We start from the raw sequence: 57,286 nt of genomic DNA, 5'->3' as shown, positions 1-57,286 counted from the left end.
CTGCCATGACCGAGACGATCGAAAGCCCGCCGCGCAGAAAGCCCACCAGCGAGTCGGCGAAGCTCACCAGCCGCTCGCTGACCCGGCCCTGGGCCATCAGGTCGCCGGCCAGGATGAACATTGGAATCGCTACCAGCGCAAAGGAGTTGATGCCCTGGAACATCTGCTGGGTGACCACCATCAGCGGCACGCCGCCCTGATACAGCGCGTAGAGCGAGCTTGCGCCGATGGCGAAGGCGATCGGCACGCCCAACAGCATGAGCAAGAAGAACAACCCGAAGAGAAGAAGCGTCATGGTGTCTGTTCCCCCATCGGCTTGCGCGGCTCGCCTTCCAGCACGATCTCGAAAAGATCCACCAGCGCGTACCAGGCCATGATCGCCGCGCTGATCGGCATCACCGCGTAGACGTAGGACATCGGCACGCGCAGCGACGCGGATTTCTGGAAGCTCTGCACCTGCATGTAGCGGTAGCCGATCACGATCAGCGTGATCAGAAAGGCAATCACCGCCAGCACGGCGAGCGCCCGGGCAAGGCGCCGGACGCGTGCCGGCAGGGCATCGACGGCGAAGGTGACGGCGATGTGGTGGCCACGCTGAAACGCCAGCGTGCCGGCCAGAAAGGTGATCCAGATCAGCAGGAAACGAGCGAGCTCCTCGGTCCAGCCCGCGGCGGTGAAGAACACTCTGGAAACGATCTGCAGCGTGATCACCGCGATCAGCGCGGCCATACCGAGAAACACCACGGGTTTGAGCACGGCGTCCAGGCCTCGCTCGACGCCGCGCAGCAGGGAGACGACAGGGGCGAGTGACGAGTTCATCGACATGACGGCCTACTCGAGCGCCTGCTGGATACGCGGCAGGTAGTCGCCGAACTGATCGCCGTAGCGCTCATACACCGGCGCGACGGCAGAGCGGAAGGCGTCGAGGTCCGGCGAATCGACGATCTGCATGCCGGCATCGGCCAGTGCTTGGAGCTGCTCGGCTTCGGTGGCGGCGTTCTGCTCGCGGGCGTAGGCGGACGCCTCGACGGCGGCCTCCTGCACCAGTGCCTGGACCTCGTCGGGCAGCGCGTTCCACTTGGGCAGGCTCATCACGAACAGCGCCGGCGCGTAGATGTGGCGCGTCATGGTGAGGTAGTCCTGCGTCTCGGCCAGATTGAAGGCGTAGATGGCGTTGATCGGGTTCTCCTGGCCGTCGATGGTGCCTTGCTGGAGCGCCGTCAGCGTTTCCGTCCAGGCCATGGGCACGGCGTTGGCGCCCAGGGTGCGGAAGGTATCCACGTAGACCTCGTTCTCGATCACGCGCAGGCGCAGCCCGTCGAGATCCGACGGCTCGCTGATCGGGTTGCGGCTGTTGGTGATGTTGCGAAAGCCGCGCTCGGCGAAGGCCAGACCCTTGAGGTTGACCCCTTCGAGCTTGTCGAGTATCTCCTGGCCGATCTCGCCGTCGAGCACCTGGTACGCGGACTCGGCGTCGGGGAACAGGAACGGCAGTTCGAACACCGAGAACTCGTCGACGAAGTTGGCCACCGGCCCGTTGGTGATCACGCCCATGTCGACGGTGCCGATCTGCATGCCCTCGAGCAGGGTGCGCTCGTCACCCAGGCTCGCGTTGGGGAAGATCTCGACGCTCACCGCGCCGTCGCTGCGCTCGGCGAGGATCTCCTGAAAGCGCGTGGCGGCGATGTGGTAGGTATCGTCGCTGTTGACCACGTGGGCCAGGCGCAGCGAAGTCTGGGGCGTGTCGGCACTGGCGGCGGTGCCCAGGCCGAGAAGGCCGGCGGTGGCGAAGGCGAGCGCAAGATGTCGGGCGCGAGAACGGGGCTCGAGCAGCGAAAGGCGAGAATTCACGTGATCTCCTTGGGTGTGCAGGCGTTGTCAGAGTGGTGCTGTTTTATAAGAGTGGCTGCATTATATAGATATCGGCGCGTGAGCTTCACTCTATCGGTTTTATCTACCGATGCCTCGTGGGCCAGGACGTCCTTAGCCGAAAGAATGATGGCGCTTGAGCGCGACCGGCGTAGGCGGTAGCCTGCATGGCCGCCAGGCACCGCGTTCGGGGTGGCGCCGATCGTCGCATCACTTTATATTCGAAACGACTAAATTAAAAATTGGGCGGGCCACCGCGCAGGGCCCGCTCGACAGGTAAAGAGACAGGTAGCGATCATGAACACGTTGATGGACGAGCTTGAAAACATCGTCGGCAAGAACGGCGTTTTGCTGGGTGAGGACGTCGCTCAAAGAAGCGTCGACTGGTTTACCAAGGCCCCCTGCGAGGCCATGGCGATCATTCGTCCGCAAAGCACCGAGCAGCTCAGCCAGGTGATGGCCGCCTGCCACGCCGCCAAGCAGCCGGTGGTGACCCACGGGGGCCTGACCGGCGTGGTACACGGCGCGGTCGCCAGCCCCAACGAACTCGTGGTCTCGCTGGAGCTGATGAACCGCATCGAGGAGGTCGACGCGACGGGCTCGACCATGCAGGTGCAGGCAGGCGTGACCCTGCAGCGGGTCCAGGAAGCCGCCGAGGAGATCGATCTGCAGTTCCCGCTCGATCTCGGCGCGCGCGGCTCCTGCACCATCGGCGGCAACATCGCCACCAACGCCGGCGGCATCCGCGTGATTCGCTACGGCATGATGCGCCAGCAGGTGCTGGGGCTCGAGGCGGTCTTGAGCGACGGCACCGTGGTCAGCTCGATGAACACCATGCTCAAGAACAACGCCGGCTTCGATCTCAAGCAGCTCTTCATCGGCAGCGAAGGCACGCTCGGTATCGTCACCCGCGCGGTGCTGCGTCTGGCGCCCAAGATGCCCAGCGAGCAGACCGCGCTGGTCGCGGTTCCCTCCTTCGATGCCCTGACGAGGCTCTTGCAGCTCGCCTCCAAGGAGCTCGCCAATAGCTTGAGCGCCTTCGAGGCGCTGTGGAACAACCACTACGCGCTGATGACCAGTGCCGCCACCAAGCACGCCGAGATACTCGCCGGCGACTCGCCCTTCTACGCCATCATCGAGACCCTGGGCGCCAACGAGGCGCAGGACGCCGAGGCCTTCGCCGCGATGCTCGAGAAGGCGCTGGAAGAGGAGCTGATCACCGACGCGGTACTGGCGAACTCCAGTACCCAGCGCCAGGGCATCTGGGACATTCGCGAGGATATCGAGACGCTGGTCTACGCGCTGAACCCGATGTTCTCCTTCGACATCAGCCTGCCGATCGTCCACATGGACGAATACGTCACCACCCTCGAGGAGAAGCTCAAGGCGAAGTGGCCAGAGACCGGTCAGATGGTGGTGTTCGGCCACCTGGGCGACGGTAACCTGCACATCATGATCACCGTGCGCGACCCGAGCCCGCACAGCCGTCACGAGGTCGAGGAGCAGGTGTACGGTACGCTTTCGACCTACCGCGGCTCGATCTCCGCCGAGCACGGCGTGGGCCTTGAAAAGCGCGACTACCTGAGCCTGTCGCGCAGCCCGGAAGAGATCGCGCTGATGAAGCGCATGAAGCTGGCGCTGGACCCCAAGGGGCTCTTGAACCCGGGCAAGGTGTTAAGCTGAGCGATCTTCGAAACGTAGAAACGACGAGGCCACCGAGAGGTGGTCTCGTCGTTTTTGACCCATCAATAAGAAACTCGTATATCCAGACCAAACGGTTGCATGGCAGATGTTGAAACAATTACCAGTAATCGGGTTTGTCGGCAGGTTTCTTTCGAGTATGGACTCGGTTGGGGAACTGGTTTGACATCAACTCATTGTTTGAAATATAGCGACGAACCCAGTCGGCGTTGTTTCTAAGGGACCCCGGTGGCGTTCGCTCAATGCCCTGGCGGTGGGGCAAGATGATGCCAATACGTAATTGGGGAAAGTCATCCCGAATAGCCTCCAGTGCTGGCGCCATATCTGTATCACCGGATACAAGCACCAGTTGTTCAATCGGGGGTTCCGAGGTGGTTCTCCAATACTGCTTTGCCGCCAGACGATACATGGCAATGCCGATACGCACATCGGTTTCTTTTTCTTCCAGATGCCATATGTCGACTTGATCCTGGCGTGAGGCAGGAGTCCCCCGAGAGACAAAGCGAGGCGCCTTTCGATGGTCTAGCCGGTGACGACCCCAGTGCACGATGACATCGCGTGCTTTCAGCGCACGGATGTATACATCCTGAGCCTGCTTTGAAAGTAGCCCTCTTGTGGCCAGGGTCGGCTGAACGGGAGAGGTGAAGTAATGTACCTCAACTAGGTGGCTAGCAGGATCGTTTTCGTGCGTGATCGCTTCAAGTAGTCCCGGCAAGTCAAGCCACTTGTAGGGTGTGCCGGCCAACAAGCCGTAAAAGAGGTTGTACCCATCGATGAAAAAGGCGGTTCGCACAAGCTGAATCCTTTGAAACGAAAAAACCGGCGCATCGGCCGGTTTTTTCACCCTGACTGCCAGCGAATTGAATCGCTGCGTACAGGGTTGAGTCGTAGAGCCATTCTTGCCTATACGAGACACGGCGTCAATGGGCAACGCAACCTTACTGGCCGATCGCCTCGCGAATGCGCGGCAGGTAGTCGCCGAAGCGCTCGCCGTACTGCTCGTAGATCGGCTCGACGGCGGCCTGGAAGGCCTCGAGGTCCGGTGATGCGTTGATCTGCATGCCTGACTCCTCGAGGGAGGCGAGCTGCTCGGCTTCCATGTCGGCGTTGAGCGCTCGCTCGTACTCCGCGGCTTCCTGGGCGGCCTCTTCCAGTACCGTTTGAGCGGCTTCCGGCAGCTGGCTCCAGGCGGGCAGGCCCATCACGAAGAGCGCCGGCGCGTAGGTATGGCGCGACAGCGTCATGTAGTTCTGCGTCTCCTCCAGGTTGAAGGAGTAGACCACGTTCACCGGGTTCTCCTGACCGTCGATGGTGCCCTGCTGCATGGCGGTGAGCGCCTCGGTCCAGGCCATCGGCACCGCGTTGGCGCCCAGCGCCCGGAAGGTATCGGTGTAGACCGGGTTCTCCATCACGCGAATGCGAAGCCCGTCCATGTCCTCGGGCGTGTTCACCGCGCGTTCGCTGTTGGTCAGGTTGCGAAAGCCGCGCTCGGCATAGGCCAGGCCCTTCAGGTTCACATCGCCCAGTTTGTCCAGAAGCTCCTGGCCGATCTCGCCGTCCAGCACGCGGTAGGCGGCCTCGGGGGAGGGGAAGAGAAACGGCAGCTCGAACACCGCCATCTCCTCGACGAAGTTGGCCACCGGGCCGTTGGTGATCACGCCCATGTCCACGGTGCCGATCTGCATGCCCTCGAGCAGCGTACGCTCGTCACCCAGGCTCGCGTTGGGGTAGATCTCAATCGCGACCTTGCCGCCCGTGCGCTCCTCTACCAGCTCCTCGAACTTGGTGGCGGCCATGTGGAAACCGTCCTGCTCGTTGACCACGTGGGCCAGGCGCAGCGTGATCGGGTCCATGTCGTCGAAATCGTTGGCGTTGGCGGTGCTCGCCGCCAGTGAAACCGCCAGGGTCAGTGTGCTCAGCGTGAAGATTTTCATTTTTTATGAGGTTCCGAAAACAGAAATGCGACAGTGCCCGTCGAGCATGCCCCAGCCCGGGGAAGCCGGTCAATCGCTCACGTCACGGCGCGTGCACGGCTGGACAGCGCTCGCCCACACAGGTACGATACGCCCCCTACGCGCCCATAGCTCAGCTGGATAGAGTACTGCCCTCCGAAGGCAGGGGTCGCAGGTTCGAATCCTGCTGGGCGCGCCAGAATATATGGAAAGGGCCTGCGAGAAATCGCAGGCCCTTTCTTGTAATTTCAATAGATTGATTTATTAACCAGCCAGTCTAATTTAATTATTATTAATATTTGGGTTCCTGGCAACATCTTTGCCAATTAGCAGCTTGCTCGTGACAGACGTAAATGCATACATCTTATGTTAGAGTCTGTCAATCAATAGGTATGCCAAATGGTGTCAGGCCCATACTGTGAAATAAGCATAAAGTATGCTATCTCAAAGTAAGATATAGGTAGCGAAAAATGCCTGCCCAGTGCAATATTCGAGCTTATTAGCAGTCAATGGACGGAATTGGCAAATGCTTTGGTCATCAACAGTGGCTATTGATACAACGATCTACCCCTTACAGGTGGCTCAAAAGGCTTCCTATGCTTTAGCAAATACGCTATCGATTCTTATTCAAACGAACGATACAGGTTTAAATCTTTTAGTGACTCCAGCGGATCCCGCCGCTGCACCTTCAGAAGCCGCAGCGCGCACCTTGGTGATCAGAACGCTCAATGATTTTGCCTTGCGTGAGCAGGTGCACAAAGAAACATCCGGCATTCGTGAATTACTGGCTCGTACCGCGCTTAAGGAATCACTTGCTTGAGCGCCGCACGTCAGTTGATTACCAAGGAATCAGGCTATCAACTTTTACCTTTCCGCTTCATGCGCTTAGATAGTAATCAGCATGACAACATTTTGATTACCGCCGAGACAGGTGAATACTTTTTTTTAACTGAAGCTCAGTTAAATCAGCTTGTCTATAAGCAGATTGATCGTCATGGAGATTTGTACCGTAACTTACTTGCGCGTCACTTTATCTATGAGCCTGGCGTACATGATCCGTTACCAGAAATGGCTGCGCAATATCGTAGCCGCAAGGGCTTTTTATTTGGTGGCCCCGCACTACATATTTTTGTTGTCACGCTACGTTGTAATCATACCTGCCAGTATTGCCAAGTCTCACGCGCCCCCCTAGGTGACGCTCGCCACGATATGTCCGCCGAGCATGCTGCCTTGGCTGTGGAACGTTTATTTGAATCGCCGTCACCGGTATTGACGGTAGAGTTTCAGGGCGGTGAGCCACTTCTGGCTTTTGATCGCATTCGGCAGGTGATTGAGGCTGTTCGACAACGCAATGAAACCGAGCAGCGCAATATCCAGTTTGTCATCAGTAGTACTCTGCACCCGTTGAACGAGGAAATGCTCGACTTCGCTGAGGAGCATGATGTGCATTTTTCGACATCCTTGGATGGCCCGGCTTTTTTGCATAATACTAACCGACCAACACCCACTAGAGACTCTTACGAGCGTACTCTTGAAGGTATCCGCAGAGTGAGGGAAAGGCTTGGCGATGATAAAGTCTCAGCACTTACTACGCTGACTGCGAAAAGCCTACAACATCCTGAAGCGATTATTGATGAGTATGTGGCTCAAGGCTTTAACAGCATATCGCTACGCCCATTGAGTCCCTATGGTTTCGCTAAAAAGTCAGCGTTGCGGTTAGACTATTCGGTAAACGACTACATCGAGTTCTATAAAAAAGCACTCACCTACCTTATCGACGTAAATGCTCAGGGAGCTTATCTTTCAGAAGGTTATGCTTCGCTACTACTGACGAATATGCTGACCCCCTTTTCAACAGGTTATGTAGACCTTCGCTCTCCCGCTGGTGCTGGAGTAGGCGTACTGGTGTACAATTACGATGGTAGCGTCTATCCCTCGGACGAAGCGCGGATGCTGCTGGAAATGGGAGAAGATGGACTTCGTCTAGGTGATGTCAGTCAGCCGCTTAACGAGCTACTCGCTTCTTCAGTCATGGATTTAATTCTTTCAGCGGGTGTTGCAGAGGCACTGCCGGGATGCGCGGATTGTGCATTGGTTCCTTACTGTGGCGCCGACCCCATAGAGCATTACGCTCGACAGGGTGATCCCGTAGGCCATCGCGCATTGAGTGCATTTTGCCAACGAAATATGAATCTGCTAACCCATCTTTTCGGTTTGCTGCGTGGGAGCAATGAACAGTCTCAGCGTGTTCTACTATCTTGGATATCGCGCCGCTCTTTAGCTGATCTCCCGTCTGCCGGATATCGAGGGTGAGGTATGCTAAGACTTGATACTCAGTTTGAGGTTCATAATCTACGTAACACTAAATTATTTAAGGTAGTCACGCTTTCCGAGTTCATAGAGAAAGGAATGGCTACCTGCGCGGGAGTGGCACATTTTGATGACTTGATGCTTTGGGTAGATAACGTTTCAGACGCCATTCATCAACTGCTGTCTTTACCGGTGGGAGGCTTACTTTTTGCCACAAGCTTATCACCAATGAATGCATTCTCGGGTACTCAGCTTTTCAGTCCCAAGGACCCTCGTGTAGTTCAGCCAGGAGACGTCATTGTCGTATCGACTGGGTCGCCAGTCGTGCGAGTACTGTATCGCCGAGGATCCAACAGTAACCTCTTGTTCATGACTGACCGTTGTAACAGTCTTTGCTTGATGTGCTCGCAACCGCCGAAGAACATTGATGATGCTTGGCATGTAGAAGAGAACCTTCGTGTAATGGATCTAATTGACCCGGGCGAAGAGCAGTTGGGTATTAGTGGTGGGGAGCCAACGCTTTATCGTGAAGGGCTACTGGAAATTCTACGAAAAGCCAAAAAACAATTGCCAGAAAAATCTCTGCATCTTCTCAGTAATGGCAGGCTATTAAATGATTCAACATGGATTGAGGATTTAAGAAGGGTTGATCATCCGCAACTGACCTGGGGCGTACCATTGTATGCCGATAATGCCTATGACCATGATCATGTCGTGCAAGCGCCTGGCGCCTTCAGCGAGACGATACAAGGTATTTACAACCTTGCCAGAGCGAATCAGCGAATCGAGATTCGTGTGGTGTTGAGCCGCCTGACGACCCGCCGATTGCCTGAACTTGCTCATTTCATCTTTAGAAATATGCCTTTTGTCGAGCATGTCGCGCTTATGGGAATAGAAAATATGGGGTTGGCAAAGAAGCACTACGAAGAACTTTGGATTGATCCTATGGATTACCAAGAGGAGCTGGGCCAGGCGGCACACTTTCTGAACGCAAGAGGTATGAATGTGTCTGTATATAATCTGCCGCTTTGTGTTTTAAAGCCGTCGCTTTTGTCCTTTTACCGTCAAAGCATTTCTGATTGGAAGAATCTGTTTATCGACACATGTCAAAGCTGTGCGGGCGTGGAGCGCTGTGCTGGCTTCTTCAAGTCTCATACGGTTCGTTGGCAGAGTCGTGGGATACGTTCAATAACGACAGAAGAGCTTGCTGAATACACAAGGAGAGCCTCGTGAAATTGTTGACTCGTTGGAAGCTATTGCTGGGCCAGACCATGGCGCTTATTCCTATGACCGGGGCGCCATTTGCCTATGCTGGGATAGAGGCGCTAGAGGGATTTGACTGGGCGGAAGAGGCGGGAGATGAGCCTCCCGTATTCAGAAATACGCTCAACGCTGAGGATGCGGTGAATATGTATGCAGCGCATCGTTCGCACCGCTCCCATAGCTCGCACCGATCACACAGTTCTCACCGTTCCCATTACAGTGGATCGAGTGGTTATAGCGCACCTAGATCTACTTATACACCTCCAGCTACCCGGTCTATACCAAATACAACTAATAACAGTATTGACTCAAATCGAAGCACTAGTGAAGGTTCTAATCTAAATGATGGTTCCTCACCTTCTTTAAGCTCTTCTAATGTAGCGCCTCGAAGGGCGCCTAATAGTGATGATCTTGCTCAGCTCATTATGCGTGTGCAAACGGCATTAATGATCCAGGGATATTACAAGGGAGTGTTGGATGGGATAATGGGCAATCAAACTCAAGGGGCACTGAGATTGTTTCAATCTGATTCGGGAATAGAGGTTAATGGTCGGATGGATACACCAACACTGAATGCGCTGGGTATCGTAGTTCCCTGAGACTTGAGCTTGTGTACGCACCTCTTCACTCCACCCGACTGATCGGCGCCCGATCCGGGGCCACGTACCAGACGAGCCCCAGCCGCGAGTTGCGCTCGAGCTCGGCGATTACCTGAGCGCCGAGCAGCAAAATGATCGCGCCGATCTCGAGGCTGAGCAGCACGATGATGAGGGCGGCGAGCGAGCCGTAGATGGCGTTGACGAAAGAAAGGTGCGTGAAGTAGTAGACCAGCAGCAGACGCACGGCTTCCCACAAGAGCGCGGCGACGAAGCCGCCGACGATGGCCCGGTGCAGGGCGATCCGGACCACCGGCAGCACCTTGTAGATGGCGCTGAACAGCAGGAACACGCCGAGAAAGCTCGCCAGGTTGAGCACCGAGCCGGAGAGACCCGCCAGCGGCAGTTCCTGGGCAAAAAGCGCCAGCGCCAGGGCGTTGAGCGAGCTTGCCAGGGTGACCACGAGGGTGAGGGCGGTGAGCCCGGCGCCCAGCACCAGCATGAAGGCGTAGGGCAGCAGCATCGAGATCCACAGCCGCCGCCTTGGCGTCTCGGAGGTATGGAAGATCAGCGCCAGCGCATCCTCGAGCATGCGAAAGGCGAAGGAGCTCAGCAGCAGCAGGATGGGCAGGCTAAGTATGCCGATCACGTCGCGGGAGTCGAGGAGTCCGCGCACTGCGTCCATCACTACCTCGGCATGCGCCGGGGCGAGATGGCGCGCTTGGACCGCCAGCACCTCGAGCAGATGCTGCTCGTCGACCACGCGGGTCAGCATCACCGCCAGCAGGGCGAACAGTGGCACCACGGAAAGCAGGATGTTGTAGCCCACCCCGCCGGCCAGCAGGATGCCGCGGTTGTGCAGAAAGTGATTGATCACTCGCCAGGCAAAGGCGGCCAGCCGTGGCAGCAGTAGCAAAAGGGCGCTGAACAGGGTGCGATTGCGAGCCATGGGTGCCACGTTCCTTGTGCGCCTGGGTGAGGGTGTCGAGCCGCGCCGCGCTTCTCGAGCATCGATCATCACAGCTTACCTTGTTTCACCACCGAAGGCGCCGGTTCGGCGCAACGCGCATGGTCTGGCCGAGTCGTATCAGCCAGGGAATGGGTCCTCGAGCAGCCTGGTGAAGTGCGCCGGCGACATCGGACGCGCCAGATAAAACCCCTGCGCCTGATCGCAGGTCAGCTCGATCAGCCGGTCGAGCTGTTCGGCGGTCTCGATCCCTTCCGCCGTGACCGTCAGGGAGAGCGCGTGGCCCATGCTGATGATGGCATCCACGATGGCCTGGCTGCTTTGCGACTGTTCCATCTCCATGATGAAGCTGCGATCGATCTTGAGCCCGTCGAAAGGATAGCGGCGCAGGTAACCGAGCGACGAGTAGCCGGTGCCAAAATCGTCCATCGACAGGCGCACGCCCAAGGCCTTGAGCCGGTGCATCATTCTCAGCGCCGACACCGCATCCTCGAGCATGACGTTCTCGGTAATCTCGAGTTCCAGCCGGTGCGCCGCCAGGCCAGTCTCCTTCAGCGCGTTCTGGACACGCTCGACCAGGTCGGCGCGCTGGAACTCCACGGCGGACAGGTTCACCGAGACGATCAGCGCGTCGTCCCAGGCGAGGGCGTGGCGGCACGCCGCGCGCAGTACCCAGTCGCTGAGCTCGAAAATGAGGCCGGTATCCTCGGCCAGCACGATGAAGCTGGCCGGGCTCAGCAGGTCGCGGCTCGGATGCGCCCAGCGCACCAGCGCTTCGGCGCCCAGCACTTTCCTGGACCGTGCATCGAAGCGGGGCTGGAAGAAGACGCGGAACTCATCCTGGTGTAGCGCCTGGCGCAGGTCCATCTCGAGCTGGCGCCGGGTCATGATGCGCTCGTTCATGGTCGGTTCGTAGAGGTTGAACCGATTGCGTTCGCCGGCCTTGGCTTCATGAAGCGCGATATCCGCGTAGCGCAGCAGCTCCCCGGCGACTCGACCATGCTCGGGAGCGATGGCGACGCCGATGCTGGCACCGACGTTGACGTCGATGTCACCGACGCGAATCGGGCGATTGATCTGCTCGATCAGGCGTTGGCAGAAGCGCTCGGCGCTCTTTACGGTACGACAGCCGGTGGTCACGATGACGAATTCGTCGCCGCCCGGCCGGGCGATGAAATCGCTCTCTCGGGTACAGCGGCTGATGGCGTTGGCCACCTCCTTGAGGACGGTGTCGCCGGCCAGGTGCCCGAAGGTATCATTGATCGGCTTGAAACGGTCGAGATCGAGGGCGAGCAGAAAGAGCGGCTGCTCGGCGCTGACGTACTCGTCCAGGCGATGGCCGAGGTAATGGTGGAGATGGTGGCGGTTCGCAAGCCCGGTCAGGGCGTCGTGGTGGCTGATGTGCTCGATGTGTGCGCGAGCCTCGATCTCCGGGGTGATGTCGCAAACGGTGCCCTGGTAGCCTTGCAGGCGGCCGCCCTCGCGCACCTCGCAGGCAAAGAGCTGGCAGTGGCGAAGATGTCCGTGGTGGTCGCGCATGCGGCAGTCGACCGGCTTGCGTCCCGGAACGTCGTCATCGCTGGCCGTGGCCGTGAGTCTGGCGGCGTCGTGATCGAGCAGCTCGCTCAAGGGGCGGCCGATCCAGTCGCTGCGCGAAAGGCCGGTGAGGATGGTGAATCGTTCGGAGAGAAAGGTCAGCGTTTGTCGCGCATCGGTTTCCCAGATCCAGTCCGAGGTGGCCTCCGAGATGTTCTTGAACCGCTGCTCGCTGATGCGCAGCGCCTGCTGCGCCCGCTCGGTGGTCTCGCCGGCGCGCTGGACGCGGCGACGCAGGATCAGGACCAGTACGGCGACCAGCGCCCCCAGCACTGCCAGCATCGGCAGGAACTTGATCAAAATCGCGCGCCCCAGCGCTTCGCTTTGCCACTGCAAGGTGATGCCGTCGCCAATGCTCTTGCTGAGCGTAAGCGCCGGCGAGGCGACGTCGAGCGCGACCCCGGGTCGGGCGGTCAATCCCGGCAGGTTGAAGTCCGTGGCGATACGGGCAAGCTCGGCCGGGGTCAACACGTCGACGAACAGCAGGTAAGAGAGCTGGTCGAACTGCTGGTCCGTGCTCTGCTCGCGGATGACGGCGGCGTAGGTGATGGCGGCGGCGCCGTCGACGGAAAAGTAGCCGGAAGCGATGTCATCCTTCACCGAGGCCTCGCGGGCGCGGGCGAGCAGGGTGGGAATATAGCCCTGCAGCCAGTCGCTCGCCCTCACGTCGTCCAGGGCGCCGTCGATCAGGGTATAGCGGGTCGCGCCCGTGGGGCCCAGGACGAAGACGCCCTCCAGACCATAGGTCGCGTACAGGGAGGGGCCGAGGTTGTCGCGCTCGAAGGCCCAGATGTGATCGATAACGCCGAGCGTGGCGCGATAGGCTTCGAGCCAGAACGCGTAGTCCGTCAGCGCCGTGCCGGTCTTGTCCTCCCGGCTCTCCAGCGCCTGGGCCGCGTAAGCCTCGCTTTGGCGTACCTGGTGCGCGTCCATCGTCAGGCTCAAGTGAACCAGCGTGCCTCCCGCCACCAGAAACAAGGCGCAAATGACCGCAATGAAAATGCGCGACGCTCCGCGTGCCGTCATGGCGTACTGACGGACGTCACCGGATGTTGTCGAGGTGGGGTCGGCCATAGAGCAGTGACTCACCTGGCAAGGGGAAGGGCTCGTCGCGCCATATCGACCGGTGAGGCGCGTTCTTGAATTCAGGATAGGCCTTGAAGCCAGGATAGGCGAAGCTTGCCGCCGGCATCGCACAGTCACAGCGTCGCGCCCAAGGTGAACGCAACATGAACGCCGCCATCACGCTGGTGAAAGGTGGCGCCGGATAGAGTGATCCTCGATGGAGGAAGTCGCCCGGTACAGCGGCGCTCCACCTGCGGAGTCACTCATTGAAAAGGATGATCACCATGAAAAAGACATCAATCGCACTCGCTATCACCGCCGCCGCCGCACTGGGTCTCAGCCAAGGCGCCATGGCCGACCGCAACGACTACCAGGAAGCGCTCGACCAGACGGCGTTCGCCAACCTGATCGAGCAATCCGCGAGCGCAGGCGTGGCTTCGTTCCGTGAGCTTCAGGTCGATGAGGAGCGCGGCACGCTGGAGTTCGAGGTCGAGGGGTGGGACGCCGAAGGCCAGCAGATCGAAATGACGCTAAACGGTGAAAGTGGCGAAGTGCTTCGCCAGTCGGCTCACGCCACTCAGGTCGCACCTTGGGGACTCGACGCCGAGCAGCTCGCGAGTCTTCTGGATCGCGCAAGCCAGGACGGCTTCGACCGCTTCGAGGATATCGACCTCGACGAGGATGGTTCGGTCGAGATCAGTGGTTTCGACGCCGACCAGCGCGAAATGGAGCGCAGCTACGGCATCGACGAGTTCAACGGCGGCCAGTAATTCCGCCAGGTTCCCTCATTCAGCGCCCTGCGATCAGCTCGCGGGGCGCTGTCGTTTTCTGATCGGCCAACACGATGGTCGGGGAGTGAATTCATTGCTCCAGAGTGAGTGATTGCATACGAAAGCTGCCCAGATGTTGAACAAAACTTTAAAATCTAACCGATTTGACGTCAGGTGGAAGCCTTTAACTGCCATTGAAAACAATAGGTAATTCCGACAATCATAATAAATGATAATAATTATAATTTAATGCCTGACTTGCCACTTCAGGCACAGGTAGTTCTCACGAGACCCCGGATGAAAAACCTTTCCGTCAAGACGCTCATTTCAACAGCGCTGATACTGCTGCTGGGCATGATCATCATCACTGGCACGCTGGCCATTCGCAGCGAGCTCGAATCCATCGACAAGCTGTCGGAAATCAACCAGATCAGTGCCGTTCAGGCCAACGACGCCAATCGCTTGAAGGCCCACCTCATGGAAGTGCGCCTGCGTCTGGCCCGCATGGTACTGCACAATATGGGCGGTAACGCCGACCGTGCCGCCAACGCCCTCGACCAGGCACGCGATAACCTCGTCGAGAGTGACACGCTCGTCGAGTACCTGAGGCTTGCCGATGATGCGCCCGCCGGCGAGCACCGTGATCTGCTGCACGCCATCACTACGGCCTTTGACAGTGTCATGACGCCGCCGCTGCGCCAGGCCATGGCCGCCGGCGACTACGCCGAGCTCGATCGGCTGCGCGACGGCATTAACGAAAGCTTTCCGGCCTTCAGCGACGCGGTGGATCGCTTCAGCGTGCATGCACTCCAGTACGGCGAAACGCTCATCGAAGACGAGCGCCAGGACAGCAAGGTCTCCATGCTGGTCGTCGGTACGCTGCTGGCGGTGGGCGTGGCGCTGTTCATTGCCATGCAATTGCTCGTCAACCGCCTGATCGTCGCGCCGCTCCAGCATGCCGCCGGCGTGTGCGAAGGCATCGCCCAGGGCGATCTTACCCATCGGCTCGAGCCTGGTGGGCGCAACGAGGTCGGCCGCTTCTATAACGCCCTGGCGGACATGCAGTCGCGTCTGGAGGGTATCATCGGCACCTTGAGCCAGAGCGGCGAGGCCGTGGCCAGCAGCTCCAAGCAGATCGCCGGCGGCAGCCAGGATCTGGCCTCGCGCACCGAGCAGCAGGCGGCGGCGCTGCAGCAGACGGCTGCCAGCATGGACGAGATCTCGTCGCTGGTGCGCCAGAACGCCGAAACCGCCTCGGAAGCGGAACGCCTGACCCAGGACGCCGCCGGCAAGGTGGCGCGAGGACAGCAGACCTCGGAGCGCACCACGCAGCTCATGCGCGAGCTCGAGGCGACCTCCCACCGAGTTCACGATATCGTTCAGGTCATCGACTCCATCGCTTTCCAGACCAACATCCTGGCACTCAACGCCTCCGTCGAGGCGGCGCGGGCCGGCGAACATGGCCGTGGCTTCGCCGTGGTGGCAAGCGAGGTTCGTTCGCTGGCCACCAAGACCTCCTCGTCGTCCAAGGAGATCCGCGCCATGATCGAGGACATTGCCCAGCGCATCGCCCAGGGCGCCGAGCAGTCCGCCCACAGCCGGCACGACATGGAGGAGATCAACGGTGCGATCATGAAGGTCAACGACATGATGCAGTCGCTGGCCATGGCGGCGAAGGAGCAGGACGCCGGCATCAGCCAGGTGAGCACCGCAGTGGCCCAGATGGACAGCGCCACCCAGGAGAACGTGTCGCTGGTGGAGGAAACCAGCACCGCCTCCGCCGCCCTCGAGGACGAGGCGAGCCGTCTGGCGGAGCTGGTCGGCACTTTCAAACTCAACCAGACCATCGAGCGTACCCTGCCGCGCCAGAAAGCGGCACCGCTGCATAAGCCCGCCAGCCGTGCCATCGGTGAACCCGAATGGGAGGCGTTTTAACACGAAACGCTCAGCGGGCCAGCACTAACCGCTGCTCGTATGCATGCAATGTCATCAAGAGAGGCGGCTGGCGGTGGAAGTAATTGACGTTCAAGCGTCTTGAGTTACCGGCACCAGCCGCACCTCGCGAATATCCAGCGTTTCCCAGACGCGGCCGGTGGTGTAGGGGTCCTGCACGAGCCAGGCGTCGAGCGCGGCGCGGGTGTCGAAGGCCACGTGGACGGTGGAGCCGATCATGCGACCGGCGTCATTCAGGATCGCGCCGCCGCTGAGAAAGCGGCCTTCCTCGATCATGCGCTGGACCCCTTCCAGGTGGGCCTCGCGGTTGGCCAGTCGACGCGACAGGGCGTCGTCGTCGGTGAAGTCATAAGCGGTCACGACATACTGCATGCAAGGCTCCTGGTTGAGTAAGGCAGCGACCGGTGTCGCTCGGGAACTGGGATCGTCGCACGATAAACCGTACCCTGTGCAGTACAAATAAACATCGTCAACGTTGCAAGAGCGTTGTATTTCATTGATGGCAATACGATCTCTCATTGGTCATCATTGGCTAATTCCAGTTTGCCACCTGATAGAAGGCGCAGGTCATGATGTACACGCCCAGCGTGTTGTCACTCGACGAGTTTCCGATGGGGTGTGTGGTCACAAACGCCCGGCGACGCGTTCTCTACAGCAATCGCTACATCGCGCGCCAGTACGGGCATGCGCCCGAGGCGTTGGCGGGGTGCGATCTGTTTCATCTGTTCAGCAAGGCGTCGCGCATCGTCTTCGAGTCGTTCGTCGTGCCGGCGCTTGCCCGCGACGGGCAGTGCGAGGAGGTCCGCCTGACGCTGCTCTCGGCAAAGCAACGCCCCGTGCCGGTCGTGGTGAGCGCAGTGTATGATGATGTCTGCGAGCGTTGTTTCTGGAGCATCGCCAACGCCCAGCGCTCCGAGCAGCTGTACGTCGAGCTGAAGAAGACCCAGCAACTGCTGGAGCACAAGGTGGCGCTTTTGCGTTCGCTGTCGCACTCCGATCCTCTTACCGGGTTGCCCAACCGCGCCGCCCTGAGTCGAGACCTGGATCGCCGGATCGTCGATCACACCCCCGGCGGTCGCGGGTTCGCGCTGGCGTTCATCGATCTGGACGGCTTCAAGGAGGTCAACGACCGTCACGGTCACGCGATCGGCGACCGGGTGCTGCAGCAGGTGGCCGAGCGGCTGACGTCGACGCTGCGCCAGAACGACCTGGTCGCGCGCTTCGGAGGGGATGAGTTCGTGGTGGTGGTGGAGGGCTGCGCCTCCCAGGCGATCGAACGGACGCTGCTGGCGCGGTTGGGGAGCCGGCTTTCGGAGCCCTTCGTGATCGACGACATTCAGCTGACGCTCTCGGCCAGCATCGGTGTGACGCTTTACCCCCAGGCCCGGGCGCTTGAGCCGGATCAACTCGTGCGCCAGGCGGACAACGCCATGTACCAGGCCAAGCTTTCCGGCAAGAATCAGGTGCGCTTTTTCGATAGCGACGACGAGGACGTGCAGAAGGAGCGCCACTCGGCGCTGGTCGCGGTCAACGAGGCGCTGGTCGCCGGGGCGTTCGAGCTTTACTACCAGCCCAAGGTCAACATGCGTACCGGCGAGGTGCTCGGTGCCGAGGCGTTGATCCGCTGGAACCACCCCGAACGCGGGCTGCTCGGCCCCCACGCCTTTCTGCCGGCACTGGGCAAGACGCTGTGCGGCGTGCGCCTGGGGCGCTGGGTTCTCGCCACCGCGCTCGACCAGCTCGCCACGTGGCACCATCAGGGCCTGACGCTTGGCGTCAGCGTGAACATCGACGGCTACCACCTGCTGCACCCGCGATTCCTTCAGGACCTGGGAACGCTGCTCGACGAGTTTCCCGATCTGCCGCGTGGCAGCCTCGAGCTGGAGGTGCTCGAAACCAGCGCGATCGAAGACATAGCTCAGGCCGCCATGATCATCAACGCCTGCCGCACGCTGGGGCTCCGGGTGTCGCTGGATGATTTCGGCACCGGCTACTCGTCGCTTAGCCAGCTGCGCGACTTGCCGGTAGACACGCTCAAGATCGACCGCAGCTTCGTGCAGAACATGCTGACGAGCCGCGGAGACCTGGCCATTCTCAAAGGCGTGATCGGCTTCGCGATGGCATTCGAGTGCGAGGTGATCGCCGAAGGCGTGGAATCCCTGCAGCATGGCCGGGAGCTTCTGGCACTGGGCTGCGAGCAGGGCCAGGGCTACTACATCGCAAGACCCATGCCCGCCGACGCGCTGCCCGACTGGGTGCAGGCCTGGCACCAGGGCGAATTCAAGGCGAAGTATCACCCCGATGACACAGGCAAGGAGTAACGCGGTTTGTTGACCCCCTCGGAAATCAGAAAACGCAACAATGTCACGGTGCTGGGCGAGGGCGCCGAAACGCTGGTGCTGGCCCATGGCTTCGGCTGCGACCAGAGGGTGTGGCAGTACATCGTGCCGGCACTCGCCGAGCGCTACACGCTGGTGCTGTTCGACTACGTGGGCTCCGGGCGCTCGCAGCTCTCGGCCTTCGACGCCACGCGCTACGCGACCCTTGAAGGCTACGCCCGGGACGTGATGGAGGTCTGCCAGGCGCTCGATCTTCGCGATGTGCATGTCGTCGGCCATTCGGTCAGCGCCACCATCGGCCAACTGGCGGCGCTCGAGATTCCCGAGCGCATCGCGAGCCAGGTGATGATCTGTCCGTCACCCTGCTTTCTGAACGTGGCACCGGACTATCACGGCGGCTTCGAGCGCGCCGATCTCGAGGAGCTTCTCGAGCTGATGGATCGCAACTACATCGGCTGGGCCAACTACCTGGCGCCGCTGGTAATGGGGCCGGAAAGTGCCGACTACCTGATCGGCAAGCTGTCGGAGAGCTTCTGCTCCACCGACCCGATCGTCGCCAAGGTGTTCGCCCGGGCCACCTTCTTCGCCGACTACCGTCACGTGCTGCCCCAGGCCGCCCATCCGACGCTCTTGCTGCAAAGTCAGGTCGATACGCTGGCGAACCCGAACGTCGGCCGCTACATGCACGCGCGCATGGCGCGCGCCACGCTCAAGGAGCTGCCATGCGTCGGCCACTGCATCCACATGACCCACCCGGAGAGCGTCGTGAGCGAGATCCACGCCTGGCTCGCCGACGGCACCTCACGTCAAGCTCCGAACGCAGACGTCCGCTCGGGCAGTGTGTGAAAGTGGTCGGCGTCAATCACCGTCGGGGCAATGCTCGTTCGTCTGCTCGGGCAGGGGGCATGCTATGATCGCGCCGTCAGCGGGGCCTACTCTTTCGAGCTGTCAGTCCCGTCTTTTCTAGCCTTCGGGTCGATTCCCCATGCGTATGTCTCCCATGCCGCCGCTCAACTCTCTGATCGCGTTCGAGGCGGCGGTTCGGCACATGAGCTTTACCCGGGCCGCAGTGGAACTGCACCTTTCCCAAAGTGCCGTCAGTCGTCAAGTCGTTCACCTCGAGCAGTTTCTGGGGCGCAAGCTGTTCGTGCGCCAGCAGCGTCAACTGGCCCTGACGCGCGCCGGCGAGACCTATGCACTGCGGGTTCGTTCGTTGCTCGATGATTGCGCACAGGCGACAGCCGAGGTGATGAAGAGCACTGGCGAGAACGAGCTGACGATTGCCTGCACGGCGGGCGTCGCCCTGTTCTGGATGGCGCCACGCTTGAGCCGGTTCCGGCGCGAGCACCCCTCCATCAATCTGCGTCTGATCGTGCGAGATGGCGTCTCACTGCTGTCTCCTTTCGAGTTTGATCTGGCGCTCTATTATCTCAAGGTACCGACACTGGCGGGCTTCGACACGTCACTGCTGCTAAGCGAGCAGGTCGGGCCAGTATGCGCGCCCGGTTATCTCGACGCCTGTCGAGCGCGTCATGGTCTGGCGGTCGGGGACTTGCTGGCGCCACACCAGCTGCTCGACGAGAGCTTGCTGGCGCTGGAGGATGCGCAAAGCTTGTGGATCTCCTGGCGCGACTGGTTTCGCTATCACCATCTGGTCATGCCCACTCACGCGAGCCCGGTGGTGTTCAACAACTACCCTGCACTGGTGGAAATGGCGATTCAAGAGCAGGGGGTCGTGCTTGGCTGGCGCCATGTCATCGACAGTCAGATCGACAGCGGGCGCCTGGTCTGGGCGTCGTCCAGCTGGGCCGGCCACGGGGGCGGTTACTACCTGATCACCCCCGAGGAGCGTCGCGAAACGGCTGCCACGCGGCGTTTCAAGGCATGGCTGCGCCAGCACGAGGCCATCGCCGAGTAGCGTTTTTTACAATGCGCCATGCGCATGTTGGCATGCGTTTTTATCGTTTTTCACCTGTGCGCAGCGCTGGTTAGGCTTGGATGAACATGCGATATATCCACAAGACATAAGAGCCTATCCCATGACCGACTCCGCTTCCTCTGCTTTGCTGTTGACCAATGCTACGCTGGTGGATGGTACATCGCCTGACCCGCAGTGTGGTGTCCACGTGCTGATCGAGAATGACCGGATCACGCAGGTGTCATCGGCGCCCATTTCCGCACCCCACGCTCGCGAGTTCGATCTGACCGGCCGCACGCTGATGCCAGGGTTGATCGACTGCCATGTACACGTCATCGCGACGACCGCCGATCTAGGCGCCAACGCGTTGTTGCCGGATGCGCTCGTCGCCGCCCGGGCAACGCCAATCATGAAGGGCATGTTGATGCGCGGCTTCACCACCGTGCGCGATGTCGGCGGTGCCGACCGGGGTATTCAGCAGGCCGTTGCCGAAGGACACTTCGTTGGCCCGCGCCTGGTCATCTGCGGCAAGGCGCTTTCCCAGACCGGCGGACATAACGACTACCGCGGTTTCTACGACGAGCGCGATGATCAGTACCAGACCCGCCGCCTGGGATCGATGGGGCGCATCTGCGACGGCGTGGAGTCCGTGCGCCGTGCCGTGCGCCAAGAGATCAAGGCCGGCGCGCAGTTCATCAAGGTGATGGCCAATGGCGGCGTCTCCTCCCCGAGCGACCCGATCGAGTTCTTGAGCTTTTCCGTCGACGAACTCAAGACCATCGTCGAGGAGGCCTCCAACGCTCAGACCTATGTCAGTGCCCACCTCTATACCGACGAGGCGATTCGCCGGGCGGTCGAGGCAGGCGTACGCTCACTGGAGCACTGCAACCTGATCGAGCCGGACACCGCTCGGCTTGCCGCCGAGCGCGGCGCGATCGCCTGCCCGACGCTGGTCACCTACGAACGGCTCAAGATCGAGGGGGCCGACTACGGGCTGAAGCCCGAGTCCGTCGCCAAGATTGACGATGTGCGCCTGGCCGGGCTCGAGAGCCTGATCACCATGCGCGAGGCCGGCCTCGAGATGGCCTACGGCACGGACCTTCTGGGCGAAATGCATCCGCACCAGTCCGAGGAGTTCGTGATTCGCTCTCAGGTCCTGCCGGCGCATGAGGTGATTCGCAGTGCCACGGTCACCGCCGCCAAGCTTCTGCGCATGGAGGGCGAGGTTGGCTGCGTGGCGCCGGGCGCCTTTGCCGACCTGATCGTTGTTGACGGCAACCCCCTGGAAGACATGCGCCTGCTGACCGGCCAGGGCGAACACCTGTCGCTGATCCTGCAGGGCGGGCGCGAGGTCAAGAACCGACTGGATGCGTAAGAACACGGCGCCGGATCACTCTTGATCCGGCGCCTGCTGGAAAATACTCCCAAACGATAACTAAAACCGGAGGCCTGCATTCATGCACGCATTCTTCGTGGTTGCCTATATTCTGCTCATGGTCGTGATCGGCCTCTACTTTTCTCGGCGTAAGGTGCACGACGATACCGACTTCATCGTCGCCGGACGCTCGCTCTCCACGATCGTGTTGACCGCAACCTTATTGGCCACCTTCGTTGGCTCAGGGTCGATCGTGGGTGGCGCCAGCTTCGTCTTTCAGCATGGCCCGGGAGCGGCGATCTTTTTCTTCGCCGGTACGCCGATTGCCGCGCTGGTGGTCTACTTCTTTTTGGCGCGCAAGATGCGTCTTTCGCGGGCCACCACCATTCCTGGCTTGATCGAGGAGCGCTTTGGCCCCGCCGCGCGCTCTATTGCCTCGCTGATCATCCTGTTTGCCTATGTGGGCATCGTCTCCTACCAGTTCACCGGCGCCGGACACGCGCTGAACCTCGCCTTCGACTTGCCGGTATGGCAGGGCGTACTGATTGCGGCGGCCGTGATGATTGGCCTGGCCACGATGGGGGGCTTGGTATCGGTGGCCTATACCGACTATCTCAGTGCCGTGATCATCTTTGGCAGCATGCTGATCGCGCTACCCTTGGTGCTAAGCCGCCTGGGTGGTCTCGATGGAATGATGGAGGCGTTGCCGACAACGCATCAAACGCTGCTGGGCGGCTTATCGCCTTGGCAGGCGCTTGGGTATTTCCTGCCGCTGTTCTTGTTGATTCTGGGCGACCAGAACCTGTTCCAGCGGTTTGCCGCCGCGCGCGATCCGGCCACGGCCAAGAAGGCGGCACTGGGCTTGGTCATCGCGTCGATCGTCTGCTCGTCGCTGATTACCCTGCTGGTATGCGCCACACGTGTGCTCTATCCCGATATCACGCCCTCCACGGCGATGATGACGCTGGCGCAGCAGGGACTGCCGGTCACCGTCGGTGGGCTAATGCTTGCGTCGCTCGTGGCGCTTTTGCTGACCACGGGCAACTCCTACCTGCTGTCGGCCTCGGCAAGCCTGACCCAGGACATCCTGGTGGGCTGGCTCAAGTTCGATATCTCGCCGCATCGGGCACTGCTCGTCAACCGCCTGAGCGTGGTCGGGCTCGGAGTGCTGGCATGGGTCTTGGGCGCCTTCTTCCCCAGCGTACTGGCGATGCAGATGTACTCCTATGGTATGTATGGCGCCGCTATTACGCCGATTTTCCTGGCTGCCCTGCTGTGGTCACGGGCGACTCCGCGGGCAGCATTGGCGGCCATGATCGTCGGGGGCTTGGTCACGCTGATATGGGAAATCCTGCTGGGTAAGCCCATGGGCTGGAATAGCGTGCTCGTCGCCATGCCGTTGGCCACGCTGACGCTGGTCGGGTTGAGTCTGATGCAGCGCCGTCCCTTGCCTGGCAACGTGTCACGCTAAGCCTTGGATAGGCCCCCGATAAGCCGTGCAGGCGCCCCATAGGGGCGCCTGCAGTACGGGCATCTAGCCTCGTTGATTTACTGCGGACGCAGAATCGTCGTCTTGCGCGGGGAAAAGATGCCGGTGAGCTCTTCATCGGCATCGGTGATCAGCGTCCAGCGCGCGGGCAGAGGAGTCCAGTGCTGCTGGCTGGCGCGGCCGATTTTGGTGGCATCGGCCATGACGTAGACTTCGGCACCCCGGGCGATCATCGCCTCCTTCAGCCAAGCCTGATCTGGGCTGGCCTCGCACAGACCCTGCTCGGTGACGCCGTCGGCGCTGACGAAGACGCGGTCGACGGTGAGTCGCGACAGCGTTTCATAGGCCAGTGGGCCGTAGACCGTCATGCTCGGCGTGCGCAAGTCGCCGCCGAGTACCGTGGTGCGTCCTTCGGGAAGCTGAGTGAGCAGCGGCAGCGCGGCCATGTTGTTGGTAATGACGTGTAGTCCCTTGCGCTCGTTCAAACGTGCGGCAAGGGCGGCGGTAGTGGTGCCGCCATCCAATAAAAGGGTATCGCCATCTTTGATGCAGTCGAGCGCGCACTCGGCCAGGCGAATTTTGATATCGCCTTGGCGGGCGCGGCGCTGTTCGAGGTTGAGCTCGGGTTCGCGCTGGCCGATCGAGGTGGTGGCGCCGCCGTAGGTGCGCACGAGAACACCCTCGCGTGACAGTGCGCCAAGATCACGCCTGACGGTCGCCTCAGAGATACCGAAGTGATGGCACAGCGCTTCGATACTGCACACTCCGGAACGGACGGCTTCAAGCATGGCCTTGCGGCGTTTGACGACTTTCATGGCGAACTCGGCTGATGGCGTTGGCGGTGAGTATGGCAGCCGCAAAGGCTATATGCATCACTAAAGTCCCAAATTGTGATCGAAGTGATCATGTTTGTGTTAGACATTAGTATAGTCCCTTTCGATATTTTTTCTATTATTGTCCATTTATATCAGTTATTTATAATAATCATGCTTTGTCAGTATGACACTGCTCGATCAAGGCCGTATTGCCAAAAAGGATTGAACAGATCATTTTGTCACTCAAGATTTAGGCTTTTGATTGGTTTGGTCGTTGCCTGGTGGCTGACTGCCAGACACGCGCAAACATGTACCGATCAGCTAGATAACCGAGTTAGACAACAGGGTAGAGCAACATGTTACTCAAACGAACCGATTGTGGGTTGGCCCTTTTACTTCTGGCGTTTTGCGCCTTCGCTGCCTGGCGCACGACCATGGTGCCTTCCTCGGGCGCCGGTAGCCAGGCAGGGCCGGCTTTCTTGCCGTGGATCACCGTGGTGGGCATTGCTCTGCTCTCCGTGGCGCTGTTCATTCGCGGCTTGCGTACGGAAGTCACAGTAAGCGAGGTGAGCGCCGCCAACGAGGAGCGTGCTCCCCAACGCTCGGGCGTGCGCTACGCCACCGTGGTGCTGGTGCTCTTCGTGGTATTGATGATTGCCTACGCCATTGCGTTCGAGCGTGTTGGTTACCTGCCCAGTACGATTGCCACCTTCGTCATCGGTATGCTGCTGCTGCGCGAGCGCCGTGTGCTGCAGGTTCTAGTCGTTCCCGCTGTGGTCGTGGCCTGCGTCTACTACGGGTTCACGTATCTGCTCGACGTCTATCTACCGTAACCGGGGTGGGGCCGTTTGCCACCCTTCATTAAGGGCGACTGCCCGTCCATATAGACAATAACCATTAAAAACCTATTGGAGAACGCTGATGCAAAAATTGCTCCCGACTCTCGCCACCCTTGGTTGCGGTGTTCTGTTCACTGCTGCGACCGCTGCTGCTGCCGACTACCCGGTACGTCCGGTACAGATCGTCGTGCCCTACTCAGCCGGTGGGGGCACCGATCTATCGGCTCGCATCATGGCCGATACGCTGAAGAAGTACCTGGGCAAATCGCTCGTGGTACGTAATCAGCCCGGCGGCGGCGGCTCGATCGGTACCAGCGCGGCGGTGCATGCGCGTGCCGATGGTTACACCCTGGGCATGGGTGCCCAGGGCCCGCTGGCCATGCTGCCTCACTACGGCGGTGTCGACTATAGCCTCGACGACGTCGAATTCATTGCGCTGATGGGGCGTAACCTGATGGTCGTTGCAGGCTGCCAGGGCGCACCCTTCGACGATGCCGAAGGTTTCGTCGAGTACACCCGTGAGCATCCGGGCGAAGTCCGTGTCGGTAACTCCGGTGCCGGTGGTGCCAACCACATCGCCATCGAAGGTTTCGGCAACGCCGCTGACCTCGACTTCAACAGCATGCCTTTCGGCGGTGCATCGGCAGCGGTAACCGCCTGCGTTGGTGGTCACATCGACGCCGTCGTTGCTTCTCCGGCCGAAGTGCTGCCGCAGATCCAGTCCGGCAGCATCAATGCGCTGCTGGTGATGGAAGACGAGCGTATCGACGTGCTGCCCGATACGCCGGTGCCGGAAGAGCTCGGTATCGACTTCACTTGGTCCTCCTGGAAGGGCGTGATTGCGCCTGTCGGCCTGCCGGACGACGTCAAGGAGACGCTCTCTGAAGCGCTGCGCCAAACCTTCGAAGACGAAGAGTTCCTGGCCCGCATGGAAGAAATGGGTGAGTTCGTCGACTACCGCTCGGCCGATGACTTCCGCGAGCTGGCCGAGCGCGACTCTGCCACCGCTGAAGAGATCATTCGTCAGCTGGGTATGTACGGCGTAAACCAGTAAGACCGAAGCAGGCTTGCCCCCCGCCTTGTCGGGGGGCAAGTAGTTTTTGGCTGTTTATCTGATTGAGCAGGTCGCTATGGAAATTTCATCGTATGTGTTGGCAGTCTTTGATCCCAGTGTTCTCTGGATCATCGCACTAGGCACGCTGGGGGGCATGATCATCGGTGCCCTGCCGGGGCTGACGGCCACCATGGGGGTGGCGCTGCTGATTCCCCTGACCTTCGGTATGGCGCCGGTCATGGGCTTGAACATGCTCATCGGCATCTATATCGGCGGCATTTACGGTGGCTGTATCTCGGCTATCTTGCTGCGTACACCCGGCACGCCCTCCTCGGCGGCCACGGTGCTCGATGGCTATCCGCTGGCCCAGAGGGGCGAAGCGGGCAAGGCGCTGGGCATGGCGACCATCGCCTCCTTCGTGGGCGGGATCTTCGCGGCCATCGTACTGGCGGCGCTGGCGCCCCAGCTGGCGACGCTGGCGCTCAAGTTCGGTCCGGCCGAGTATTTTGCGCTGGCCGTCTTCGGCCTGACCATCATCGCCAGCCTCTCCGGCGACATTCTGAAAGGGGCCATCGCCGGGCTTGCCGGCGTGTTGATCGGTTGCGTTGGCGCCGATCCCATTAGCGGTATTTCTCGCTACACCTTTGGCGTTTCGGGCTTTGCCTCGGGATTTGCCTTTACCCCTGCGCTGATCGGTCTGTTCGCGCTGTCGGAAGTCTTCGTTCAGATCGAAAAGATCCTCAGTGACCGCGTCGAGCGTATGAAAGTGGGCGGCATCTGGCCCAATCGCCAAGAGATGAAAGAGAGCGGCATGCCCATGCTGCGCGGCTCTTTGATCGGCACCTTCATCGGTATCGTGCCGGGGACGGGCTCGGGCACCGCTGCCTGGATCAGCTACAACGAAGCACGGCGTACCTCGAAAACCCCCGAGAAATTCGGTACCGGCCACATGCCCGGGGTTGCCGCCACGGAAAGCGCCAACAATGCCGTGTGCGCGGCGGCGCTGATTCCGCTGCTGGCCCTGGGCATTCCGGGGGACGTGGTGACCGCCGTGTTGATGGGCGGGCTGATGATTCAGGGTCTGGCCCCGGGTCCGATGCTGTTCCAGCAGAACCCGGAGGTGGTAACCGGCATCTTCACGGGGGTGTTCGTCGCCACCATCTTCATGCTGGTGTTCGGCCTTTTGGGCATTCGCTTCTTCACCCAGATTTTGCGGGTGCCGCGGCGCCTGCTGACCATGGCCATTGTGGTGTTCTGCTTCGTCGGCTCCTGGGCGATCAACCTCAACGTGGTCGATCTCTACACCATGGTGGGCTTCGGCGTGCTGGGCTACTTCATGCAGAAGTACGGTTTCTCCCAGGCGGCGCTGTGTATCGCGCTGATTCTCGGGCCGATGGCCGAGTCCAACCTGCGTCTTGGCTTGATGAGCGCACGCGACGATCTCGGTGTATTCCTTTCTGGCCCCATCACGCTATTCTTCCTGGGGTTGGCGGTGCTCTCTCTGCTGCTGCCTGCACTGCGCAGCTGGAAACAACAGCGCCAAGCGGCGAAGGTATGATCCTTCGCCCGCTATCGAGGTGACGCTATGAGACCTAGTTACGCGAAGCTCGTCGAGGGCGTGGCGCTGCCACCGATGGCGCTCGTACGCCAGCACTTCGACACCGAGCCGGCCACTGATCCTGCCGCGGCGATAGAGAAAGCCTTTGCTCAGGCCAAGGTCGTGAGCGAGCGTATCGAGCCGGGCATGTCGGTGGCGCTTACGGTCGGCAGCCGCGGGCTCGCCAGCTTGCCGGAGCTGGTGCGCGCCATCGTCATCGAGCTCAAGGCACGCGGCGCCAAGCCCTTCATCGTCCCCTCCATGGGCAGCCACGGTGGTGCGACGGCCGAGGGGCAGATCAGCGTGTTGGCGCACCTTGGCATCACCGAAGAGAGCGTTGACTGCGAGATTCGCTCGAGCATGGAAACCGTCGAGATCGGCGTGCTCGAAAACGGCATGTCGGTGCAGATCGACAAGCTCGCCTTCGAAGCCGATGGCATCGTGCTGTTCAACCGCATCAAGCCGCACAGCGCCTTTCGCTCGGACAACGAAAGCGGTCTGATCAAGATGCTCTCCATCGGGCTTGGCAAGCAGTCAGGGGCAGACAACTGCCACGCCTGGGGCTTCCACTACGTTGGCCGTTTCATCGTCGAGATGGGGCGCATGAAGCTCAAAAAGTGCCGCGTGCTGTTTGGCGTGGGTACCCTGGAGAACGCCTACGACGAACTGGCCCGGGTGGTGATCCTGCCCCCGGAAACCATGGTCGAGGAGGAGCGCGTCTATTTAGGCCAGGCGATGCGCAACATGCCGCGCCTGCCGCTTGGCCCACTTGATGCGCCGCTGGCCTCGGGGCCCTTGGACGTACTGATCGTCGACTACGTAGGCAAGGAGTTTTCGGGCAGCGGCATGGACCCCAACATCACCGGCCGACCCTCGTCCACCGCGATCAGCGGCGGCCCGGACGTCGCGCGCATCGCCGTGCTCGACGTCACCGACAAGAGCGAGGGCAACGCCAACGGCGTCGCGCGTGCCGATGTGATCACCGAGCGCCTCTTCCAGCGTTTCGACCGCGAGAAGGTCTATACCAACTCGCTCACGTCGGGCGTGCTGATCGCCGCCTCGATCCCGCTGGCGATGCCCGACGAGCGCACGACCCTTCAGGCAGCCGTGAAGACCTGCGGGTCCCATACGCCTGACGCCATCGGCATCATGCGTATCCCCAATACGCTGCACCTGGAGTACCTCTACGTCTCCGAAGCGCTTTTACCCGAGGTGCGTAAGCGTCCTGGTATCGAGGTGATCCACGAGCCGCGCCCCATGCGCTTCGACGCTGAGGGCCAGCTGCTCGATCACTGGCCGGAGCACTAGGGCGGAAGAGCAATACGCTATCGTTCGAGAATAAAATACCGCCCCCGCCAGAGCCTCTGGCGGGGGCGGTATCGTTTCAAGCACTACTCACCGCGAACAGGGCGAGTATCGTTCAGGCCTAGGCCTAGGCCTAGGCCTAGGCCTTGACCGGATGCTTGGGAGTATCGCCGCGTAAAACGGCGAGAACGTCTTCAACGCAGGTGGTGCTGAGCGTGGTAAGCGCGTTCTCGGTGTAGCCTGCGATATGGGCGCTGACGATGACGTTGTCCAGGGCGTAGAGCGGGCTTTCGGTCAGCGGCTCCTGTTCGAAGGCATCGATGGCCGCACCGGCCAGGCGTTTGGCGTCAAGCGCGTCGAACAGAGCGCTTTCATCGACGATGCCACCGCGAGCGGCGTTGATCAGCATGGCCGTCGGTTTCATCATCGCCAGCCGCTCGGCGTTGATCAGGTGGTGGGTCTGCTCGGAGAGCCCAACGTGCAGGGTGACGAAGTCCGCTTCCCGGCACAGGGTCTCGAGATCGACCAGCTCCACGCCGAGAGCCGCCACCGCCTCGGGTTTGGCGAAGGGATCATAAGCGATCACGCGCATCTCGAAGCCCGCAGCGCGCTTGGCGACTGCCTGGCCGATGCTGCCGATGCCGACGATGCCCAGCGTCATGCTGTGAACGTCGCGACCGAAGCAGCGCGGCCACTCACCGGCGCGGGTAGCCGCATCGACGCGCGGCAGGTCGCGGGCGAGCGAGAGCAGCAGGGCGAAGGTGAAGTCGGCAACGGCGTGTCGGTTGGCGGCCGGTACGTTGGTCACGCGAACGCCGTGGCGCTCGGCGGCAGCAAGATCGATGTTGTCGACGCCGACACCGTGCTTGGTCACCACCTTGAGGTTGGGCAGGGCGCTGAACACGGCCTCGGTCATGGGGTTGAAGGCGACGATGGCGGCGTCGGCATCGGCAGCGCGGGCGATGAAGTCCGCCTCGCTGATGTCCGCCGGCAGGCTCTCGACGGTGGCGCCCGCCGCCTCGATTAGATCGAAAGGCGTGCGGGAGTACTTGGCGAAGGACGGGGAAGTACAGACGATCTTCACGCGAACTCCTTAAAACAGGCTGAGCTGATGGCGGCTGGCGACGATATCGGAAAGCTCCGGCACGAACTTGTCGCCGTCGCCCTGGGCCAGGGCACTGGCGTAAAGATCGCTCACCGCGTGGGCGACATCGGCCTTCACGTCCAGGGCGTCGGCCAGCGCCGCCACGTAGCGGATGTCCTTGCCGGCGTTGGCCAGAGTGAAGCGGTGGGCGTTGCGGTCGCGCTCGAGCACGTACTGGAAGAAAGTCTGGTAGAAGCCGCTGTCCATGCGCGAGCCGCGAATGACGCTGTCGAACACCTGGGGCGAGATGCCGGCCTTGGCACCAATGGTCAGCGCCTCGGAGAACACCGCGCCGTAGCTCATGGCCAGAAACTGGTTCAAGAGCTTCATGGTGTGGCCGGTGCCGACACCGCCGCAGTGCAGAATCTTGCCCGCCCAGGCCTCGAGCACCGGGCGCAGGCGCGCGAGCGTCTCGTCGCTGCTGCCGACGATGGCCTGCAGTTGGCCGGATTCGGCTTGGGTCGGGGTGCCGCCGAGGGCCGCGTCGACCAGCGTGATGCCATCGTCGGCAAGCGACTCTGCCAGGCGCCGGGTCACGGTGGGCTGGGACGTGGAGCAGTCGACGATGATCAGCGCGTTGCCTGCCGCCTTGGCGCCGGCGCGCAGGCCGTTGTCGCCGTCGATCACCTGCTCGACGTGCTCGGAGGTGGGCACGCAGAGAAACACGATGCTGCAGTCACGACCCAGTTCCGCGGCGTTCTCACCGCCCTTGGCACCTTTGGCGATGAGCGCTTCGACCGCTGCGGCCTTGGGATCGAAGGCCTTGAGCGGGTAGCCCGCGGCGAGGATGTTGGAGGCCATGTAGCCGCCCATCAAGCCAAGTCCGATAAAACCGATGCGTTCCATGATGCTCTCCTTATGTAACGGCGGCGGACAGGCGCCTGGCAGTACCTGCCCGCCGATACGAGATAAAAACGTCGCGACGTGACGGGTCGGCCTCAGGCCGCCTCGGTGCGCCGGCTGGCGAGTTCAACCGCTTGGCTCAACGCCTCGATCAGGCTGCGCTCGTCGGCGATGCCCTTGCCGGCGATGTCGAAGGCGGTGCCGTGATCCACCGAGGTACGCACCACCGGAAGTCCCACGGTGACGTTGACGCCGGCTTCCAGGCCCATCACCTTGACCGGGCCGTGGCCCTGGTCGTGGTACATGGCGACGACGCAGTCGAAATCGCCTCGGCCGGCGCGGAAGAACAGGGTATCCGCCGGTAGCGGCCCTTCGACGTCCCAGCCCCGGGCGCGCAGCGCCTCGATGGCGGGAACGATCTTCTCTTCCTCTTCGCCGTAGCCGAACAGGCCGTTCTCGCCGGCGTGGGGGTTGATGCCGCACACCGCGATGCGCGGGTGGTGGTTGCCGGCCCGGGCCAGTGTCTCGTGGGCGCGCTCGATGGTGCGCGTCACCAGCCCCGGGTTGATCCGCGCGATGGCGTCGATGATGCCCACATGGGTAGTGACGTGGATGACCTTCATCTTGGGGGTCACCAGCATCATCGAGACTTCCTCGGTGCCGGTCAGATGCGCCAGAAGCTCCGTATGGCCGGGGAACACGTGACCGCCGGCATGCAGCGCCTCCTTATTCAACGGCGCGGTGCAAATGGCGTCGAGCTCGCCGGCTTCGATCAGCTCCACGGTCCTGGCGATGTAGCGGTAGGCGGCATCGCCCGCCACGCTCGAGACCTTGCCCCAAGGCAGGTCGTCGGGAATCAGCCCCAGGTCGATGCACTCGATCACGCCGCGCTGAAAACGTGCCTGGGTGGGGGTATCGACCACATGCAGCGAAAGCGTCGAGCCGACCACGTCCATGGCCTTCTTGAGGCGCCCCGCATCGCCGATGACCAGCGGGCGGCAGACATCGTGGACGTCGTCGTGGGCCAGGGCCCGCACGATGACTTCAGGGCCGATGCCGGCGGCATCGCCCATGGTAATACCGATAACGGGACGGTCGCTCATGAACATTCCTTATGGATAGAAGAATCACTGGGGTCGGGCTGGCCCTGCCAGACCCGCTGAAAGGCGTGCTCGTCGCCGAATCCGCCAGCCTTGGTGATCACCTCGAGCGGCCCGGCGGGCGTGGCGGCGAGCAGCCGCGCCATGCCGGTATCCGGGGCGTCGACGAGCGCAAGGCGGGCAATACCGGCCTCAACCAGAATCGCCCGGGCGGTGGCGCCGCCGGTGGCGATCAGCCGCTCGACGCGGCCAAGGCGCGGCGCCAGAAGCGCGGCCAGCGCCTGACCAAGCAAGGGTCCCTCGGCGGCATTACGATCTGTGCCCTGGCGAAGGCGTACCATCACGTTCTGGCGCCGGGCGAGGGCGTCGTCGAGGCACGCCTCGATTTCGCGAAGGTCGCCACTCGCCCGCAGCGCGCTGGCATCGATCTCGATCAGCGTCGGCGCTTGCGGACTCTCCAGCAGGCGGTCGGCCTGACGGTGGGAAACGCCGCTCATGCTGCCGATGACGATCAGGGTATGGGGTGTGCCGATCAAAGACCGCAGGCGCTCGCCTTGGCCAATGAGGCCGAGCGCTTTTGGCAGGTGGTTGCCGAGCCCCGCCGACCCGACCCAGAAGACGCCTGACAGAGCGGCGCTCCGGGCGGCCAGCCGCGCCAGATCTGCCTCATCTTCGGCGTCGCACACCAGCGCCTGGATGCCACGATCGCGATGGCCGGCAAGCGTTGCCGTCAGGTCCGCATCGTTTCTGAGCATGGCGAGATCGAGCCGGGCGCAGGCGAGTTCCGCGCCTTCGAGCATCTCGACCAGGTTCGCTCGGCCTTGGATGCCTTCGTTGGTCCACACTTCGGTCTGCTCGACGGGCACGCCGTCGAGGTACTGGCGGCCGCCCCGAGTGGTGCGCCCGGTGGCCGGGTAGGCCGGGGCGACGATCGCCATGCCGGCAAGCGGCACCAGGCTTGCGATCTCGGCGGCGACGTTGCCACGCAGGGTCGAATCCACCTTCTTGAACAGACAGCGAAAGCGCCCCTGCCAGGCAGCGAGCGCCTGGCGGTGTCGCTCGGCGGCCTCGGCGGCGCTGACGCCGCGCGAATCAAGATCCAGCGCCACCGCCTCGGCGCACTCGGTGGCCTGGGCGCCGAGCACCACGGCGGTCGCAAGACCCGCCTGGGTACAGCCCACGGCGGAATCCGCCGTGCCGGTCAGGTCATCGGCGACGATCAGCAGTTGAACGGTGCGCGACTCAGCGCTCGACACGGTCGTAGACCTTCAGCACCTGCTTGAGCTTCTCAAGGGCCTCGGGGGTGAGCGCTTGCACCGGCGAGCGCGCGGGACCTGCGGGCATGCCGAGCAGGGTGGCAGCGGTCTTCAGCACGCTCGGCATGGTGCCGAGGGCGAAGGCGTTGCGCAGCGGGCGCAGCTTCTCCTGGGCTTCGCGGGCGGTCTCCATGTCACCGGCCTGCCAGGCGTTCCAGATGGTCATGACCACGTCCGGTACGGCGTTGGTGGTCGCCGCAACGGCGCCGTCGCCGCCGGCCATCAGCGTCCACAGGATCATCGAGTCGGTGCCGGTGAACACGGCGAAGTCGTCACGACGCAGGCGAATCAGCTGGACCAGACGGTCGAAGTCGCCGCCGCTGTCCTTGATCGCGCGGATGTTGGGGATTTCGGAGAGCTTGGCGACGCTGTCGATGGTCAGGGTCACGCCGGCCTTGGCCGGGATGGTGTAGAGCAGAATCGGCAGCGGCGTGGCTTCGGCGATGCGCTGGTAGTGCAGAATCAGCTCGGCTTGGGTGGCGCCGTTGAAGTAGGGGGTGATGATTGAAAGCCCGTCGACGCCCACTTCTTCCATGCGACGGTTGAGCTCGATGACGCCGCGCGTGGTGTAACCGCCGGTACCGGCATAAACGGGTACGCGGCCAGCGGCCTGGTCCTTGACGATGGTCGCCACGCGCACTTTCTCGTCATCGGTCAGCGAGAAGAATTCACCGTTGGTGCCCAGGGCGAAGAGGCCATGCACGCCTTTCTTGATCAGTGTTTCCGTGAGCTCGCGCAGCCCCTGCTCGTCGATCTCTTCATGCTCGTCCAGGGGGGTGATCAGTGCGGGTACGATGCCACGGAATTCGAAATTGCTCATGCGAGCCTCCAGAAAGGCGGTGAATGATCGGTTTGATGAGTATGCGCACTAAAATGATCGAATCGAGCATATTTAGCAAGCTATACCATCGTCTAGTGAGCAAAAAACGTGGACTCACCGCATCTAACCGTCGGCTCATGAGCGAAGCCAAGCGTGGAAAGCGAAAAGCGCGCACGGGAAGGCACTACCGAAGTGATCAAAGCGATCAATCCAGCAGTGCGAAAGGGCGATGTATCAGGGCTGGCGGGTGGAGCGGGTCTGTTCCCAGGCGTTGAGAACCAGGCGTTGCACCTGGTCGATGCTGCGCCCATGGGCACGCGCTAGACGCGCGACGTCTTCGTATTCGGCGCTCACGCGGACGAGGTGGCCATTCAGATAGCCGAGCTTGACGTTAGCGGTGCCAAGCTCGGTGGTCACCTCTTCGAAGTGGCGCACGAGGATACGGCGGCTTGCCGCAGAGCGGCGCACACCGAAGGTAGGCAGCGTCTTCAGCAAACAGTGCTCGAGCGCATCGGCGCGTTCGGGAGTCGCGAGCACGCTGACCAGCACGCCAGGGCGCGACTTTTTCATACTGATCGGCGTATGAAAAACGTCCAGCGCACCTTCCGCCAACAGCGTTTCTAACGCAAAGCCGAGCTGCTCGCCGGTGGTGTCGTCGAGCTGGCACTCCAGGATGGCGATGTGCTCGCGAGCGGCATCTTCCTCTTCTGGCGGGGCCAGGCGCACTGCGCGCAACACGTTAGGGTGGGCGAACTCACGGTTGCCCGCGCCGTACCCAATGGCCAGCGGTGTGCCCTGCGGCGCCGGCGTGAAGCGCTCGACCAGCACCTTGAGCAGCGCCGCGCCCGTTGGGGTCGTCAGCTCGCCCTGAGCACTGAAAGAGGAGAGCGGTATGCCCTTGAGCAGCTCCAGGGTGGCCGGCGCGGGGATGGGGAAGTTGCCGTGGGCCATACTAACGACGCCATGGCCGACCGGCACGGGCGTTGCCGTGATGGTAGCGATATCCAACGCTTCCAGCGCCAGGCAGACACCGATGATATCGATGATCGAGTCCATCGCCCCCACTTCGTGCAGATGGACTGCCTGCGGCGGCAGATCGTGGATGCGGCCTTCGGCCTCGGCGATGGCACTAAAGATGGCCGTGGCGCGCTGCTTCACACGGGGGGGGAGATGGGACGCGGCGAGCATGGCGAGTATCTCGCCTGCCGGGCGCTGCGGGTGCCAATGATCATGGCCGTGTGAATGATCGTGTGAGTGGCTGTGTGAATGCGTGTGCGAGTGCTCATGCGTTGTGTGGTACTGCGCCAAACCCTCGGGAGCGGGTTCCAGCGCGTGTGCTAGCGTGATGTTGAGCAACCGCGCGCGAATGGCGCAGCGCATCACGTTCTGAGTGGAGAGCGAGAAGTCGTCCAGCGGCAGTTTGCGCAGCTCAACGGCAATGGCGTCGAGGTCGGCGCCGAGGTCTACCAGCGCGGCGAGCAGCATGTCGCCAGCAATGCCAAAGGTGCAGTCGATATGAAGCGTCGGCGTCACGGGCGTATCCAGTCAGGTGGGGAGGGAGAAACTGGCCGGGGGCTCGGCCGGGCCGCGCTCGACCAGCGCTAGAATACGCGCCGCCTGCCACGCTGCACCGAAACCATTATCGATATTGACCACGCTCATGCCCGTCGCGCAGCCCGATAGCATGCCCAGTAACGCGGTAATGCCGTTCAAACTCGCGCCATAGCCAATCGACGTTGGCACTGCGATGACCGGATTGCGCACCAAGCCCGTCACCACGCTGGGCAGCGCGCCCTCCATACCGGCGACGACGATCACCACATCGGCGCGTGCCAGCGCTTCGCGGTGTGCCAGCAAGCGATCAATGCCCGCCACGCCGACGTCGCTCAAGCGGGCGACAGGCGCGCCGAGCCATTCGAGCGTTTGCGCGGCCTCCTCGGCCACGGGCAGGTCGGAGGTGCCTGCACAGACCACGGCCACGGTGCCTCTCAGCGTTTCGGGCGCGCGGCCCCACCACATCAGCCGCGAACGCGGATCGTAGTGGCCGCCCGGCTGTTCGCGGGCGACCTCTTCGGCCTTGGAGGCATTCAGGCGAGTGACCAGGGCGCGCGCGTGGCGTTCCACCAGCCGTGCCACGATGGCGGCGATCTGAGCGGCGCTCTTGCCTTCGCCATAGACCACTTCGGGCACACCGTTGCGCGCCTCGCGCGCGTGGTCGACCTGGGCAAACCCAAGATGGCCGATGGGCTCGAGCGGTGGACGTTCACTCATTGGGCGCGTCTCCAGTGGTGGGGGCGAGAAGGCGGTTCATACTGCCGCTGCGATAGCCAGCAAGGTCGAGGGTCACCCAGGCGAAGCCGAGGGCGGTGAGCTCATCCACCAGGCGCTGGTGGTGTGCTAACGCCACCGCCATCTCCTCGGGGTCGAGCTCGATACGTGCCAGCTCGCCGTGGTGGCGTACGCGCACCTGCCCAACCCCCAGCGCCCGCACGCGGCGCTCGGCTTCGGCCACGCGTTCGAGTTTTTCGAGCGTAATGGTTTCGCCGTAGGCGATGCGCGAGGAGAGGCAAGCAAGCGAAGGCTTGTTCCAGGTGGGCAGGCCCATGGCCTGGGAGAGTGTTCGAATTTCGGCCTTGTAGAGCCCGACTTCGTGTAGCGGCCCGCGTACGCCGTGCTGGCGTGCGGCGAGTGTGCCAGGGCGGTGCTCGCCATCGTCGTCGGCAATCAAACCGAACACGATGTTGTTCAAGCCCGCCTCGCGCATGACCGGCGCCAAATGCGTGAACAGTCCCGATTTGCAGTAGAAACAGCGATTGGCATCGTTCTCGGCGTAGCCAGGAATGGCCAATTCGGAAACTTCGATGACGCGATGCCTGGCGTTCAGACGCTCGGCCAACGCCCGCGCTGCATCAAGCTCTTCGAAGGGGTAGGATTCGGAATCGGCAATGACGGCCAGCACGCGTTCGCGCCCCAGCGTCTCCAGGGCCACGGCGAGCAGAAAGGTGCTATCGACGCCGCCAGAGAACGCCACCACCACATCGCCCATGTCGCGCAGGGTCTGGCGCAGATGGTCGAGCTTGAGCTCCAGCGCTTGCCCTTCGGCAACGTCCGCCGTGAGCGCCACGCTTGGCGAAGGGGGCGGCGCCGGGGCGGCGTCGATGGCAATGGCAGCTATTCGCTCGACATCGGTGTCCCGGTTCATTGGCGCGCTCCTCGGCAAAGGGGCAGCGATTATGCCAGCACTGCGATTGGAATAGAAAGTCGTCCCGGCGCGAAGCGGGTAGCGTTATGATCGTCCGCCATTTTGTGAATGCTACTGCCTACTGGTGATCGACGACCATGACGCTACTCGACAAGCGCGCGCTCTATCTGCTCGAAATCGGCAGCTGCGGAGGCATTCGTGCGGCCGCCGAGCATCTGCATGTCAACCCGTCGGTGGTGAGCCGACAGGTGCGCAGCCTGGAGCGCGAGCTCAACATGGCACTGCTCGAACGCCACGGTCGCCACGTACGTTTGACCGAAGCGGGGCAGCTAGTGGTCGAGGGGCTTCTGGCCCAGCGGCGTCTCAACGCGGAGCTCGGTGATACGCTCTCGCGACTGCGCAATCTACAGGCGGGAAAGGTCGTGGTCTCGGTCGGCGACGGCTTCGTCGATAGCTTCATTACCTACGTGATGAAGCGCGTTGCCGAGCAGTACCCCGACGTTCTCGTCGACATCAAGACGGGGATCTACTACCCCCGCGAGCCGCACGAAATGGTCGCCAACGACGAGGTCGACATGGCCATCACCTACGGCCCGATTTCGGACCCACGGCTGATCGTTCACTCGTTCGAGCGCGGCCCGCTGTGTGCGTTGGTGGCGCCTTCGCACCCGCTCGCTGAAAAGCGCTCGGTGACACCGGATGAGCTGGTCACGCACAAGCTGATCTTTCTGCCCGACGTATCGGGCTCCCAGCAGTTCGTCAATGCGCTCTTTGCTGCCAGCGGCCTGCCAGCGACGCCTGCTTACCGCTGCAACCTGCACTCGATATCGCGCCGTTTGGCCTGCGCCGGTATCGGCGTATCGTTCATGACCGCAGCGGCCGCGCGCGGTGAGGTCGAGGAGGGGCTGCTGCGCGCCATTCCCATTCGCCACCCGTTTGCCGAAAGCAGCCAGGGGAATCTGGTACGACGCGTCGGCAGAAGGCTCTCGCCCGCTGCCGACTATCTGTGGAAGCTGATGCTGACGATACGCTGATCAGTTGGCCATCATGTAGACGCCCGGCCCAATCTGCCAGCCCATCACGAGCCAGAACATCAGAAACGCCGACCAGGCAATCAAGAAGCCCAGCGCCAGCGGTAGCATGGTCGCCATCAGCGTGCCCAGGCCCATGTCGGGCTTGTAGCGCTGCATGTAAACCAGCGCCACCGAGAAGTACGGACTCATGGGCGAGATGATGTTGGTGCTGGAGTCGCCGATGCGGTACATCGCCAGCACGAAGGCGGGGTCGAAATCGATCATCATCAGCATGGGTACGAAGACCGGCGCCATGAGCGCCCACTGCGCCGAACCGCTGGTCATGAAGACGTTGAGCACTGCCGTCATGACGATGAAGGCACCCACCAGGGGAAGCCCGGTGAACCCCGTGCTTTGCAGCACGTTCGAGCCCTCGATGGCGATGAACTGCCCCAGCTGCGACCAGCCGAAGTAGGCGATGAACTGCGAAATGGCGAAGAACAGCACCAGGGTCGGCGCAAGGTCGCTGGCGGCTTCCGCCATGCGCTGGGGCACGTCGCGGCTGCTGGTGATCTTGCCGGTAGCGATACCGTAGGTCAGACCGATGGTGACGAAGTAGCCGAACATCAGCGGCACCAGCGAGCGCAGAAACGGCGAGGGAATCAGCCCACCCTCGGGGTTGCGCAGCGGCGATGCCTCCGGCAGTACGGCCAGCAGCACCAGCGCCAGATAGACCAGGGTCGCCACACCCACGAGCTTGAGACCACGTTTCTCGGCCTTGCTGAGCTCGGGGGCGACCTCGTCACTCTTGAAATCCTTGCTCATCGGCAGCGTGCGTTGCAGCCGGGGTTCCACCACCTTGTCGATCAATAGCGTACCGACGATGGCCAGCACGAAGACCGAGCAGGCCACGAAGTAGTAGTTGTCCACCGGTGATATGTAGGCATCGGGGTCGACGATGCGCGCTGCCTCGGTGGTGATACCGGCAAACAAGGCATCACCCACGGTGATGAAGAGACTGGCATCGAAGCCTGCACCTGCGGCTGCGTAGGCCGCTGCGGCCCCGGCAATCGGATGGCGACCCACCGAGTGGTAGACCATGGCCGCCAGCGGAATCAGGATGAGGTAGTTGGCATCCGAGGCGACGCTGCCGCAGATACCCGCGAGAAAGACGCAGAACGTCAACAGCGACGGTGGCGCCTTGGCCACGCTGACCTGCATCAGCGTCGACATCAGCCCCACCTTGTCGGCCAGGCCGATGCCGAACATCACGACCAAAATGAGACCCAGCGGCGGGAAGTTGACGAAGTTGCTGACCACGCTCGTCAACATGAACTCAAGCCCGGGCCCCGAAAGCAGGCTTCTGACGTAGACGTCTTCGCCGCTTTGCGGGTTCGACGCGGCAATGCCCAGAAGTGAGAGCAGGGCGGAGGTAACGATCACCACCACGGCAAGAACGGTGAAGAGAATGAACGGATGAGGAAGCTTGTTCCCCATGCGCTCGATGGAGGAGAGCATGGATGACATAAGAAAATCCTTTGTTCTTAGTTAATTATTGAATCAGTCGATGGGAGAGACGGCCCTTGGCCTTTCGCCGAGTGATTGCCGGCGTAGAGCCGCCATCGAGGGCATTTAAGCGTTGCGCGCCAGCACGCCCTTGGCCAAGGCCACGAACATGCCGCCCGCTACCGGCAGAATGTCGTCGTTGAAGTCGTAGTGCTCGTTATGCAGGTAGGCGCTATCGCCGTTGCCGACGAAGAAGAAACAGCCCGGCACCTCCTGCAGGTAGAAGGCAAAATCCTCCGCGCCCATGGTCGGCATGTAGTCGAGCTTCTGAATGTCGTCGCTGACGCCGTGCTCGGCGGCTAAGGCAAGTACCCGGTCTGACCAGTCAGCGTCGTTGAGCAGCGGCGGAATCTGGTGCTTGTGCTCCAGGGTGTAGTGAGCACCGTGAGCGTCGCAGACGCCCTTGATCACGCGCTCCAGCTGGCCCGCCAGGGCGTTGCGCGAGGAGGGGCGGTCGCTACGAATATTGACCAGCAGCTCGGCCTTGCCAGGGATCACGTTGGCGGCGTCACCGGCATGGAAGGAGGAGACCGTGATCACGCCCGACTCCAGCGGCGACTTGTTGCGCGCTACCAAGCCCTGCAGTTGCTGCACCACCGAGGTGGCGACGTAGATGGCATCGACGGCCAGATGAGGCATGGCCGCATGGCCGGAGACGCCTTCGATGGTGACCTTGAAGGTATCGTTGCCACCCATGGCCGAGCCCGGCTTGACGAACAGTTGCCCCGCCGGAAAGCCGGGTCGGTTGTGATAACCGAACACGGCCTCGACCCGCGGGTTGTCCAGCACCCCTGCTTTGACCATCGCATCGGCGCCGTTGCCACCCTCTTCGGCGGGCTGGAAGATCAGTTTGATGTAGCCACAAAGCTCTTCGCGCAGCGCCATGATCGTCTCGGCCGCGAGCAGCAGCGTCGCGGTATGACCATCGTGACCGCAGGCATGCATGCGCCCTGGCCGCTTGGAGTGGTGGCCGAAGGTGTTGGCCTCTTCGATGGGCAGCGCATCCATATCGGCGCGCAGCGCAATGCAGGGGCCGGGGCGGCCGGTATCGAGCTCGCCCAGCACGCCCGTGGTGGCGATGCCTTCGGTCACCTTATAGCCCAGGGCATCGAGCTTCTCGGCAACGAGCTTGGCGGTGACTTTCTCTTCGTACATGAGTTCCGGTTGCTCGTGCAGCTGGTGACGCACGGCCTTGGCGTTGGCTATTTGTTGTTGGCTAAACATATCCTGTCCTTCGTGATGGGTAGAGAACGCCTGCACGTTAACGCTACCCAAGACGACGCAAGAGAAAGAGAGCCAAAATGAGCCAGTTTGTTGCCTTTCGGGCAACGTTGGTTAAGAAGCGCTTCGAGGAATTGCATGTGAAACGCCGCGTGCCTATTTTTAGGCAAACGTTTGGGTTTAGGTACGTGCTTGGGAGCCAATACGGCATGAAGAATGACGCTCATACCCTACAGAATGCCCGGCGCTCACTCTGGGCAGCGGTGCTGGTGGGCGTCGGCGTGATGGCCGCGCTCGACGAGATCGTCTTTCATCAATTGTTGCAGTGGCACCACTTTTTCGACTTCTCCACGCCCGCCTTTGGCATTCTCTCCGATGGCCTATTGCACGCTTTCGAGCTGCTGGCCGTTGTGGTGGGGGTGTCCTTGCTGCTCGATCTTTCCCAGCGCGGGTGGTTGTGCGTAGCTTGGGCAAAGGCAGGTTTCTTTCTGGGTATGGGGAGCTTTCAGCTCTTCGACGGCATCATCAATCACAAGATTCTACGGCTGCATCAGATTCGCTACGGCGTGGATCCGCTGATGTACGACCTGACCTGGAACGCCTTCGCCATCGGCTTTTTACTGATCGGCTTTTGGCTCTTACGCCGTGCCCGCAGCGGCTCCAGGCGCTAGATGCACCCCCATCAAACGGCGCCGTTCGACTGGTTGCCTTTCTTGCTGGTGGTGCTGGTCACCTTCGAATATTTAGCCGCGGCTTGGTTACAACGCGCCGCTAGCGCAGGCTGGAGCCTCTGGCGCTGCGGATTTTTCCTATTAGGTAGCATACTTTTGGCCATTGCGTTCTGGCCGCCGCTGATGCACTGGGCGCATGGCGATCTGGTCGGGCACATGACGCTGCATTTGCTGATCGGCATGCTCGCCCCGCTGGCCTGGGTATTAGCCGCGCCGATGACGCTGCTGCTCAAGACACTGCCCCAAACCGGCGGCAAGTGGGTAGTAGCGCTGCTGCATAGCCGCTGCATGCGGGTTGTGGCTCACCCGATCACGGCACTACTGCTCAATGTTGGCGGCATGTACGTGCTCTACCTCACGCCGCTCTACGCTGCCTCGCTTGAAAGCCCGCTGCTTCACTACGCCGTTCACCTGCATTTTCTCCTCGCGGGCTACCTTTTCTGCTGGGCGATTCTCGCCGCGCCCGACGCCTCTGTGAACAGGCTCTCGCTGCGGTTTCGCCTGGGCGTGCTGTTCGCCTCTATTGCCACCCACAGCCTGCTCGGCAAACTGATGTATGCAGAAGGCTTTCCCCGCGGCACGGGCCACGGTCTCGACGAGATCCAGGCCGCCGCGCAGCTGATGTACTACGGCGGTGATCTCGCCGAGGTGCTATTGGCGGTGGTGCTGTTGACGCTGTGGCTGCGCCGACCGGTGGGGCGGCGCGAGCGTCTGTTTTTCGCCGTCGATTAATGCATGTCCGCGTGATGCTGCGATGCCAGTAGCGCGCACCCTTCTCGCGCCGTAGCGCTTTCTTTCAGGCGCGGGCGTCGGCGGACATACATGAGGTCTTGTGACGGCGGCCCATCAGTCAGCGAAGGTGTGGTCATGGTGAGGCTTTCCAGTGCATGAAAAGCAACGCCTGGATCGGGGTCAGAACCCCATGAACCCTTCGGCTTCCTTGAGCGGGCGCGCTTGGCTCAGCGCGGCGATATCCACCTGCGGGCGGCAAAGCGCCTTGTCACCCTCGAACAGCGCTTCCAGTTCACGGGCGAAGGCCAGGGTGGCCAGATCGCTGCCCCGGCGGCCGATGATCTGCAGGCCGAAGGGCAGGCCGTTGTGGTCGCGCCCGGTAGGCAGCGTGACCGACGGATGCCCGGCGAGCGTGGAGGCGTAGGCCATGGAGAGCCAATGGTAGTAGCTCTGGGTCGGCTCGCCGTCGATCTCGGTGGGGTAGAGCTCGTGCCAGTCCCGCGGGCTGATGGTGGTGGTAGGCGCCAACACGAAGTCGTGATGCTCGAAAAACGTCTGCCAGTGGCGGTAGAGGTGCTGCTGGTTGGTCAGCGCGCGCACCACGTCCAGTGCCGAGTAGCCCTCGCCCTCGCGCACATTGTCGCGCACGTTGGGACCGACCTGGTCCGGGTACTGCTGCAAGAGCTCGCGGTGCATGCCGGAGAAGCAGAGCGCGCGAATCACCGCGAAAGTGTCGTCGGCGTCCGGGCATTCGGGATGGGTATCGACGAGTCGGGCGAAGACGTGGCCAAAGCGCGATAGCTTGTCGCTGAAGCTTTCACGCACCACCCGCTCGGTCATGGCGAAGCCGAAATCTTCGGTGAAGGCGACCCGCTGACTGCAAAGATCCACCCGAGGAAGCTGGCGAAACGCCTCTGCTGTGTGAACCGGCCGATTCTCGACCACCGGCGTCCAGGGGTCGCGGCGGTCCGGGCGGATCATCGTCGAGAGCATCAGCGCGGCGTCCTCCACGCTGCGCGCCATGGGGCCGTTCATCGACATGGGAAGCCAGGCCTGGGCGCGGTTGCCGGGCACCAGGCCTGGCGTAGGGCGAAAGCCCACCACGGCGCAGAACGCCGCCGGATTACGCAGGCTGCCGCCGGTGTCGGAGCCCGTTGCCAGCGGTGCCATGCCGCAGGCCAAGGCCACGGCGGAGCCGCCGGAGGAGCCCGCCGCAGAGCGCGTGACATCGAAGGGGTTGGCAGTGGCGCCATAGACGGCGTTGCGGGTGTTGCCGCCAGCGCTCCATTCGGGGTTATTCGTCTTGCCGACCATCAAGGCGCCGGCCGCGCGCAGCTGCGCCACCAGCGGGTCGTCGCCCTGGGCGACGTTGTCGGCGTAGATCTGGCTGCCGAAGGTGGTAGGTAGCCCGACCACATCGACCATATCCTTCACGCACAGCGGCAGGCCATGCAGCGCCCCGAGCCGCTCGCCCTGGTCGATGGCGCGCTGGGCGTTCCTGGCGCCTTCACGCCAGGCGTCGACGTCCTGGGCCACCAGGGCGTTGACGGCGGGATTGACCGCCTCGATACGGGCCAGGCAGCTCTCGGTCAGCTCCACGGCGGAGAGCTTCTTGGTACTCATCAAACGGCGCGCCTCGACGGCGCTCAGGTCACAGGGAGTCATCGATATCGCTTCCTTTTAGTAAAAAACCGGCTGGGCGGTCCGCCTCAAACGCGGGGGGCAAAGGCGGCGAAATTCCAGCTTCGCCCGGGCGCGACCTCGATCAACTGGCCGCGCTGCATCATCGCGACGCCGAGACGTTCCTGAATGTCGTCCAAAAGCGCCAGTACCCGGGTCTGCACCGAGACATCCAGCGCCGAGACGGCTTCCCCGTCTCAAGCAGTGCTTACGTTCGACCTTGACGATGGGGCCCACGGGCATGAGTGCTCATGAGTTCTGATATCCTAAAGCATTGGCTATATAACCCATTGATTTAAATAAATTGATGATGCTTCATTTTTGTTAATTAAAGTTGATTTTTATGTTAGTATGTCATCGATAATAGCCTCCCATGGAAAAGCTTGCTGGACAAAAGCGATGAGCGTGTTTAGAAAATTAATGAAGCATGAAAAATTTCAGCCGTTACGGTTTGTTTTTATTGGTGGTTTAGCGACACTGGTCCATATCTTAGTTGCAGCAATATTGATCTTCTCCTTCCCTTTGTTACATGTATACCTGATTAATATAACAGCATTCTTGTTTGCTTTTATGTTTTCTTTTCTGGGCCATCAGTATATTACTTTTCAAAAGGAAGGATCCATCGTCAAGTTCTTGGGAATGTCTTTGTTAGGGTTCCTGTTGAATAACATCATCTTGACGCTCGGCTTGCTTTTTTCATTGCCGGATTTTTACGCTCTCGTAATCGCCACTATGTGTGTGCCTTTACTTACTTATGTAGTCTCAAAAAACTTGATTTTCAAGGGTAGTGCTAATGGATGATAATCAAAGAAGTTTGCTTTCTCTGATAGTTCCAGTATTCAATGAAGAGGAGTCAATAGCGCCTTTCCTTGAAATCATAGATAAAGAATTATCGACACTCGATCTGGAGTTGGAAGTACTTTTTGTCGATGATGGTTCTACGGACAGGACTTTCGAAAAAATAGTCCTGGCCGCTGAAAAAGATCAACGAGTGAAATACCTGAAATTGTCGCGTAATTTTGGTAAAGAAGCGGCTATGACGGCAGGAATTGATCATGCATGCGGAGATGCTGTCGTTCCCATGGATGTTGATTTACAAGACCCTCCGGCCTTGATCCATGAGTTCGTTCGTTACTGGCGTGAAGGTTACGATACCGTTTACGGTATGCGCGCCAGCCGTAAAGAGGATGGACGTAGAAAAAGAGCCTCGGCAGGCATGTTCTACCGTGTTTTTAACAGACTGTCTCATACTACCATACCGCCTAATGCAGGTGACTATCGACTCATAAGCCGACGTGTTATTGACATTATTAAAAATATGCCTGAGCGCAATCGCTTCATGAAAGGTATATTTGCATGGCCTGGTTTCTCGTCTATTGGCGTTGAGTATGATCGACCTGCGCGGCATGCAGGTGAAACAAAGTGGAATTACTGGAAGTTATGGAATTTTGCGCTGGATGGACTGACAAGTTTTTCTACATGGCCACTTAGGGTTTGGTCATATGTAGGCGGCGTTATTGCACTGCTAAGCTTGATCTATATGGTTTTTATCATTTTAAGAACTCTTGTTTTAGGTGTGGACTGGCCGGGTTACGCTTCTTTGATGTCAGCAGTTCTGTTTTTTGGTTCTATACAGCTTATTTCCATTGGTGTATTGGGAGAGTATATCGGGAGGCTGTATATAGAATCGAAAAAAAGGCCTGTTTATATTGTTGAAAAAAGTACATCTAAAAAAGGTGTTTAAATTGAAGATTAAGTTGGAATATTATTTTTTGCTTGCATGCTTCCTATTTTCCATGCCTGCTTTGACGCTTGGCATTTATTACAGGGACGATTACTGGAGAGTAGTTACAGGAGAAAATTTTTGGGGATGGGCTGGGAGACAAGGAGCTGATCAATTAGCACACTTTTTTTCATTAAACCGTTTCCATGTTGACTCCTATCCTTTTGGGTTGCTAATCGCCGTTGTAACAATGGTTGGTGTTTTATATTTTATTGCCAGCAAGCTTTCAAAGCAGTCTAATTACGCTAAATTGGCCTTGCCGCTTTTATTTATAAATCCTTTTTTTGTTCAAAACTTGGCTTATAGATTTGATGCGCCTCAGATGATAATATCTCTAGCGTTGGCCATTCTTGCTTACTATATAGTCGATGGTAGGTTGTCTCGAAAAATAGCTTCTATTGGCTTGGTTTTTCTGTCCTTAATTATTTATCAGCCATGCGTAAATATTTTCTTAGGGCTTATGGCTGTAAATTACTGCTTCGATATTAAAGAATATCGTTCAAGCAAGAACAAGTTGATAATATCTGAGCTCATTGTATTTCTGGTAGGATATGTTACATATCTCTTTTTTCAAAAGGTTGTTATTGGGAATATTCCTAGAAGTGAAACCGTCGGGCTTTTAGAGCTTCACTTGTCTAGCTTATATGTTCTGAAATATCTTTATCATGCAGTAAGTAGCTTGTTTGTTGGATATGCTTTTTACTTGCTGTCATTTTTTGTTTTCGTTTCAGCCTTGTGTTCGATTTCTTTTATAAAAATATCTTTTTTTAAAAAGATATTAAAAAAAGAAAATTTATTTTCTTTGTGTGTTTTTATATCAATCCCATTTTTGTTTTTTTTTGCATCTACCGGCCCATCTTTTATATTGGCGGAAGGGGTAACTGATATTAGAGTCTTAGTTGGATTTTCATCTGTTATTTTCTTTTTAGCAGTTGCCGTTTTAAAGAGGATTCCCGGTAAGTTTTCTTTCTATATCATGCTATTGCCTATTTACTGCTTTATTGTTTTTTCGTTTCAGTTTTTTAATGCTATTCAATCACAAAGATTTTTCGAAGAGAATATAATTTCAGATATTTCATATGATTTAGGTGCTTATGAGACCCAGAATGAAGAAGTCTATATGTCTGGTGGAGTGCCGATTTCGCCTATTGCTAATGTCATTGCCTCAAGGCATCCTCTTATAATGCGAATGCTTAGCCCCATGGAAGGATGGATATCTGGACCTGCACTCAAGGCATATGGTAATAATGTTGTTATTAGCTGGAGCGATCTAGATGTTGATCGAGTCGCAGAGGTATGTAACGGATTAATGGAGAAAGTGTTAGACAAAAAAATGTACGAGATTTATAGAAGAAATGATATTTTAATAGTTCATATAAAGGGGGCAGGAGATATTTGCTGAAATTCATATATTTAAAGCAAGATAAATTATAGAATTTGATCGATCTTAAAAAAGTTGGTCTGTGAGCCCCATGGATTTCATGTCATGGGGCTTGATTACAATTAAGACTATGCTTGACCCGCCTTACCCGCCGCCAACACGTACAGAAACTCCAGCCCCAAGGTCGCAGCGGCCAAGGAGGTGATGTCGCCGTGATCATAAGCGGGGTTGACCTCGACGATGTCCATGCCGACCAGCTCCATGCCGACCAGCCCCCGGATCACCTTGAGCATCAAGTCGGTGGACAGGCCGCCGCAGACCGGGGTACCGGTACCCGGGGCGAAGGCCGGGTCCAGGCCGTCGATGTCGAGGGTCACGTAGGCCGGATGATGGCCGACGCGGGCGCGGATCTTCTCGAGCACCGCTTTGGGGCCGTGGTCGTTGACCCAGTCGGCGTCCAGCACCTCATAGGGGTGGTTGTGGCGATCATAGCTCGTGCGAATGCCGATCTGCAGCGAGTGTTCCGGCACCACCAAACCCTCTTTCAGCGCGTGGTGGAAGATGGTGCCGTGATCGAACCGGGTGCCCTGCTCGTAGGTGTCCGTGTGGGCATCGAAGTGAATCAGTGCCAGCGGCCCGTGCTCACGGGCATGGGCGCGCAGCAGCGGCAGGCTGATGTAGTGATCGCCGCCGAGGGTGAGCATCTTCTTGCCCGCCGCCAGCCAGCGTCCGGCGTGGCTCTCCAGGTTGTCCACCAGGCTTTCGGGTTCGCCATAGGCGTAATCCAGGTTGCCCGCGTCCACTACCTTCAAGCGCTCTTCCAGGGCGAAATCCCAGGGCCAGCGCTTGCCTTCCCAGATCAGGTTCGCCGTGGCCTGACGGATGGCGTTCGGCCCCATGCGCGTGCCCGCACGCCCCGAACAGGCGAGATCGAAGGGCACGCCGCTGACCACCACGTCCGCCTCGGTCGATCTGGGGTCGAACGCCCGAGGCACGTTCATGAAACTCGTGATGACATCGCCAAAGAGGCTTGGCATGGTGGGCGAGGCAAGGGGGGTAGAGTGGGTCACCGGCGGTGATCTCCTGAGGCGCAAGGTGGAAACGCGACGAGAGCGCGACGATAAAAGTTTTGCAGCGATGAATGAAATGAATGTTTAGAATCTTGTCATTCACTTCATGAATGGTGGCGAGCGATGCGCCTGCTTCGACAGTTCGATCTCAATCTGCTGCTGGTCTTCGTGACGCTGATGCACGAACGCCACGTCACCCGCGCCGCCGAGAAGCTCCACTTGAGCCAGCCCGCGATCAGTCACGCCCTGAAGCGCCTGCGCGAAGCGCTCGACGACCCGCTTCTGGTGCGCACCGAGCAGGGCATGCAGCCCACCCCTCGCGCCCAGGCGCTGTTGCCGGTGGTGCAGCAGGCGCTCGCCGTGCTGCAGGAGGGGTTGACGCCGCCGGTCTCCTTCGCGCCGCTCACCAGCACGCGGCGCTTCACCCTGGCCACCACGGACTATTTCGAGGAGGTGATGTACCCGGCATTTCTGAGCCGGCTGCTGGCCAAGGCGCCGGGCATCAGCTTCGCCATCGAGCTGATCACCCCGGAGGTGCTGAGCAACGCGCTGGAGAGTCGCCAGGTGGACATGGTGGTGGGCGTGGACAGCCGCATTGCGCTGCCCGGCGGCGTGGTGAAGACTGCCTGGCTCGACGAGGCGTGGGTGTGCCTTTCGGCGCTCGACAACCCCGATATCGGCGCGCGCCTGAGCCTTGCCGCGTTCGCCCAGGCAAGCCATGTGGAGCTTGCCGACATCAGCGGCCTGGGGCCGACCCCCATCGACCACTGCCTAGAGCAGCACGGGCTGGGGCGGCGGGTGATCTCGCAAAACCTCAACTATCTCGCCGCCGCGCGGGTAGTGGCGCTGACCGGGGCGATCATGACGCTGCCCCGGCGCATGGCCGAGCGGTTCATCTCGCTGCTGCCGGTGCGTCTCGTCGAGGCGCCGGTGGAGCTCGGGGCGTTGACCATGACGCTGGCCCAGCACGAGCTCTACGCCAAGGAGCCCGCCATCGCCTGGCTGCACGCGGAGCTACTGGCCTTTGCCGACACCGTGCGTGCAACGGGCTGACTGGCCTCCATCTTGCTTGATCCAAAGACGCGGCGGTTCGAGACGTAGCAGCCCGAGATACGGTAGTCTCGAAGCGGCCCTTTTGATCATCATTCACCAGTGAGGAGGCGCTATGGCGCTGGATATCGTCGTGATCGGCGCGGGCATGGGCGGCTTGAGCGCCGCCCTGGCGCTGAAGGCCCGGGGGCACCGGGTGAAGGTCTTCGAGCGTGTCGAGGTGATGCGCCCGGTGGGCGCGGCCATTTCACTTTGGCCCAACGGCGTCAAGGTGATGCACGAACTCGGGCTGGGCACCACCATCGAGCGTCTCAGCGGCGAGATGACGCGGATGCGTTATCTGAGTCACGATGGACATCTGCTGAGCGACTTCTCGCTGACGCCGCTTTTTGATGCGGTGAACCAGCGCGCCTGCCCGATCTCCCGCGCCGCGCTGCAGCAGACGCTGTTCGACGCCGTCGGCGCCGAGCACATTCATCTCGGGCGCCACTGCGTGGGCTACACCTCCGGGCCCGAGAAGGTCGTCACCACCTTCGAGGACGGGGAGCGCGTCGAGGCGGACCTGCTGGTGGTGGCCGACGGCACCCACTCGAAGCTTCGCGACACGCTTGTCGGTCGGCGCGTCGAGCGCCAGTACGTGGGCTACGTGAACTGGAACGTGCGCGTGGCGGCCTCCGGTGCCCTGGCCCCGCTCGAGAGCTGGGACCAGTACGTGGGCGAGGGCAAGCGCGTCTCGCTGATGCCGATGGGAACGGGAGGCAACGACGCCGGCGAGCAGGAGTTCTACTGCTTCTTCGACGTGCCGCTGCCGGCGGGCACGCCGAACGACTCGGCCCGCTATCGTGACGAGTTGAAAGAGCACTTCGCCGGCTGGGGCGCCCCGGTGCAGGCGCTGATCGAGCGCTTCGACCCCGCGCGCATGGCGCGCGTCGAGATCCACGACATCGAACCGCTCTCGCGGCTCACCGATACCCGCGTGGCGCTGCTGGGCGACGCCGCCCACGCCATGGCGCCGGATCTCGGCCAGGGCGGCTGCCAGGCGATGGAGGATGCCTGGGTGCTGGCCGAGACGCTGACGAGCGCGCTTGCCGAACAGGCCGATACGAAAGCGGCGCTGGCTCGGGCGCTGGCGCGCTACGACCAAGCGCGCGTCGAGCGGGTCGGCGAGATCGTCAGACGGGCACGAGCCCGGGCGGCGATGATTCACGGTGCGAACGCCGCCGAGACCCGCGCCTGGTACGAGGAGCTTGGCCGCGAGGACGGGAACGGCGTACGTGCGGGGATCGAGAAGACGATCCGGGGCGGCCCGCTGCCGTGACCGCCCGGTGGATCACATGATGAATTGAACGACGACGTAGCCGACCGACAGAAGCGTCAGCGTGGCGATCGCCAGCCAGCTCCAAGCGTTGATCAGTCTCGAGGGGCGCAGGGCGACGGGCACGGTGCGGCCGTTGGCGGTGAAGTGGTTGAGCGCGGCAAGAATCGGGCTCAACAGAAACGCCACTACCATCACGAAGTCCATGAACAGGCGGAAGTTGCCCATCAGGGTGTAGAGGATCACCACCGCCAGCAGCGACAGCCCGACCAGCGAAACCAGAAACGCCGGGCTGCCCTCCAGGGTGCGCGACTCGTTCACCGCGTCCGCCGGGCGAATGAAGGTGTACCAGGAGGCACTGATCATGCGCGGGAAGCCGTCGAGCACGGTGAGCAGCGTGGTCAGCATCACCGTGAAGGCGGAGATGCCCACCACCACGCCGCTCCACTCGCCGAGTGTGGAGGTGTAGAGGCTGATCACCTGGTTTGCAAAGCCCACCGCGCCGTCGGCGGGGCTCACTCCCTGGCTATGCATCACGCCGGCGCCCATGATCACGAAACATGCCGCCAGTACCGCCGCGCCGATGTAGCCGATATTGAAGTCGATCTTTTCGGCGGCGGTGTCGCTGCGCCGTCCCTGGGTCTTGTTGCGCGCCTCGGACCACAGCGAGTTCATGATGGCGAGGGTGATGTCGGACGGCATCAGGCCGAGCACCGCCACCAGGGTCACGAAGGTGGTCACGCTCCAAAGTGGCGAAATCGCCGTCGACGGGTAGAACGACCAGTCCACCAGTGGCAGCGCCGCCAGAGCGGCGAACAGCGTGGTCACGCTCAGGATCACCACGAACACCTTGTTCACCCAGTCCAGCAGCCGGTAGCCGCCGGCGACGGTGAGCACGCCGCACAGCGCGATGAGAATCACCGCCACCGTGGGCGGGGAGAGCGCCAGTGGCACGAGACTGCCGGCAAGCCCGGCGGTGGTGATGGCGATCGCGGCGATGATGATCGCGGTCACCGGGATCTGCACCAGCGCGAACAGCGCGACCACCGAGCGCCCGAAGGTCTGGCGATATCCCTCGACCAGCGACTGGCCGGTCACGCTGACGTAGAAGGGCCCGAACAGAAACGACGGATACTTCAGCAGCACCGCGAGCAGGATGAAGCCCAGAAGCCCGGTGCCATACTCCGCCCCGGCGCGGGTGGACTGCACCACGTGAGAGGTGCCGATCGCCGCGCCCGCGAACAGAAAGCCCGGGCCTAGAGCGGCGAGGTATTTGGCGTAGGTGGACCGGGAAGGCGCATCGCCAAGGGATGCGGAGTCTTGAGAGGGCATGAAGTGCTCCTTGTGAGCCATATGGGCGGGGGCATGGCTTGTTGTTCTGCCCCCGCTGCGCGAGGCGGCTATGGTAGCCCAGCTCGCCTGCGCTTTCATGCCGCATGCGACCATAAGCGCATATCTGCTATATATACGGCACACCTTTGCTACTCTAGGTCTTCTTGGCGTTTCAACGTCCACCCACCAGCAGGTTCGCCCATGCTCAGCGCTCTCATCTACGTTCTGATCTTCGTCGGCGTCACCGCGACGCTCTACCAGCTCTACGCGGTGAACTACGCGATCAACTTCGATAACCACAAGCGGCTCTCGCGCGACCAGGCCGAGCGGCTCGAGGCGCTCAAGCACGCGGGCACCGAGTACCGCGCAAGCGGTGAGCGTGCGCCCTTCGAGCGGGTGGTACGCAGCACCCTGGGAGAGCAGGTGGAGGCGGCGCTGGTGCGCGAGGCCCTGGAACATGACGACGAGCAGGCCATCAAGGCGCTGCTGCGCCGCCGCCCGCGGCTGCGCTTTGGCGAGCGTGTCACGGCGCGCCATCCGCTGCTGGGCGAGACGCGCTTGCCCCGCCGCGACTGGCGGTCGTTGTTCATCGGCCTGGTCATCCTCAACAGTCTGATCGCGCAGTTTCTGGGCGGCATGAGCATCTACACGCTGCTCTACCGCGTCGAGACGCCGTCGCTTGCCTGGCTCAACGAGCCGAGCATCCTGATGGTGCTGATCTTCTTGCTGATACCGCTGACCCACGCTATCGGCCGGCTCGACTTCTACGTGAACGATCTCTACCAGGTCGGCCGGCTCGAACGCGAGACCACCGCCGTCGAAGCGTACTCCTGAGCGAGGCGTTCCCAACGCGTCGGTGAGCCAGTAAAGTAGCCTGCTCATCATTTTCGATACAGGCAGGCACCATGACCCGACGACGTTTTCCCGAACAGCGTCTGCTGGCGGCGCGCAAGCTGCACCCACGCTTCACGCCGGTGGTCTTCGCGCTCTACATGTCCTCGATCATGGCGTTTTTGATGACGCTGGTGATCACCGCGGTCAACAGCGGCCTGGACGGCGCGTTCATGGCCCGGGTGTGGCAGGCCTACCGAGTGGCGATGCCGGTGGCTTTCCTGTGCATTCTGGTGGTGCGCCCGGTAGTCGCGCGGCTAGTGCAGTGGACCGTGCGCTCGATCTGACCTGACGCCGCCTCAGTCGTTGTTGACCTGGCGCCAGGAGCGCCGCCCCAGGTGCGAGGGGTTGAGCCCGATCGTGATCGGAGTGGCCGCGCCCCCGGGGCTTCCCACGTAGAGCGTCTCGGTTTGGGCGCCCGGGTTCTGGATGCCCACCAGCCGCTCGCCACTCCCCGCCTGAAGACCCGTGATGGCATCGCCATTGACTTTGGCGCCGGCATCGATCTGCCCATCCCCGTTGAAATCGAAGATGCTTGCCCCGCCGCTGCCCCCCGTATCCGCCAGAAGCGACATGAAGTAGCCGGTTCGCCCGCCGCCGCAGGGGTTGCCGATGTCCGGCAGCATGCTCGAGAAGCGCACCCGCCTGGGAAGATCGCTCGAGAGCGTGGGCGAGTTGATCACCCGTTCGCCGGCGGGCAGCTCCAGGCGCCATCCCTCGTAGCCGGCGGTCAGCGCGACGTTGGTGCTGGCGCGCACGTTGAAGCCGTCGCGCGTGGCGCTGCCGGTGATGCGCTGCGTGAGCAACTGCGCGCCGGTGAGGGCGCTCGTGCGATCGACGCGATCGCGCAGGCCAATGAGCTGCTGCACGCTGCGGTCGTTGACGTCCTGGGTTCTGAAGTAGCTGCCGGTGCCGAACAGCACCATCAGCGTATTGGTCGAGTTGGTGCTCAGGGTGACCGCCGGGGCCGAGGTGATCGGCTGGCTGCGCGAGCCCGTGTAGACCCTGGTAACGCTGCCGCTGCCGGTAAGCGAAAAACGCCACAGGTTGCCGGCCAGATCCCCCGCGTAGGCGAAGCGCGCGCCGTTGAAATTAGGCCAGGCGGTCACCGTTGGCGGGGCCAGCCCGTTGGGCGCCTGGGCGTTGCCTTCGTTGGTCAGCCGGTGCGAGATCAGCTGGCCGGTGCGCAAATCTACCACGAACAGCGATGCCTGGTAGCCGACGCTGTTGTAGCCGTTGCCGAAGATCGCTACCCAGCGCCCGTCCACGAGCTGGGTGATAGTCGGGGTGGTGACGCCGGTGCCCAGCGCCGGGTGGCGAAACTCCCACAGCACGCTCGACGCGCCCATCTGGGTGGGCTGACTGACGTCGAGCGCGAAGACCGTACGCCCGCCGGCACCCATGGTGCCCACGGCGATGGCGCTGGGGCCACCTGCGATGTTCACCTCGCGCACCGCCGGAGTGCCATCCATGAAGTAGCGGTGGCGATAGCCTGGCTGGGTGAGCGGGCGCAGCGCCGGGGTTTGCCCCTGGGTGAGCTCGGACGGCAGGTAGGCGAAGAGCTCGCGCCCGGTGTCGGCGTTGAAGCCGTGCAGCATGCCGTCGTTGGCGGCGGCCAGCAGAAGCGCCGGTCGGCTGCCGCTAGCCGGCAGTACCACCGGACTGGCGTTGATGATGTCGCCCAAAAGCGACTGGCGGGTGCGCAGGCCCGGCTGACTCAGCCCCTGCAGCCAGTTGATCTCGGCCTGGGTGAAGCCGCTGGTGGTGGTCGACAGCAGCGCCCCGGTCGGGCGCGTGGCCGAGGCGGGGCGATAGGCGGTCAGAAGCCGCCGGCTGCCGGCCTGGCCTGCCAGCTGGGTCTCCGCGTTCCAGCGCGGCGTACGCTGGCCGGTCGCGGAAATGGCCGAGGCGGTCAGCCGCCCCGACCAGTCGGTGCTGCGAAACCCGGCGCTGTAGATCAGGTTGCCGGCCTGCAGATCGACGAGGTCACTGTTGACCGCCGACGAGGTGTTGGAGTCCGAGGTGGCGATGATGTTGCCCAGTACCTGCTGCATGACCTGACTGAGCGAGGCCTCGTCGTTGGCGAAGTAGGCCTGTTCGGTGCCGCCGGCCCGGGCCAGTTCCCCCAGCGGATCGGCGGGAACGCCTGGCAGGTTGTTGATGTCCAGCGGCAGGTTGAAGCCCACCACATAGGTGCGTACCGGGTTGCGCAGGGCGCTGCCGGTATCGTTGTAGAGCCTTCGAATGGCGTTCTGGGCGTCCGTCAGCGCCTGGCTCACGTTGTTGCCCAGCGAGCGACCGGTGCGGTCCACCGAAGGCAGCCCGTCGGTCAGCCAGATGTTGGCGTTGACCAGGCACTGCTGGGCGCTGGCGTTGTTCATGTTGGGGATGCTGAGGCCAGCACGGCGCCCCTGATCGGTGCCGAAGGAGGTGCCGGCGCCGGCGTTGTTCAGAAAGTAGTCCCGAGCGGTGTACATGGTGCCCTCGATGGGCGTCAGGCCCGTGGCCAATAGCGGCCAGGCAGGGTCGGTCATCGGATTGCCGCTGCCGTTCCAGTCGTGACGCTGGGGCTGGAGTTTGGCGACGATCTGGTTCCAGTGGGCATCGTTGATCGAGCCGTCGGCGTTGAGCCCGCCGATGGGCACGTGCAGATAGCCCAGGCCCGGCGAGGAGGCGGTACGCCACTCGAGCTGGTTCAGGGCAAGCGAGGCGATATGCGGCCCCCAGTTAGGGATACCGCGCTGGCGAAGGCTATCGACCAGCGGAAGACTGTAGGTGCCGATGATCGGCGTCAGCCCCAGCAGGCCCGTATAGCCCACGATGACGGGGCTGTCGTACCAGACCCGGTTGGGTTCGACCACGGGCCGGCCGGTGTTATAGCCGGCAAAGGCGCGAAAGCGCTCGATGACCTGGTCGGCACTGGCGGTGGGGTTCTGGATGCTGTGCCAGTACTCGGTGACATCCCGAGAGGGAACACCCGTGGAAAACGACTCTTCGAAGCTGTAGCCCGGCACGCCCACGTTGAAGAAAGCGTAGTAGTTGCTGCTTGGCAAGCGGGCGCGATAGCGCTTGGTCGGGGCGTCCCAGGTGCCGGTAAAGCCCGGGTTGTACCAGCTGGGATTGGCCTCCGTGGAGTAGCGTGTGGCCAGCGCCCGTTCGGTCAGGCGCCACACGACCGTCCGATTGTTGAAGGCGTCATCTCGGGTGCGCGAAGCAGGGTTCTGCTGATAGGCCATCAGCCCCAGGTTGATGTTGCCCCGGTAGCGGTCGATCAGCTCGCGCCCGACGCGCTTCATGGTGCTCGACTTGCTCAGCGGCGAGCGCGCCCCGGCCGGGCAGTTGGTGGCGTTGAACGTAGTGAGCTGGCAGGCGGCGAGGTTTTCCCGGTCGCCCAGGTTGGTACCGATCGCCACGCGCCCGTCGAGCCCCTCCTGGCCGCTTTCCGAGTTGTCCAGAATCAGCAGCACGTTGGGTGGCACGCGGCTGACGACGTTCAGCGGAGCGCTGGAGACCCCGGTCTCGTCGCTGGGAATGGCGTAGTTCTCGTCGTAGCTGTTGTCGCCGCCACCTACCGGGGTGTCCGGCGTCGGCGTAGGAGTTGGAGTAGGCGTCGGTGTCGGTTCCGGTGTGGGCGAGGGCGTGGTGCCCATGCTCCAGGCAGGCAGTGTCCAGAACCCCAGGCTCAGAGAGCAGAGGAGCGTCAAGGCAAGTCGCGCACACGGTTTCTTGTTCATGATCCTTCTCGCTGTTCATGGGCGAAGAGGCTTTCCAGGGCGACGCTGGTGGCCTCCGAGCGGCCGGCGCCTTGCGCTTCGATCCGGTAGAGCACTTCGCGGACTTCTTGGCCGTCACTGGTGGCACGCGAGCCGACGATGACCAGATCACAAATGCGGTAGCGAGAGCTGAGTGACTGACCGTTGACCGTGCTGGCGTGTGTCTTCCAGGCGGATTCGGAGAAGGAGCCGCATTTGACGATTCCCGTTGCGGTACCGGCTTGCAAGGCCTGCTCACCCGCCCTCAAGGCGGCCTCGGCCGCTTGAAGTGCCACGCTGTACTCCTGCTGGTTGGCGGCCATGCGCCCCTGGATCACCGACCCCTGCATCGACGACAGGCTGACCAGCGTGACGATGGCGAGAAAGATCAGGCTGAGCACCAGCGCCATGCCGCGCTGAGTTGCCGGGCGTTGAGGTGCGCGGTTCATGGCCGGTTCCTCAAGGTAATGGTGGTGGTGAACGCCTGGTAGAGGCGTCCGTCATCGGCGCTGAAGGGGGCGTCGCGAAAGTTGCCGGTGGCGATGGTGGTGGGAGCTGCGCGCAGGTCGGT

52 protein-coding genes and 1 tRNA gene (2 of these 53 only partly in view) are annotated in these 57,286 nt (G+C 61.4%); 27 read left to right on the top strand and 26 right to left on the bottom strand.

The window, feature by feature from the left end; translation table 11 throughout:
* The 3 genes in view from GEV37_RS09030 to GEV37_RS09020 are tightly spaced (at most 12 nt apart) and all read right to left on the bottom strand, a layout consistent with a single transcriptional unit that may run on beyond the window.
* A protein-coding gene (locus GEV37_RS09030; protein WP_227389912.1) for a TRAP transporter large permease crosses the window boundary here: on the bottom strand, positions 1-295 show its 5' portion. 968 nt of this gene lie to the left of the window's left edge; 295 of the gene's 1,263 nt are visible here — the first part of the coding sequence; the start codon lies at positions 293-295; the stop codon falls past the left edge of the window.
* Positions 292-819 carry a TRAP transporter small permease gene (locus GEV37_RS09025; RefSeq protein ID WP_227390129.1) on the bottom strand — a complete coding sequence of 176 codons (528 nt, stop codon included), beginning with the start codon at positions 817-819 and terminating at the stop codon, positions 292-294. Before GEV37_RS09025 ends, GEV37_RS09030 begins: the two co-directional genes overlap by 4 nt.
* Positions 820-831: 12 nt before the next feature.
* Complete coding sequence (locus GEV37_RS09020) at positions 832-1,833, bottom strand: TRAP transporter substrate-binding protein (protein WP_386111437.1); 1,002 nt, start codon at positions 1,831-1,833, stop codon at positions 832-834.
* Positions 1,834-2,166: 333 nt separating this feature from the next.
* Here GEV37_RS09020 and GEV37_RS09015 point away from each other — a divergent pair, with 333 nt between their 5' ends.
* Entirely contained in the window at positions 2,167-3,552 is a 1,386-nt protein-coding gene (locus GEV37_RS09015; RefSeq protein ID WP_227389911.1) for an FAD-binding oxidoreductase, read from the top strand.
* 118 nt (positions 3,553-3,670) lie between these two features.
* On the opposite strand, the gene GEV37_RS09010 is transcribed toward GEV37_RS09015, so the two are convergent.
* A complete protein-coding gene (locus GEV37_RS09010; protein ID WP_227389910.1) occupies positions 3,671-4,414 on the bottom strand; it encodes an NYN domain-containing protein in 744 nt (247 codons plus the stop codon).
* Positions 4,415-4,508: 94 nt separating this feature from the next.
* Positions 4,509-5,504, bottom strand: coding sequence for a TRAP transporter substrate-binding protein (locus GEV37_RS09005; RefSeq protein WP_227389909.1), 996 nt, complete (start codon positions 5,502-5,504; stop codon positions 4,509-4,511).
* 140 nt (positions 5,505-5,644) lie between these two features.
* Here GEV37_RS09005 and GEV37_RS09000 point away from each other — a divergent pair.
* From GEV37_RS09000 to hxsA, 5 genes are all read left to right on the top strand, one after another.
* A tRNA-Arg gene (locus GEV37_RS09000) sits at positions 5,645-5,721 on the top strand.
* Between the two features lie 327 nt (positions 5,722-6,048).
* Positions 6,049-6,342 (top strand): His-Xaa-Ser system protein HxsD, encoded by a 294-nt coding sequence (hxsD, locus tag GEV37_RS08995; protein ID WP_227389908.1) that lies wholly within the window; start codon positions 6,049-6,051, stop codon positions 6,340-6,342.
* Positions 6,339-7,835 carry a His-Xaa-Ser system radical SAM maturase HxsB gene (hxsB, locus tag GEV37_RS08990; protein WP_227389907.1) on the top strand — a complete coding sequence of 499 codons (1,497 nt, stop codon included), beginning with the start codon at positions 6,339-6,341 and terminating at the stop codon, positions 7,833-7,835. Before hxsD ends, hxsB begins: the two co-directional genes overlap by 4 nt.
* A 3-nt stretch (positions 7,836-7,838) precedes the next feature.
* Positions 7,839-9,065: a His-Xaa-Ser system radical SAM maturase HxsC gene (hxsC, locus tag GEV37_RS08985; protein WP_227389906.1), complete on the top strand. Its 1,227-nt coding sequence runs from the start codon at positions 7,839-7,841 to the stop codon at positions 9,063-9,065.
* A complete protein-coding gene (gene hxsA, locus GEV37_RS08980; RefSeq protein ID WP_227389905.1) occupies positions 9,062-9,694 on the top strand; it encodes a His-Xaa-Ser repeat protein HxsA in 633 nt (210 codons plus the stop codon). The genes hxsC and hxsA overlap by 4 nt, the downstream gene beginning before the upstream one ends.
* Positions 9,695-9,719: 25 nt before the next feature.
* Here hxsA and GEV37_RS08975 read toward each other — a convergent pair whose 3' ends face one another.
* Positions 9,720-10,640, bottom strand: coding sequence for a YihY/virulence factor BrkB family protein (locus GEV37_RS08975; RefSeq protein WP_227389904.1), 921 nt, complete (start codon positions 10,638-10,640; stop codon positions 9,720-9,722).
* Between the two features lie 138 nt (positions 10,641-10,778).
* On the bottom strand, positions 10,779-13,328 hold the full coding sequence (locus GEV37_RS08970; RefSeq protein WP_227389903.1) for a bifunctional diguanylate cyclase/phosphodiesterase: 2,550 nt from the start codon (positions 13,326-13,328) through the stop codon (positions 10,779-10,781).
* Positions 13,329-13,603: 275 nt separating this feature from the next.
* Between GEV37_RS08970 and GEV37_RS08965 the strand changes: the two genes are divergently transcribed.
* Both GEV37_RS08965 and GEV37_RS08960 read left to right on the top strand, forming a co-directional pair.
* On the top strand, positions 13,604-14,089 hold the full coding sequence (locus GEV37_RS08965) for a PepSY domain-containing protein (RefSeq protein ID WP_227389902.1): 486 nt from the start codon (positions 13,604-13,606) through the stop codon (positions 14,087-14,089).
* 297 nt (positions 14,090-14,386) lie between these two features.
* Positions 14,387-16,024: a methyl-accepting chemotaxis protein gene (locus GEV37_RS08960; protein ID WP_227389901.1), complete on the top strand. Its 1,638-nt coding sequence runs from the start codon at positions 14,387-14,389 to the stop codon at positions 16,022-16,024.
* 90 nt (positions 16,025-16,114) lie between these two features.
* Here GEV37_RS08960 and GEV37_RS08955 read toward each other — a convergent pair whose 3' ends face one another.
* Complete coding sequence (locus tag GEV37_RS08955; protein ID WP_227389900.1) at positions 16,115-16,414, bottom strand: YciI family protein; 300 nt, start codon at positions 16,412-16,414, stop codon at positions 16,115-16,117.
* 197 nt (positions 16,415-16,611) lie between these two features.
* Between GEV37_RS08955 and GEV37_RS08950 the strand changes: the two genes are divergently transcribed.
* From GEV37_RS08950 to GEV37_RS08930, 5 genes are all read left to right on the top strand, one after another.
* Positions 16,612-18,363, top strand: a complete 1,752-nt coding sequence (locus tag GEV37_RS08950; RefSeq protein ID WP_227389899.1) for a putative bifunctional diguanylate cyclase/phosphodiesterase — start codon at positions 16,612-16,614, stop codon at positions 18,361-18,363.
* A gap of 6 nt (positions 18,364-18,369) precedes the next feature.
* Positions 18,370-19,227 carry an alpha/beta fold hydrolase gene (locus GEV37_RS08945; protein WP_227389898.1) on the top strand — a complete coding sequence of 286 codons (858 nt, stop codon included), beginning with the start codon at positions 18,370-18,372 and terminating at the stop codon, positions 19,225-19,227.
* 139 nt (positions 19,228-19,366) lie between these two features.
* Positions 19,367-20,299 (top strand): LysR substrate-binding domain-containing protein, encoded by a 933-nt coding sequence (locus GEV37_RS08940; RefSeq protein ID WP_227389897.1) that lies wholly within the window; start codon positions 19,367-19,369, stop codon positions 20,297-20,299.
* Positions 20,300-20,420: 121 nt separating this feature from the next.
* On the top strand, positions 20,421-21,674 hold the full coding sequence (locus GEV37_RS08935; RefSeq protein WP_227389896.1) for a metal-dependent hydrolase family protein: 1,254 nt from the start codon (positions 20,421-20,423) through the stop codon (positions 21,672-21,674).
* 82 nt (positions 21,675-21,756) lie between these two features.
* Positions 21,757-23,145: a sodium:solute symporter family protein gene (locus GEV37_RS08930; protein WP_227389895.1), complete on the top strand. Its 1,389-nt coding sequence runs from the start codon at positions 21,757-21,759 to the stop codon at positions 23,143-23,145.
* 77 nt (positions 23,146-23,222) lie between these two features.
* Here the strand turns inward: GEV37_RS08930 and GEV37_RS08925 are convergent, their stop codons facing one another.
* Positions 23,223-23,978 carry a DeoR/GlpR family DNA-binding transcription regulator gene (locus tag GEV37_RS08925; protein WP_227389894.1) on the bottom strand — a complete coding sequence of 252 codons (756 nt, stop codon included), beginning with the start codon at positions 23,976-23,978 and terminating at the stop codon, positions 23,223-23,225.
* Positions 23,979-24,334: 356 nt separating this feature from the next.
* On the opposite strand from GEV37_RS08925, the gene GEV37_RS08920 reads away from it, so the two are divergent.
* From GEV37_RS08920 to GEV37_RS08905, 4 genes are all read left to right on the top strand, one after another.
* Positions 24,335-24,811 (top strand): tripartite tricarboxylate transporter TctB family protein, encoded by a 477-nt coding sequence (locus GEV37_RS08920; protein WP_227389893.1) that lies wholly within the window; start codon positions 24,335-24,337, stop codon positions 24,809-24,811.
* A gap of 88 nt (positions 24,812-24,899) precedes the next feature.
* Positions 24,900-25,871, top strand: coding sequence for a Bug family tripartite tricarboxylate transporter substrate binding protein (locus GEV37_RS08915; RefSeq protein ID WP_227389892.1), 972 nt, complete (start codon positions 24,900-24,902; stop codon positions 25,869-25,871).
* A 94-nt stretch (positions 25,872-25,965) separates the two neighbouring features.
* Positions 25,966-27,429 carry a tripartite tricarboxylate transporter permease gene (locus GEV37_RS08910; protein WP_227389891.1) on the top strand — a complete coding sequence of 488 codons (1,464 nt, stop codon included), beginning with the start codon at positions 25,966-25,968 and terminating at the stop codon, positions 27,427-27,429.
* 27 nt (positions 27,430-27,456) lie between these two features.
* The gene (locus GEV37_RS08905) at positions 27,457-28,776 is read left to right on the top strand and encodes a nickel pincer cofactor-dependent isomerase, group 22 (protein ID WP_227389890.1); all 1,320 of its coding nucleotides are present in this window, start codon (positions 27,457-27,459) and stop codon (positions 28,774-28,776) included.
* A gap of 136 nt (positions 28,777-28,912) precedes the next feature.
* Here GEV37_RS08905 and GEV37_RS08900 read toward each other — a convergent pair whose 3' ends face one another.
* The 8 genes from GEV37_RS08900 to larE form a co-directional block, all read right to left on the bottom strand.
* Entirely contained in the window at positions 28,913-29,857 is a 945-nt protein-coding gene (locus GEV37_RS08900) for a phosphoglycerate dehydrogenase (RefSeq protein WP_227389889.1), read from the bottom strand.
* Positions 29,858-29,866: 9 nt separating this feature from the next.
* On the bottom strand, positions 29,867-30,763 hold the full coding sequence (locus tag GEV37_RS08895; RefSeq protein ID WP_227389888.1) for an NAD(P)-dependent oxidoreductase: 897 nt from the start codon (positions 30,761-30,763) through the stop codon (positions 29,867-29,869).
* A 92-nt stretch (positions 30,764-30,855) separates the two neighbouring features.
* Positions 30,856-31,863: a 4-hydroxythreonine-4-phosphate dehydrogenase PdxA gene (pdxA, locus tag GEV37_RS08890; RefSeq protein WP_227389887.1), complete on the bottom strand. Its 1,008-nt coding sequence runs from the start codon at positions 31,861-31,863 to the stop codon at positions 30,856-30,858.
* On the bottom strand, positions 31,860-33,116 hold the full coding sequence (locus tag GEV37_RS08885; protein ID WP_227389886.1) for a four-carbon acid sugar kinase family protein: 1,257 nt from the start codon (positions 33,114-33,116) through the stop codon (positions 31,860-31,862). Before GEV37_RS08885 ends, pdxA begins: the two co-directional genes overlap by 4 nt.
* Entirely contained in the window at positions 33,103-33,996 is an 894-nt protein-coding gene (gene dapA / locus GEV37_RS08880) for a 4-hydroxy-tetrahydrodipicolinate synthase (protein ID WP_227389885.1), read from the bottom strand. Before dapA ends, GEV37_RS08885 begins: the two co-directional genes overlap by 14 nt.
* A gap of 234 nt (positions 33,997-34,230) precedes the next feature.
* The gene (gene larC / locus GEV37_RS08875; RefSeq protein ID WP_227389884.1) at positions 34,231-35,529 is read right to left on the bottom strand and encodes a nickel pincer cofactor biosynthesis protein LarC; all 1,299 of its coding nucleotides are present in this window, start codon (positions 35,527-35,529) and stop codon (positions 34,231-34,233) included.
* Positions 35,530-35,541: 12 nt separating this feature from the next.
* Positions 35,542-36,267, bottom strand: coding sequence for a nickel pincer cofactor biosynthesis protein LarB (gene larB, locus GEV37_RS08870; RefSeq protein WP_227389883.1), 726 nt, complete (start codon positions 36,265-36,267; stop codon positions 35,542-35,544).
* Entirely contained in the window at positions 36,260-37,198 is a 939-nt protein-coding gene (gene larE, locus GEV37_RS08865; RefSeq protein ID WP_227389882.1) for an ATP-dependent sacrificial sulfur transferase LarE, read from the bottom strand. The genes larB and larE overlap by 8 nt, the downstream gene beginning before the upstream one ends.
* A 137-nt stretch (positions 37,199-37,335) precedes the next feature.
* On the opposite strand from larE, the gene GEV37_RS08860 reads away from it, so the two are divergent.
* Positions 37,336-38,232, top strand: a complete 897-nt coding sequence (locus tag GEV37_RS08860) for a LysR family transcriptional regulator (RefSeq protein WP_227389881.1) — start codon at positions 37,336-37,338, stop codon at positions 38,230-38,232.
* Here GEV37_RS08860 and GEV37_RS08855 read toward each other — a convergent pair whose 3' ends face one another.
* Both GEV37_RS08855 and GEV37_RS08850 read right to left on the bottom strand, forming a co-directional pair.
* Positions 38,233-39,738, bottom strand: coding sequence for an AbgT family transporter (locus GEV37_RS08855; RefSeq protein WP_227389880.1), 1,506 nt, complete (start codon positions 39,736-39,738; stop codon positions 38,233-38,235).
* Between the two features lie 105 nt (positions 39,739-39,843).
* Positions 39,844-41,001, bottom strand: coding sequence for a M20 metallopeptidase family protein (locus tag GEV37_RS08850; protein WP_227389879.1), 1,158 nt, complete (start codon positions 40,999-41,001; stop codon positions 39,844-39,846).
* Positions 41,002-41,078: 77 nt separating this feature from the next.
* Here GEV37_RS08850 and GEV37_RS08845 point away from each other — a divergent pair, with 77 nt between their 5' ends.
* Both GEV37_RS08845 and GEV37_RS08840 read left to right on the top strand, forming a co-directional pair.
* A complete protein-coding gene (locus tag GEV37_RS08845) occupies positions 41,079-41,669 on the top strand; it encodes a DUF2243 domain-containing protein (protein ID WP_227389878.1) in 591 nt (196 codons plus the stop codon).
* On the top strand, positions 41,670-42,461 hold the full coding sequence (locus GEV37_RS08840) for a cytochrome c oxidase assembly protein (protein WP_227389877.1): 792 nt from the start codon (positions 41,670-41,672) through the stop codon (positions 42,459-42,461).
* A 180-nt stretch (positions 42,462-42,641) separates the two neighbouring features.
* On the opposite strand, the gene GEV37_RS08835 is transcribed toward GEV37_RS08840, so the two are convergent.
* Both GEV37_RS08835 and GEV37_RS16945 read right to left on the bottom strand, forming a co-directional pair.
* Positions 42,642-44,126 (bottom strand): amidase, encoded by a 1,485-nt coding sequence (locus GEV37_RS08835; RefSeq protein ID WP_227389876.1) that lies wholly within the window; start codon positions 44,124-44,126, stop codon positions 42,642-42,644.
* A 44-nt stretch (positions 44,127-44,170) separates the two neighbouring features.
* Complete coding sequence (locus tag GEV37_RS16945) at positions 44,171-44,305, bottom strand: hypothetical protein (RefSeq protein WP_264477737.1); 135 nt, start codon at positions 44,303-44,305, stop codon at positions 44,171-44,173.
* A 187-nt stretch (positions 44,306-44,492) separates the two neighbouring features.
* Between GEV37_RS16945 and GEV37_RS17085 the strand changes: the two genes are divergently transcribed.
* Genes GEV37_RS17085 through GEV37_RS08820 form a run of 3 tightly spaced genes read left to right on the top strand, consistent with a single transcriptional unit; the run spans position 44,493 to position 47,326 of the window.
* Positions 44,493-44,942, top strand: coding sequence for a GtrA family protein (locus GEV37_RS17085; RefSeq protein ID WP_422822636.1), 450 nt, complete (start codon positions 44,493-44,495; stop codon positions 44,940-44,942).
* On the top strand, positions 44,935-45,885 hold the full coding sequence (locus GEV37_RS08825) for a glycosyltransferase family 2 protein (protein WP_227389875.1): 951 nt from the start codon (positions 44,935-44,937) through the stop codon (positions 45,883-45,885). The genes GEV37_RS17085 and GEV37_RS08825 overlap by 8 nt, the downstream gene beginning before the upstream one ends.
* Before the next feature lies 1 nt (position 45,886).
* Positions 45,887-47,326 (top strand): glucosyltransferase domain-containing protein, encoded by a 1,440-nt coding sequence (locus tag GEV37_RS08820; RefSeq protein ID WP_227389874.1) that lies wholly within the window; start codon positions 45,887-45,889, stop codon positions 47,324-47,326.
* A gap of 107 nt (positions 47,327-47,433) precedes the next feature.
* Here GEV37_RS08820 and speB read toward each other — a convergent pair whose 3' ends face one another.
* Positions 47,434-48,342: an agmatinase gene (speB, locus tag GEV37_RS08815; RefSeq protein ID WP_227390126.1), complete on the bottom strand. Its 909-nt coding sequence runs from the start codon at positions 48,340-48,342 to the stop codon at positions 47,434-47,436.
* A 156-nt stretch (positions 48,343-48,498) separates the two neighbouring features.
* Here speB and GEV37_RS08810 point away from each other — a divergent pair, with 156 nt between their 5' ends.
* A complete protein-coding gene (locus tag GEV37_RS08810) occupies positions 48,499-49,428 on the top strand; it encodes a LysR family transcriptional regulator (RefSeq protein ID WP_227389873.1) in 930 nt (309 codons plus the stop codon).
* Between the two features lie 112 nt (positions 49,429-49,540).
* Positions 49,541-50,743 (top strand): FAD-dependent urate hydroxylase HpxO, encoded by a 1,203-nt coding sequence (gene hpxO / locus GEV37_RS08805; protein WP_227389872.1) that lies wholly within the window; start codon positions 49,541-49,543, stop codon positions 50,741-50,743.
* A gap of 12 nt (positions 50,744-50,755) precedes the next feature.
* Here hpxO and GEV37_RS08800 read toward each other — a convergent pair whose 3' ends face one another.
* Entirely contained in the window at positions 50,756-52,072 is a 1,317-nt protein-coding gene (locus GEV37_RS08800) for an NRAMP family divalent metal transporter (protein WP_227389871.1), read from the bottom strand.
* A gap of 201 nt (positions 52,073-52,273) precedes the next feature.
* Here GEV37_RS08800 and GEV37_RS08795 point away from each other — a divergent pair, with 201 nt between their 5' ends.
* The gene (locus GEV37_RS08795; protein WP_227389870.1) at positions 52,274-52,906 is read left to right on the top strand and encodes a hypothetical protein; all 633 of its coding nucleotides are present in this window, start codon (positions 52,274-52,276) and stop codon (positions 52,904-52,906) included.
* Between the two features lie 71 nt (positions 52,907-52,977).
* Positions 52,978-53,250: a DUF2798 domain-containing protein gene (locus GEV37_RS08790; protein ID WP_227389869.1), complete on the top strand. Its 273-nt coding sequence runs from the start codon at positions 52,978-52,980 to the stop codon at positions 53,248-53,250.
* Positions 53,251-53,262: 12 nt separating this feature from the next.
* On the opposite strand, the gene GEV37_RS08785 is transcribed toward GEV37_RS08790, so the two are convergent.
* The 3 genes in view from GEV37_RS08785 to GEV37_RS08775 are tightly spaced (each overlapping or abutting the next) and all read right to left on the bottom strand, a layout consistent with a single transcriptional unit that may run on beyond the window.
* Positions 53,263-56,697, bottom strand: a complete 3,435-nt coding sequence (locus GEV37_RS08785; RefSeq protein WP_227389868.1) for a pilus assembly protein — start codon at positions 56,695-56,697, stop codon at positions 53,263-53,265.
* Positions 56,694-57,164 (bottom strand): pilus assembly PilX family protein, encoded by a 471-nt coding sequence (locus tag GEV37_RS08780; RefSeq protein WP_227389867.1) that lies wholly within the window; start codon positions 57,162-57,164, stop codon positions 56,694-56,696. Before GEV37_RS08780 ends, GEV37_RS08785 begins: the two co-directional genes overlap by 4 nt.
* A protein-coding gene (locus tag GEV37_RS08775; protein ID WP_227389866.1) for a PilW family protein crosses the window boundary here: on the bottom strand, positions 57,161-57,286 show its 3' portion. 897 nt of this gene lie beyond the right edge of the window; only the last 126 of its 1,023 coding nucleotides appear in the window; its start codon lies beyond the right edge, outside the window — the gene reads right to left on this strand; its stop codon occupies positions 57,161-57,163. Before GEV37_RS08775 ends, GEV37_RS08780 begins: the two co-directional genes overlap by 4 nt.

This window comes from Vreelandella malpeensis (assembly GCF_020622355.1).
GTDB classification, from domain to species: domain Bacteria; phylum Pseudomonadota; class Gammaproteobacteria; order Pseudomonadales; family Halomonadaceae; genus Vreelandella; species Vreelandella malpeensis.
Note: the sequence above shows the minus strand (reverse complement) of the source record. Positions and strands in the feature narration are given on the sequence as shown.

Bases quoted from the DNA above. Each gene is read 5' to 3' on its own strand.
- GEV37_RS08825 (WP_227389875.1), top strand. From the start codon at position 44,935: ATGGATGATAATCAAAGAAGTTTGCTTTCTCTGATAGTTCCAGTATTC.
- GEV37_RS08975 (WP_227389904.1), bottom strand. From the start codon at position 10,640: ATGGCTCGCAATCGCACCCTGTTCAGCGCCCTTTTGCTACTGCTGCCA.
- GEV37_RS08800 (WP_227389871.1), bottom strand. From the start codon at position 52,072: ATGCCCTCTCAAGACTCCGCATCCCTTGGCGATGCGCCTTCCCGGTCC.
- GEV37_RS08855 (WP_227389880.1), bottom strand. From the start codon at position 39,738: ATGTCATCCATGCTCTCCTCCATCGAGCGCATGGGGAACAAGCTTCCT.
- larB (WP_227389883.1), bottom strand. From the start codon at position 36,267: ATGAGTGAACGTCCACCGCTCGAGCCCATCGGCCATCTTGGGTTTGCC.
- hxsC (WP_227389906.1), top strand. From the start codon at position 7,839: ATGCTAAGACTTGATACTCAGTTTGAGGTTCATAATCTACGTAACACT.
- GEV37_RS08850 (WP_227389879.1), bottom strand. From the start codon at position 41,001: ATGTTTAGCCAACAACAAATAGCCAACGCCAAGGCCGTGCGTCACCAG.
- GEV37_RS08960 (WP_227389901.1), top strand. From the start codon at position 14,387: ATGAAAAACCTTTCCGTCAAGACGCTCATTTCAACAGCGCTGATACTG.
- GEV37_RS08860 (WP_227389881.1), top strand. From the start codon at position 37,336: ATGACGCTACTCGACAAGCGCGCGCTCTATCTGCTCGAAATCGGCAGC.
- pdxA (WP_227389887.1), bottom strand. From the start codon at position 31,863: ATGAGCGACCGTCCCGTTATCGGTATTACCATGGGCGATGCCGCCGGC.
- GEV37_RS08835 (WP_227389876.1), bottom strand. From the start codon at position 44,126: ATGACTCCCTGTGACCTGAGCGCCGTCGAGGCGCGCCGTTTGATGAGT.
- GEV37_RS08930 (WP_227389895.1), top strand. From the start codon at position 21,757: ATGCACGCATTCTTCGTGGTTGCCTATATTCTGCTCATGGTCGTGATC.
- larE (WP_227389882.1), bottom strand. From the start codon at position 37,198: ATGAACCGGGACACCGATGTCGAGCGAATAGCTGCCATTGCCATCGAC.
- GEV37_RS08840 (WP_227389877.1), top strand. From the start codon at position 41,670: ATGCACCCCCATCAAACGGCGCCGTTCGACTGGTTGCCTTTCTTGCTG.
- GEV37_RS09015 (WP_227389911.1), top strand. From the start codon at position 2,167: ATGAACACGTTGATGGACGAGCTTGAAAACATCGTCGGCAAGAACGGC.
- GEV37_RS08845 (WP_227389878.1), top strand. From the start codon at position 41,079: ATGAGCCAGTTTGTTGCCTTTCGGGCAACGTTGGTTAAGAAGCGCTTC.
- GEV37_RS08970 (WP_227389903.1), bottom strand. From the start codon at position 13,328: ATGGCCGACCCCACCTCGACAACATCCGGTGACGTCCGTCAGTACGCC.
- GEV37_RS08895 (WP_227389888.1), bottom strand. From the start codon at position 30,763: ATGGAACGCATCGGTTTTATCGGACTTGGCTTGATGGGCGGCTACATG.
- GEV37_RS08915 (WP_227389892.1), top strand. From the start codon at position 24,900: ATGCAAAAATTGCTCCCGACTCTCGCCACCCTTGGTTGCGGTGTTCTG.
- GEV37_RS08950 (WP_227389899.1), top strand. From the start codon at position 16,612: ATGATGTACACGCCCAGCGTGTTGTCACTCGACGAGTTTCCGATGGGG.
- GEV37_RS08920 (WP_227389893.1), top strand. From the start codon at position 24,335: ATGTTACTCAAACGAACCGATTGTGGGTTGGCCCTTTTACTTCTGGCG.
- GEV37_RS08935 (WP_227389896.1), top strand. From the start codon at position 20,421: ATGACCGACTCCGCTTCCTCTGCTTTGCTGTTGACCAATGCTACGCTG.
- GEV37_RS08780 (WP_227389867.1), bottom strand. From the start codon at position 57,164: ATGAACCGCGCACCTCAACGCCCGGCAACTCAGCGCGGCATGGCGCTG.
- GEV37_RS08810 (WP_227389873.1), top strand. From the start codon at position 48,499: ATGCGCCTGCTTCGACAGTTCGATCTCAATCTGCTGCTGGTCTTCGTG.
- speB (WP_227390126.1), bottom strand. From the start codon at position 48,342: ATGCCAAGCCTCTTTGGCGATGTCATCACGAGTTTCATGAACGTGCCT.
- GEV37_RS08790 (WP_227389869.1), top strand. From the start codon at position 52,978: ATGACCCGACGACGTTTTCCCGAACAGCGTCTGCTGGCGGCGCGCAAG.
- GEV37_RS17085 (WP_422822636.1), top strand. From the start codon at position 44,493: ATGTCATCGATAATAGCCTCCCATGGAAAAGCTTGCTGGACAAAAGCG.
- GEV37_RS09025 (WP_227390129.1), bottom strand. From the start codon at position 819: ATGAACTCGTCACTCGCCCCTGTCGTCTCCCTGCTGCGCGGCGTCGAG.
- GEV37_RS08795 (WP_227389870.1), top strand. From the start codon at position 52,274: ATGCTCAGCGCTCTCATCTACGTTCTGATCTTCGTCGGCGTCACCGCG.
- GEV37_RS08925 (WP_227389894.1), bottom strand. From the start codon at position 23,978: ATGAAAGTCGTCAAACGCCGCAAGGCCATGCTTGAAGCCGTCCGTTCC.
- GEV37_RS08785 (WP_227389868.1), bottom strand. From the start codon at position 56,697: ATGAACAAGAAACCGTGTGCGCGACTTGCCTTGACGCTCCTCTGCTCT.
- GEV37_RS08955 (WP_227389900.1), bottom strand. From the start codon at position 16,414: ATGCAGTATGTCGTGACCGCTTATGACTTCACCGACGACGACGCCCTG.
- GEV37_RS08905 (WP_227389890.1), top strand. From the start codon at position 27,457: ATGAGACCTAGTTACGCGAAGCTCGTCGAGGGCGTGGCGCTGCCACCG.
- GEV37_RS08965 (WP_227389902.1), top strand. From the start codon at position 13,604: ATGAAAAAGACATCAATCGCACTCGCTATCACCGCCGCCGCCGCACTG.
- dapA (WP_227389885.1), bottom strand. From the start codon at position 33,996: ATGAGCAATTTCGAATTCCGTGGCATCGTACCCGCACTGATCACCCCC.
- GEV37_RS08940 (WP_227389897.1), top strand. From the start codon at position 19,367: ATGCGTATGTCTCCCATGCCGCCGCTCAACTCTCTGATCGCGTTCGAG.
- hpxO (WP_227389872.1), top strand. From the start codon at position 49,541: ATGGCGCTGGATATCGTCGTGATCGGCGCGGGCATGGGCGGCTTGAGC.
- hxsD (WP_227389908.1), top strand. From the start codon at position 6,049: ATGCTTTGGTCATCAACAGTGGCTATTGATACAACGATCTACCCCTTA.
- GEV37_RS09005 (WP_227389909.1), bottom strand. From the start codon at position 5,504: ATGAAAATCTTCACGCTGAGCACACTGACCCTGGCGGTTTCACTGGCG.